General features: G+C 66.4%; 45 protein-coding genes, 1 tRNA gene and 1 pseudogene (2 of these 47 only partly in view). 32 read left to right on the forward strand and 15 right to left on the reverse strand.

Annotation, left to right across the window (positions count from 1 at the left end):
• From SJY41_RS10895 to SJY41_RS10930, 8 genes are all read left to right on the forward strand, one after another.
• Nucleotides 1–8, forward strand: the 3' portion of a protein-coding gene (locus tag SJY41_RS10895; RefSeq protein ID WP_380781616.1) for a substrate-binding domain-containing protein. It extends 1063 nt beyond the left edge of the window; only the last 8 of its 1071 coding nucleotides appear in the window; its start codon lies beyond the left edge, outside the window; the stop codon is at nt 6–8.
• A gap of 310 nt (nt 9–318) precedes the next feature.
• Complete coding sequence (pstC, locus tag SJY41_RS10900; protein ID WP_380781618.1) at nt 319–1695, forward strand: phosphate ABC transporter permease subunit PstC; 1377 nt, start codon at nt 319–321, stop codon at nt 1693–1695.
• Complete coding sequence (pstA, locus tag SJY41_RS10905; RefSeq protein ID WP_380781620.1) at nt 1688–2986, forward strand: phosphate ABC transporter permease PstA; 1299 nt, start codon at nt 1688–1690, stop codon at nt 2984–2986. Before pstC ends, pstA begins: the two co-directional genes overlap by 8 nt.
• A complete protein-coding gene (gene pstB, locus SJY41_RS10910) occupies nt 2986–3765 on the forward strand; it encodes a phosphate ABC transporter ATP-binding protein PstB (RefSeq protein ID WP_380781622.1) in 780 nt (259 codons plus the stop codon). The genes pstA and pstB overlap by 1 nt, the downstream gene beginning before the upstream one ends.
• 14 nt (nt 3766–3779) lie before the next feature.
• Nucleotides 3780–4469 (forward strand): phosphate signaling complex protein PhoU, encoded by a 690-nt coding sequence (phoU, locus tag SJY41_RS10915; protein WP_380781624.1) that lies wholly within the window; start codon nt 3780–3782, stop codon nt 4467–4469.
• Nucleotides 4469–5161, forward strand: a complete 693-nt coding sequence (gene phoB, locus SJY41_RS10920; RefSeq protein ID WP_380781626.1) for a phosphate regulon transcriptional regulator PhoB — start codon at nt 4469–4471, stop codon at nt 5159–5161. Before phoU ends, phoB begins: the two co-directional genes overlap by 1 nt.
• Before the next feature lie 116 nt (nt 5162–5277).
• Nucleotides 5278–5616: a hypothetical protein gene (locus SJY41_RS10925; protein ID WP_380781628.1), complete on the forward strand. Its 339-nt coding sequence runs from the start codon at nt 5278–5280 to the stop codon at nt 5614–5616.
• 107 nt (nt 5617–5723) lie between these two features.
• Complete coding sequence (locus SJY41_RS10930) at nt 5724–6638, forward strand: SDR family NAD(P)-dependent oxidoreductase (protein WP_380781630.1); 915 nt, start codon at nt 5724–5726, stop codon at nt 6636–6638.
• A gap of 148 nt (nt 6639–6786) precedes the next feature.
• Here the strand turns inward: SJY41_RS10930 and SJY41_RS10935 are convergent, their stop codons facing one another.
• Nucleotides 6787–7419, reverse strand: coding sequence for a helix-turn-helix transcriptional regulator (locus tag SJY41_RS10935; protein WP_380781632.1), 633 nt, complete (start codon nt 7417–7419; stop codon nt 6787–6789).
• Nucleotides 7420–7520: 101 nt separating this feature from the next.
• Between SJY41_RS10935 and SJY41_RS10940 the strand changes: the two genes are divergently transcribed.
• The 3 genes from SJY41_RS10940 (at nt 7521) to SJY41_RS10950 (ending at nt 9272) form a co-directional block, all read left to right on the forward strand.
• Complete coding sequence (locus SJY41_RS10940) at nt 7521–7697, forward strand: hypothetical protein (protein ID WP_380781634.1); 177 nt, start codon at nt 7521–7523, stop codon at nt 7695–7697.
• 2 nt (nt 7698–7699) lie between these two features.
• Entirely contained in the window at nt 7700–8020 is a 321-nt protein-coding gene (locus SJY41_RS10945) for a hypothetical protein (protein WP_380781636.1), read from the forward strand.
• A 67-nt stretch (nt 8021–8087) separates the two neighbouring features.
• Nucleotides 8088–9272: an acyl-CoA dehydrogenase gene (locus SJY41_RS10950; RefSeq protein WP_380781638.1), complete on the forward strand. Its 1185-nt coding sequence runs from the start codon at nt 8088–8090 to the stop codon at nt 9270–9272.
• Nucleotides 9273–9541: 269 nt separating this feature from the next.
• Here SJY41_RS10950 and SJY41_RS10955 read toward each other — a convergent pair whose 3' ends face one another.
• Nucleotides 9542–10828, reverse strand: a complete 1287-nt coding sequence (locus SJY41_RS10955) for a sugar MFS transporter (protein WP_380781639.1) — start codon at nt 10826–10828, stop codon at nt 9542–9544.
• 105 nt (nt 10829–10933) lie between these two features.
• Here SJY41_RS10955 and SJY41_RS10960 point away from each other — a divergent pair, with 105 nt between their 5' ends.
• The 5 genes from SJY41_RS10960 (at nt 10934) to SJY41_RS10980 (ending at nt 15726) form a co-directional block, all read left to right on the forward strand.
• Complete coding sequence (locus SJY41_RS10960; RefSeq protein WP_380781641.1) at nt 10934–11479, forward strand: (2Fe-2S)-binding protein; 546 nt, start codon at nt 10934–10936, stop codon at nt 11477–11479.
• A gap of 221 nt (nt 11480–11700) precedes the next feature.
• On the forward strand, nt 11701–12654 hold the full coding sequence (locus SJY41_RS10965) for an RcnB family protein (RefSeq protein ID WP_380781643.1): 954 nt from the start codon (nt 11701–11703) through the stop codon (nt 12652–12654).
• A gap of 110 nt (nt 12655–12764) precedes the next feature.
• Nucleotides 12765–13409, forward strand: coding sequence for a prolyl hydroxylase family protein (locus SJY41_RS10970; protein WP_380781645.1), 645 nt, complete (start codon nt 12765–12767; stop codon nt 13407–13409).
• 431 nt (nt 13410–13840) lie between these two features.
• Nucleotides 13841–15604, forward strand: a complete 1764-nt coding sequence (gene recJ / locus SJY41_RS10975; RefSeq protein WP_380781647.1) for a single-stranded-DNA-specific exonuclease RecJ — start codon at nt 13841–13843, stop codon at nt 15602–15604.
• A gap of 47 nt (nt 15605–15651) precedes the next feature.
• A tRNA-Glu gene (locus SJY41_RS10980) sits at nt 15652–15726 on the forward strand.
• Between the two features lie 267 nt (nt 15727–15993).
• Here SJY41_RS10980 and SJY41_RS10985 read toward each other — a convergent pair.
• The 6 genes and pseudogenes from SJY41_RS10985 to SJY41_RS11010 form a co-directional block, all read right to left on the reverse strand.
• Entirely contained in the window at nt 15994–18468 is a 2475-nt protein-coding gene (locus SJY41_RS10985; protein WP_380781649.1) for a TonB-dependent receptor plug domain-containing protein, read from the reverse strand.
• 169 nt (nt 18469–18637) lie between these two features.
• The gene (gene kduD, locus SJY41_RS10990; protein WP_380781651.1) at nt 18638–19408 is read right to left on the reverse strand and encodes a 2-dehydro-3-deoxy-D-gluconate 5-dehydrogenase KduD; all 771 of its coding nucleotides are present in this window, start codon (nt 19406–19408) and stop codon (nt 18638–18640) included.
• A gap of 116 nt (nt 19409–19524) precedes the next feature.
• Nucleotides 19525–20367, reverse strand: coding sequence for a 5-dehydro-4-deoxy-D-glucuronate isomerase (gene kduI / locus SJY41_RS10995; RefSeq protein WP_380781653.1), 843 nt, complete (start codon nt 20365–20367; stop codon nt 19525–19527).
• Between the two features lie 83 nt (nt 20368–20450).
• Nucleotides 20451–21752, reverse strand: coding sequence for a hypothetical protein (locus tag SJY41_RS11000; protein WP_380784115.1), 1302 nt, complete (start codon nt 21750–21752; stop codon nt 20451–20453).
• Between the two features lie 3 nt (nt 21753–21755).
• A pseudogene (locus tag SJY41_RS11005) lies at nt 21756–23189 on the reverse strand (Tat pathway signal sequence domain protein); the annotation flags it as partial.
• On the reverse strand, nt 23189–23848 hold the full coding sequence (locus SJY41_RS11010) for a DUF6250 domain-containing protein (protein WP_380781655.1): 660 nt from the start codon (nt 23846–23848) through the stop codon (nt 23189–23191). The pseudogene SJY41_RS11005 and the gene SJY41_RS11010, both read right to left, overlap by 1 nt.
• A gap of 251 nt (nt 23849–24099) precedes the next feature.
• On the opposite strand from SJY41_RS11010, the gene SJY41_RS11015 reads away from it, so the two are divergent.
• The 5 genes from SJY41_RS11015 to SJY41_RS11035 are packed head-to-tail and all read left to right on the forward strand — an operon-like array spanning nt 24100 to nt 30706.
• Nucleotides 24100–24822 (forward strand): rhamnogalacturonan acetylesterase, encoded by a 723-nt coding sequence (locus SJY41_RS11015; protein ID WP_380781657.1) that lies wholly within the window; start codon nt 24100–24102, stop codon nt 24820–24822.
• Nucleotides 24813–26045 (forward strand): rhamnogalacturonan acetylesterase, encoded by a 1233-nt coding sequence (locus SJY41_RS11020; RefSeq protein ID WP_380781659.1) that lies wholly within the window; start codon nt 24813–24815, stop codon nt 26043–26045. Before SJY41_RS11015 ends, SJY41_RS11020 begins: the two co-directional genes overlap by 10 nt.
• Before the next feature lies 1 nt (nt 26046).
• Nucleotides 26047–27009 (forward strand): alpha/beta hydrolase, encoded by a 963-nt coding sequence (locus tag SJY41_RS11025; RefSeq protein ID WP_380781661.1) that lies wholly within the window; start codon nt 26047–26049, stop codon nt 27007–27009.
• Nucleotides 27010–27023: 14 nt separating this feature from the next.
• Nucleotides 27024–28343 (forward strand): oligogalacturonate lyase family protein, encoded by a 1320-nt coding sequence (locus tag SJY41_RS11030; protein WP_380781663.1) that lies wholly within the window; start codon nt 27024–27026, stop codon nt 28341–28343.
• Nucleotides 28340–30706, forward strand: coding sequence for a glycoside hydrolase family 2 TIM barrel-domain containing protein (locus SJY41_RS11035; RefSeq protein WP_380781665.1), 2367 nt, complete (start codon nt 28340–28342; stop codon nt 30704–30706). The genes SJY41_RS11030 and SJY41_RS11035 overlap by 4 nt, the downstream gene beginning before the upstream one ends.
• A 120-nt stretch (nt 30707–30826) precedes the next feature.
• Here the strand turns inward: SJY41_RS11035 and SJY41_RS11040 are convergent, their stop codons facing one another.
• On the reverse strand, nt 30827–32752 hold the full coding sequence (locus SJY41_RS11040) for a rhamnogalacturonan lyase (RefSeq protein WP_380781667.1): 1926 nt from the start codon (nt 32750–32752) through the stop codon (nt 30827–30829).
• 142 nt (nt 32753–32894) lie between these two features.
• Here SJY41_RS11040 and SJY41_RS11045 point away from each other — a divergent pair, with 142 nt between their 5' ends.
• From SJY41_RS11045 to SJY41_RS11090, 10 genes are all read left to right on the forward strand, one after another.
• The gene (locus SJY41_RS11045) at nt 32895–36152 is read left to right on the forward strand and encodes a TonB-dependent receptor (RefSeq protein WP_380781669.1); all 3258 of its coding nucleotides are present in this window, start codon (nt 32895–32897) and stop codon (nt 36150–36152) included.
• A gap of 135 nt (nt 36153–36287) precedes the next feature.
• A complete protein-coding gene (locus tag SJY41_RS11050) occupies nt 36288–37091 on the forward strand; it encodes an IclR family transcriptional regulator (protein WP_380781671.1) in 804 nt (267 codons plus the stop codon).
• Between the two features lie 10 nt (nt 37092–37101).
• Complete coding sequence (locus tag SJY41_RS11055; protein WP_380781673.1) at nt 37102–37866, forward strand: SDR family NAD(P)-dependent oxidoreductase; 765 nt, start codon at nt 37102–37104, stop codon at nt 37864–37866.
• Between the two features lie 14 nt (nt 37867–37880).
• Nucleotides 37881–39401, forward strand: coding sequence for a glycoside hydrolase family 28 protein (locus SJY41_RS11060; protein WP_380781675.1), 1521 nt, complete (start codon nt 37881–37883; stop codon nt 39399–39401).
• Between the two features lie 73 nt (nt 39402–39474).
• Nucleotides 39475–39789, forward strand: a complete 315-nt coding sequence (locus SJY41_RS11065) for an L-rhamnose mutarotase (protein WP_380781677.1) — start codon at nt 39475–39477, stop codon at nt 39787–39789.
• Complete coding sequence (locus SJY41_RS11070; RefSeq protein ID WP_380781679.1) at nt 39782–42805, forward strand: beta-galactosidase; 3024 nt, start codon at nt 39782–39784, stop codon at nt 42803–42805. Before SJY41_RS11065 ends, SJY41_RS11070 begins: the two co-directional genes overlap by 8 nt.
• On the forward strand, nt 42802–44034 hold the full coding sequence (locus SJY41_RS11075; RefSeq protein ID WP_380781681.1) for a glycosyl hydrolase 53 family protein: 1233 nt from the start codon (nt 42802–42804) through the stop codon (nt 44032–44034). Before SJY41_RS11070 ends, SJY41_RS11075 begins: the two co-directional genes overlap by 4 nt.
• Nucleotides 44035–45147, forward strand: coding sequence for a glycoside hydrolase family 105 protein (locus tag SJY41_RS11080; protein WP_136190903.1), 1113 nt, complete (start codon nt 44035–44037; stop codon nt 45145–45147).
• A 14-nt stretch (nt 45148–45161) separates the two neighbouring features.
• Nucleotides 45162–47717, forward strand: coding sequence for a glycosyl hydrolase 115 family protein (locus SJY41_RS11085; RefSeq protein ID WP_380781683.1), 2556 nt, complete (start codon nt 45162–45164; stop codon nt 47715–47717).
• Nucleotides 47707–49251, forward strand: a complete 1545-nt coding sequence (locus SJY41_RS11090; protein WP_380781685.1) for an MFS transporter — start codon at nt 47707–47709, stop codon at nt 49249–49251. The genes SJY41_RS11085 and SJY41_RS11090 overlap by 11 nt, the downstream gene beginning before the upstream one ends.
• 79 nt (nt 49252–49330) lie before the next feature.
• On the opposite strand, the gene SJY41_RS11095 is transcribed toward SJY41_RS11090, so the two are convergent.
• The 6 genes from SJY41_RS11095 to rhmD all read right to left on the reverse strand — a co-directional run bounded on the left by SJY41_RS11095 (nt 49331) and on the right by rhmD (nt 55622).
• Nucleotides 49331–50167, reverse strand: a complete 837-nt coding sequence (locus SJY41_RS11095) for an alpha/beta hydrolase (RefSeq protein WP_380781686.1) — start codon at nt 50165–50167, stop codon at nt 49331–49333.
• Nucleotides 50168–50314: 147 nt separating this feature from the next.
• On the reverse strand, nt 50315–51382 hold the full coding sequence (gene rhaT / locus SJY41_RS11100; protein WP_380781688.1) for an L-rhamnose/proton symporter RhaT: 1068 nt from the start codon (nt 51380–51382) through the stop codon (nt 50315–50317).
• Complete coding sequence (locus SJY41_RS11105) at nt 51379–52281, reverse strand: amidohydrolase family protein (protein WP_380781690.1); 903 nt, start codon at nt 52279–52281, stop codon at nt 51379–51381. The genes rhaT and SJY41_RS11105 overlap by 4 nt, the downstream gene beginning before the upstream one ends.
• Before the next feature lie 524 nt (nt 52282–52805).
• Entirely contained in the window at nt 52806–53555 is a 750-nt protein-coding gene (locus SJY41_RS11110) for an SDR family NAD(P)-dependent oxidoreductase (RefSeq protein WP_380781691.1), read from the reverse strand.
• Nucleotides 53552–54409, reverse strand: coding sequence for a fumarylacetoacetate hydrolase family protein (locus SJY41_RS11115; protein WP_380781693.1), 858 nt, complete (start codon nt 54407–54409; stop codon nt 53552–53554). The genes SJY41_RS11110 and SJY41_RS11115 overlap by 4 nt, the downstream gene beginning before the upstream one ends.
• Before the next feature lie 28 nt (nt 54410–54437).
• Entirely contained in the window at nt 54438–55622 is a 1185-nt protein-coding gene (gene rhmD, locus SJY41_RS11120) for an L-rhamnonate dehydratase (protein ID WP_380784116.1), read from the reverse strand.
• A 230-nt stretch (nt 55623–55852) separates the two neighbouring features.
• Between rhmD and SJY41_RS11125 the strand changes: the two genes are divergently transcribed.
• Nucleotides 55853–57671, forward strand: the 5' portion of a protein-coding gene (locus SJY41_RS11125; RefSeq protein ID WP_380781695.1) for a TonB-dependent receptor. Its footprint extends 1151 nt past the window's final position; the window shows 1819 of its 2970 coding nt (coding positions 1–1819); it begins with the start codon at nt 55853–55855; the stop codon falls past the right edge of the window.

Genomic DNA, 57671 nt, shown 5'->3' on the forward strand with positions numbered 1-57671 from the left:
TGAAGTGATGTTTCTCTATTCCAGCCGTGCTCCCCTTCTAGTTCCCCCGCGAACGCGGGGGTCCAGGAGCCAAGCTCGATGTCGGAACTTAGCTGGGCCCCCGCGTCCGCGGGGGAACAAGCATGTTACGATGATCACGTCAGACCAAACCGCAACCACCCCGGCAACCGCAACCACCCCGGCGAAGGCCGGGGCCCAGTTGGGCACCGTTGCATTGGCTAACGCTGCGCGCAGTTACGTTGACCTTTCCAACTGGGCCCCGGCCTCCGCCGGGGTAGCGGTGAGCGGGATGGTGCATCAGAGCGGGCTGGAACTGTAATGTCCCCCATCGCTCTCCTCTTCCTGGTCCTCGGCCTGGGCCTCATCGGCTGGCTCACCGCCCGCGTCCGCGCCACTCGCTTCCGCGCCGGCAGCAGCGTGCGGTTCAGCTCGCTGCCGTCGCATCACGGCTGGTACGTCGCGCTGTGGACCGCGATCCCGCCGCTCGTCTTCCTCGTGATCTGGTCGATGACAGCCCCCGCGCTCGTCACCGATGCCGTGCTCGCCACGCCAGCTGCGATCCAGCTCCCCCCGCCCGGCTTCGATCGCGCATCGATCCTCTCGGAAGCGCGCAGCCTCGCGGAGGGTCGTAGCTTTGGTGCGTTCCACGGGCTCGCTCGCACGCTGGCCCCCTCCTACGCCGCGGCGCAATCGCGCTACGACTGGATCGCCACCGCCGCCGCGCTGCTGCTCGCCTTTGCCGGTGGTGCGTTCGCCTTCACCCGCGTGAAGCCCGGGTTCGGCGCGCGGACGCAGGTCGAGCGGGTCGTGATGCTGATGCTGCTCGGCGCCTCGTTGATCGCGATCCTGACCACGGTCGGCATCGTTGCCTCGCTGCTGTACGAGTCCGCGCGTTTCTTCTCCGTCGTGCCGATCACCGACTTCCTGTTCGGCACGCACTGGAGCCCGCAGGTCATCGACGCACGAGATCCCGGCGCGTCGCTTGGCGCGGTGCCGTTGTTCTGGGGGACGTTCTTCATCGGCGCCGTCATCGCGATGATCGTCGCGATCCCGTTCGGTCTGATGAGCGCGATCTACCTCACGCAATACGCTGCGCCGACGACGCGCAAATGGATGAAGCCGATCCTCGAGATGCTCGCCGGCGTGCCGACCGTCGTCTACGGCTATTTCGCCGCGCTGACGGTCGCGCCTGCGGTGCGCGACTTCGCGGTTTCGATCGGGATCAGCTGGGCGTCGTCCGAAAGCGCGCTCGCCGCCGGCCTCGTGATGGGCATCATGATCATCCCGTTCGTGTCCTCGATGGCGGATGATTCGATCGCGGCGGTCCCTTCGTCGATGCGCGACGGCAGCCTCGCGATGGGCGCGACCTCGTCCGAGACGATCCGTCGCGTGCTGCTCCCCGCCGCCCTCCCCGGTGTCGTCGGCGGCGTGCTGCTGGCTGTTTCGCGCGCGATCGGCGAGACGATGATCGTCGTCATGGCCGCGTCCGGTGTCGCGACGCTGACGCTCAACCCGTTCGCCAGCACCACCACCGTCACCAAGCAGATCGTCGACCTGCTGACCGGCGAGGCCGAGTTCGACAGCCCCAAGACGCTCGCTGCGTTCGCGCTGGGCCTGACGCTGTTCGTGGTCACGCTTCTTCTCAACATCGTCGCGCTGCGCGTCGTCAAACGGTACCGCGAAGCCTATGAGTGACACGCTCGTGCCCCAACTGCCCGTGAGTGCCGCGGAGCCGGTGCGCCGCGTGCCGACTGACTGGACCACGCAGGCGATGCAGTCGCGCATCCGCCGCCGCTATGCGTCCGAGCGCCGCTTCCGCTTCGCCGGGCTCGCCGCGGTATGGCTGTCGGCGGCGTTCCTCGCCTATCTGCTGATCACGATGGTGATGCAGGGCGCGAGCGGGTTCGTCGAGACGCGCGTATCGCTCCCGGTCGATCTCGCCGCCGCCAAGCTGCCGATCGAGCCCGCCCGCCTGGTCGGTCGCGGTGCCGACCTCGCGCTTGCCGGTGCAGGGCTGGAAAACACCGTCGACCTCGCCGCCACCAAGGCGTTCGGCAAGGACGGCACCGACCTTCTCTCCGACGGCGCCTGGGCGGTGGTGCGCGATGCGATCAAGGCCGACCCGTCGCTGCTCCAGCGCAAGACCGTGTTCGAGGTCCCCGTCTCCAGCCCGATCGACGTCGCCGCCAAGGGCGACGGCACGCGCGACGCCGAAGCGGTCGTCGCGCGGCTGAAGGCGAGCGGCGCGCTGACCCGCGGGTTCAACGCCGGCTTCCTCACATCAGCGGATTCCACCGATGCCACCCGCGTCGGGATCTGGGGCGCGTTCAAGGGATCGTTGCTGACGATGGTCGTCACACTGCTGCTAGCGTTCCCGATCGGCGTGCTGTCGGCGCTGTATCTGGAAGAATATGCGCCGAAGAACCGCTGGACCGACCTTATCGAGGTCTCGATCAACAACCTCGCGGCGGTGCCCTCGATCATCTTCGGCCTGCTCGGCTTGGCCGTCTTCCTCGGCACCTTCGGGATGCCGCGCTCGGCACCTATAGTGGGTGGCCTAACCCTCGCGCTGATGACGATGCCCGTCATCGTCATCGCCGGGCGCAACGCGATCAAGGCCGTCCCGCCGTCGATCCGCGATGCCGCGCTCGGCATCGGCGCGTCGCCGGTGCAGGTCGTGTTCCACCACGTCCTGCCGCTCGCTTTGCCCGGCATTCTGACCGGCACGATCATCGGCATGGCGCGTGCGCTGGGCGAGACGGCGCCGCTGCTGATGATCGGCATGCGCGCGTTCATTGCCGCGCCGCCGTCCGGCCTCGCCGATCCCGCGACCGTGCTGCCCGTCCAGATCTTCCTCTGGTCGGATCAGGTCAGCCGCGGTTTCGTCGAGAAGACCTCCGCCGCGATCATCGTCCTGCTCGTGTTCCTGCTCGCGATGAACGGCGTCGCGATCTACCTCCGCAACCGATTCGAGACCCGCTGGTGATGCCAAACATTCCGAAAATCCCGAATCTCAAAATGTCGGCGCGCAACGTCTCCGTCTCGTACGGCAGCAAGCTGGCGATCGACGACGTCTCGATCGACGTCGACCAGGACGAGGTGGTCGCGTTCATCGGCCCGTCGGGCTGCGGCAAGTCGACCTTCCTGCGCACGCTCAACCGCATGAACGACACCGTCGCGAGCGCGCGCGTGACCGGCGAGATCAAGCTCGACGGCCAGGACATCTATTCGCCGGACATGGACGTCGTGCAGCTCCGCGCGCGCGTCGGCATGGTGTTCCAGAAGCCCAATCCGTTTCCGAAATCGATCTACGAGAACGTCGCCTATGGCCCGCGTATCCATGGGCTCGCGGGCGCCAAGGCAGATCTCGACCGGATCGTCGAGAAGTCGCTGCGACGGGCTGGCTTGTGGGACGAGGTCAAGGATCGCCTGAGCGACAGCGGCACGGCGCTATCGGGCGGCCAGCAGCAGCGGCTCTGCATTGCCCGCGCGATCGCGGTCGATCCCGAGGTCATCCTGATGGACGAGCCGTGTTCGGCGCTCGATCCGATCGCGACCGCGAAGATCGAGGAGCTGATCCACGAACTGCGCGGCCGCTACGCGATGGTGATCGTCACGCACAACATGCAGCAGGCGGCGCGCGTCAGCCAGAAGACCGCGTTCTTCCATCTCGGCACGCTGGTCGAATACGGCAACACCTCGGACATCTTCACCAATCCCCGCGAAGAGCGGACCAAGGATTACATCACCGGCCGTTACGGCTGAGTCGGGAAACGACCATGAACACGCATACGGTCAAGGCCTTCGACAACGACATCGGCGAGCTCCGCGGGTTGATCTCGCAGATGGGCGGGCTCGCCGAGGACGCGATCGACAAGGCGATGCAGGCGCTGCAACGCAACGACCTCGCGCTTGCCGAACAGGTCCGCGTCGCCGACAAACAGATCGACGTCATCGAGGCGGAGGTCGAACGGCTCGCGGTTCGGATCATCGCCTTGCGCGCACCGATGGCGGTCGACCTGCGCGAAGTCGTCGCCGCGCTGAAGATCGCGGGCGTCGTCGAGCGGATCGGCGATTATGCCAAGAACATCGCCAAGCGCGTGCCGATGATCGAAAGCGAGCACCGGATCGAGCCGATCTCGATCCTGCCGGCGATGGGCCGGATGGCGAGCGAGATGGTCCACGACGTGCTCGACGCGTTCGCCGCGCGCGACGCGGAAGAGGCCGTTCGCGTCGTCGAGAGCGACAATGCGCTGGACGATTTCTACGACAGCATCTTCCGCACGCTGGTCACCTACATGGTCGAGAACCCGAAGACGATCAGCCAGGTCGCGCATCTGCTGTTCGTTGCGAAAAACCTCGAGCGGATCGGCGATCACGCGACCAACGTCGCCGAAATGGTCTATTTCGCCGCGACCGGCACGCAGATGGTCGATCGCGAACGCGGCATAAAGAAGGAGCCGGCATAATGGCACGCGCGAAGATGCTCCTGGTCGAGGACGACGCCGCCCTCGCCGAATTGCTGGTCTGGCATTTCAAGCGCGAGGATTTCGAGATCGCGCATACCCCTGACGGCGAGGAAGCCTTGCTGCTCGCCAAAGAGAAGGTGCCCGATATCGTCCTGCTCGACTGGATGGTCGAGGGGCTGTCGGGGATCGAGGTGTGCCGTCGCCTGCGCCGCGCACCCGAGACTCAGAACGTGCCGATCATCATGCTGACGGCACGCGGCGAGGAAGAGGATCGCGTCCGTGGGCTTGAAACCGGCGCCGACGATTACGTGACCAAGCCGTTCTCGCCGCGCGAACTCGTCGCCCGCGTCGGGGCGGTACTCCGCCGCGTGCGCCCTGCCCTCGCCGGCGAAGCGCTCAGCTATGCCGACATCGAGATGGACACGGTTGGCCACAAGGTCCGCCGCGCCGGCGAAGTCGTGTCGCTCGGACCGACCGAGTTCCGGCTGCTCAAGCATTTCCTCGAGCATCCGGGCTGGGTGTTCTCGCGCGAACGCCTGCTCGACGCGGTGTGGGGGCATGACTCCGATATCGAGAGCCGCACGGTCGACGTACACATCCGGCGGTTGCGAAAAGCGATCAACGTCGGCGAGCGTCCAGACATCATTCGCACCGTCCGCTCGGCTGGCTATTCGCTCGACACGGGGGGCTGACGAGCCTGTCCCGCGGTGGGGCGAATGGAATCGGTTGCGAAACGAAGGACCCAAGCACGACTTAGTGCGTTCAGACGTCGCGCTACCAAAATGGTGCACCCATTTAGGAGATTCGTATGAAGACCATTCTTTTCGCTGCTGCCGCACTCCTCGCGTCGCCCGTGATCGCCCAGACGACCCCACCGGCCGATCCCGCGATGCAGACCGCGCCCGCAGACCAGACCGCGCCCGCAGACCAGGCTGCTCCCGCCGATCCCGCAGCACCGGCCGATCCCGCGATGGCCGCTCCTGCCGATCAGGCCGCAGCACCTGCCGCACCGATGGCAGCCCCGGCACCTGCTGGTGGCGTCACGTTCGCCCAGCCGACCGTGACCCCGCCAACGCCGGCACCTGCGACGTATCCGGTCTGCTCGAAGACGGTCAAGGACGGCTGCCGCAACCGCGGCGGCAAGTAAGTCGCGTTGCAAGCGGTGGGTGATCCTGCCGCTTGCCGCATCGCTTGCATAGCCAGCTTTACGTTCTAGGAAAGGCGCTCCAACTATAAGAGAGGAGCGCCTTTTCCATGTCTGAGAACTTTGGGTCCATCAGCTTCGAAGGCCGCGTCGCGATCGTCACCGGCGCCGGCGGCGGCCTTGGCCGCGAATACGCGCTCGAACTCGCCCGCCGCGGCGCGAAGGTCGTGGTCAACGATCTCGGTGCGTCGCGCGACGGCACCGGCCATTCCGACGCCACGCTGAAGGTCGTCGAGGAAATCGAAGCAGCCGGCGGCGAAGCGATGTCGAACGGCGGCAGCGTTACCGAGTACGACCAGATGGTCGAGATGGTCGCCCGCGCGTCCGAGAAATGGGGCGGCGTCCATATCCTCATCAACAATGCCGGCGTGCTGCGCGACAAGAGCTTCGCCAAGATGGAGCCCGCCGACTTCAAGTTCGTGGTCGACGTTCACCTGAACGGTTCGGCCAACGCCACCAAGGCGGTGTGGGACACGATGCGCGCGCAGAATTACGGTCGCATCCTGATGACCGCATCCTCGACCGGCCTATACGGCAATTTCGGCCAGGCGAACTACGGCGCGGCGAAACTCGGGCTTGCGGGTCTTACCAAGACGCTGGCCATCGAGGGTGCGAAGAACAACATCAAGGTCAACACGATCGCGCCGACCGCGGGCACCCGCATGACGCAGGACATCTTCCCCGAGGAGGCGTTCAAGGCCTTCTCCCCCGACAAGGTCGCGCCCGCCGCGGTGTTCCTGGTGTCGGAAGACGCTCCCACCAACATGATCGTCGGCGCCGGCGCCGGCGTGTTCCAGGCGGCGTACGTGACGTTGACACAGGGCAAACTGCTGACGGGCGACGATCTGTCGGTCGAAGGTGTTGCCGCGAACTGGGACGCGATCATCGACCGCGTCGGCGAGATCGTTCCGCAGTCAGGCTCGGAACAGTCGATGACTATCCTGAGCAAGCTGCAGGGGCGCTGACTCCTGGGCCTCCCTTGCAAGGGAGGCCCTATCTACCCGTTCCCCCGCGGAAGCGGGGGTCCAGGACCACGAACGTTGTCGGTTGTAATCATGGGCTCCCGCTTTCGCGGGAGAACCGGATGCATTTGGGGTACCTGCGGCTTCATCCTTACCGCGGCTCTCGCATCTGCCAGACTACTCGACCGATGACCGCGATAGCTCCGTCGGGCACCGGCCCTGCATCAGGGTTATCGCTCTTCGCCACCAATGCCCCGCGTACCAGAGCTACGCGCTTCACCATCACGGCGTCCTCGATCCGGATCACGTACACACCGCCCTTTGCGCTCGGGGTACGGTCTGCGGTGTCGACCACGATATGATCGCCGTCGAACAATCCCGGCTCCATCGAGCTGCCCCGGACACGAATGATCGCGGCCTGACCATCCCTGAGGCCCAGTCTGCGGGCGAGGCCCGGATCGAGCGTATCGGTGCCGAGCACGATCTCGCCGTCGACCAGCGCGCCCGGCCCGGCCGACGCCGCGACGTTCAGCTTCGGAAGGCGGAAGCCTGGCGCGCGTTCCGCCGGCGCTCCAAGTGCCGTCTCGCTGACGCCAAGATAGTCCGACAGCAACCGTCGGTCGCGTTCGCTCAGTACGCGCGGCGATCCGCGCCTGACATACTGCTGCAGATACGCGGCGTTGCGCCCCAGCATCACCGATAGGGCCGCCAGACTATCGCCCCTCGTTGCCGCAAGCGTTGCAAGTGCAGATCTTGGATCGGGATCGGATGCGGTTCTGGACACCACCTGACCCTAGCGTAGGAAATTTCCTAGACAAGTAGGATTTACCGGAACAGATCAGGAACGCAGCCCGGGAGTCGGGCTAGGGACTCGGAAGGAGCAACATGTCCGTTCTCATCAAGATCGATCGATATCTGCGGCAGACCGGCATGCCGATGACCAAGTTCGGGCGACTGTCGGTGGGGGATCCGCGGCTGGTCCACGATCTCCGACTCGGCCGGCAGCCGCGTGCGCCGATGGTCGCAAGGATCGAAACCTTCATCGAACGACACGGATCATGAGGATGGATGCGATCCGTGGCCCCGATGCGGGAACGCTGCTGATCCGCGTGCTGCGGGGCCATGCGGCTGCGGCGAGCCTGACGATGCATGTCGAATCGATCGCGTGCACGCCTTGGGCCAGCGCGACGTTCGTGGGCACGCTGCACCGGCTGACGATGGCAGCCGTTCCCGTACCCGGTCTTCGAGACTGGATCGATGGCCTGCCCGAAGCTGTGTTCGCGATGCGCGGGCACATCGTCGCCGATCTGTCGGTGGACCGCATCGAAACGATCGACGGCCGGGAGCATGTGACCGTCGACGTGCTGACGCTGATCGACGCTTAAACCACGCGCAAGGGGTGGACTTTCGCCTGCGGAACCACGAAGTCGGCGGTCAACGAAGGAGATGACGATGGCCGGAATGGGCAAGTTCGACTGGGCGGATCCGTTCCTGCTCGACGATCAGTTGAGCGAGGACGAGCGGATGATCCGCGACAGCGCCAAGGCGTATGCCGACGACAAGCTGGCGCCCAGGATCATCGACGCGTTCCAGCATGAGCATACCGATCCCGCGATTTTCCGCGAGATGGGCGCACTCGGGTTGCTCGGGCCGACGATTCCGGAGGAATATGGCGGCGTCGGCGCGTCCTATGTCGCGTACGGGCTGGTCGCGCGCGAGGTTGAGCGGATCGACTCGGGCTATCGCTCGATGATGTCAGTACAGTCGAGCCTCGTAATGTACCCGATCAACGCGTTCGGCTCGGAGGCGCAGAAGCGGAAATACCTGCCCAAGCTCGCGACCGGTGAATGGATCGGCTGCTTCGGACTGACCGAGCCGGATGCCGGGTCCGATCCCGGCGGCATGACGACGCGCGCGAAGAAGACGGCCAACGGCTATGTGATCTCTGGCGCGAAGACGTGGATCTCGAATTCGCCGATCGCGGACGTGTTCGTGATCTGGGCGAAGTCCGACGAGCATGGCGGCGGTATCCGCGGGTTCATTCTCGAGCGCGGGATGAAGGGGCTGGAGACGCCCAAGATCGAGGGCAAGCTTTCGCTTCGCGCGTCGATCACCGGCATGGTGATGATGGACGAGGTCGAGGTCGGCGAGGACGCCTTGCTGCCGGACGTGCAGGGATTGAAGGGACCGTTCGGCTGTCTCAACCGTGCGCGCTACGGGATTTCATGGGGTGCGCTGGGCGCGGCGGAATTCTGTTTTCACGCGGCGCGGCAGTACGGGCTCGATCGTAACCAGTTCGGGACGCCGCTGGCCGGGCGGCAGCTTTTCCAGAAGAAACTGGCGGATATGGAGACCGAGATCGCACTCGGGCTGCAGGCTTCGCTGCGCGTCGGACGGTTGATGGACGAGGGGCGGTTCGCGCCGGAGATGGTTTCGATCGTGAAGCGCAACAATGTCGGCAAGGCGCTCGATATCGCGCGGATGAGCCGGGACATGCACGGCGGCAACGGCATCTCGGGCGAGTATCAGGTGATGCGCCACCTGATGAACCTGGAAACGGTCAACACTTACGAGGGCGCGCACGACGTGCATGCGCTGATCTTGGGGCGGGCGATCACGGGGATTGCCGCGTTTTAAGTGCGGCTCCCCGGCTTCTGCCAGTCCGTCGCATGTTGCCGATCCCGTCCGTCACTCATCGCCACCCCGTCACCCCAGCGAAAGCTGGGGTCTCCCGCGTCGAGGGCGCGCCCTGTTACGGGGATATCCCAGCTTTCGCTGGGATGACGGGGTGGGTGCTGGAATGACGGCGCGCGCGGTGTCGGGTGACGGGCGTGCTAGCGTAACAACGACGGCAGGGTGACAGCGGTGCCGAGGTACCGGCTCAAGTTATCTAAACCGGGGTTGTTTCAGGCGACCACCGGACGCCGGGCATACAGCCCGTAGCTCAGGATCAGCGCGTAGCAGATCGCGGGCAACAGCAGAGCGAAGTGGAGCGACCCCGAGCTATCCGCCAGCACACCCGTGAAATACGGGATGATCGCGCCGCCGACGATGGCCGTGGCGATCACGCCCGAGCCTTCGGCGGCGCGCTTGCCCAGACCCTCGGATGCCAGCGTGAAGATCGTCGGGAACATCACCGCGTTCATCAACCCGATCGACAGCAGCGCCCAGCCCGAGATCGCGCCCTCGGTGTTCGCCGAGATCAGGATCAGTGCCAGCGTCCCCGTGGCGACGCCCGCGAGGACCTTGCCCGGTGAAACCTTGTTCAGCACGTACGCACCGATGAAGCGGCCGACCAGCGCACCGCCCCAGTAGAACGGCACGTGCTTGCCCGCGGCGACGTCGCTCAGGCCCATCACGCTCGGCTGCATCAGGTAATTCACGATCAGCGAACCGATCGCGACTTCGGCGCCGACGTACAGGAAGATGCACGCCGTCCCCATCGCGAAGCGCGGGCGCTTCAACAGCGTCAGGCCGTGGAAGATGCTGCCCGACTGGTCCTGCTCTTCCTGGAGGCGGTTGCGGCGGGTCCAGACGACTGCGGCGACGATCAGCAGCGCGATCGCGAGGCCGATATAGGTGTGCACAACCGCGCGCGACGATTCGGTCCGGTACGCGTCGAGCGCAGCACCGGTGAGCTTCGAGGAATCGACCGTGGCCAGCCCGCCGAGGATCAGCGCGGAGCCGACATACGGGAAGATGGTGGTGCCGAGCGAGTTGAACGCCTGCGCGAAGGTCAGCCGGCTCGACGCCGACTTTGGCGCACCCAGCGCGGAGATCAGCGGGTTGGCGACGACCTGCACCACGGTGATCCCTGCGCCGAGCACGAACAGCGCGAACAGGAACATGCCGAAGCTCGCCTTGCCCGCCGCCGGGATGAACAACAGGCAGCCGACCGTCATCGTCACGAGGCCGATCGACGCGGTGCGCATATAGCCTGCCTTGCGTACGATCGCCGCGGCGGGGATCGAGAACAGCGCATAGGCGAGGAAGAACGCAGACTGGACCAGCATCGCGGTCGCGTGGTCGAGCGTGAACAGCTCCTTCATCTTCGGGATGATGATGTCGTTCAGCGACGTGATGCCGCCGAAGATGAAGAACAGCGCGAACACGAACACGCGCAGATCGGGCGCGTCGTAGCCGTGGCTGGCATCGCCTCCTGCTGCGGCTGTTGAATGGGTATCGACGTGCATGTGTAGCGCCCTCTCGCGATCTTATGCCGCGGGACATAAGCCGGGGTGGCAGCGCGTGGCAATCCTGCTTGGTACGATCCGCCGCGACCGGCTAGAAAGGCGCGCATGAGCCGCTTCACCGTCAACAACGAGCCGATCGAATACAAGCTCGACGCCGACACGCCTTTGCTTTGGGCGTTGCGCGATGCGTCGAACCTGACGGGCACGAAATATGGCTGCGGTACGGGGCATTGCGGCGCGTGCACGGTCGATGTCGACGGGCGCGCGATGCGCAGTTGCCGCGTGCCGATCGGCTCGATCGAGGGCGCGTACGTCACCACGATCGAGGGACTGTCGCGCGAACGCAACCATCCGGTGCAGCTGGCCTTCATCGCCGAGAATGTCCCGCAATGCGGCTTCTGCATTCCCGGCATGATCATGGCGGCGGCCGCGCTGTTGAAACGCAATGCGGACCCGAGCGAGGATCAGATTAGGGAGCAGATCACGAACCTGTGTCGGTGCGGCGTGTATCCACGGGTGGTGGAGGCGATCCAGCGGGCCGGGCGTGCGACGCGCGGGGAGGAGGTCATTCCCGCCGGCCCACGGCCTGGGATCGACCAGGCGGATTCCGCGCGGCTGGTGCCAGCCTTGGTGCCGCCGCCGGCGCGGTAGCTTGCCCGGATACCCAAGTTTGTTTCCCCGCGAAGGCGGGGATCCAGACTGGGCTCCCGCCTTCGCGGGAGAACAAGGAAGCAGGGGCCGGCGACGTTACGGAGGGCGCTCAAACCTGTCTGATCGCTGACGAACCCATTCAGCGTTGCCACACTCCGACTCGCCTAGACGGGTTGCATCAGAGGAGCCGGCTTGTGCGCCGGCAGTCGAGGACGACGGCGATGACGGGCAAGTTTTTCAAGCTCTTGATGGCAGCGTCGGCATTGGTGCCGGCGACGATGATGGCGAGCGCCGCGAGCGCGCAACAGGTCGAGCAGGATCGCGGCGACCGCGGTGATCGTGGCGATCGCGGTGATCGCGGTGATCGCGGCGGCAATGGTGGGCAGCGCCAGGAGCGTGGCAATCGCGGTGATCGCCAGCAGGCACAGCAGCGTCCGCAGCGCGCCGATATGGCCAACTCGCCGCAGCAGCAGGGCCGTGGCCCGGACCGGATTCAGCCCGGCGGCGATCGCGCACAGGCGGGCAACGGGCAGTTCAACGGCCAAGGCAACGGTCAATTTAACGGTCAACTTAACGGGCAGCGTCCCGGGACCGGCAATGACGGGCGCGGCAATGACCAGGGCCGCCCCGGCTGGCAGCCCGACCGCGGCAACCAGCAGGCGGATCGTGGACAATATGGTCGCAACGATGGCCGTCCCGGCTACGACAACCGACCCGGGTATCGCGACGACAATCGTGGGCGCGACGACGGTGGACGCGACGGCTACCAGAACCGCCAGCCCAACCGGGGCTACGGTAACGCGCAAGGCTATGGCCGGGGCAATGACGGCCGGTATAACCAGGGCGGCTACAACCAGGGCGGGGCGTGGAACCGCGGCTGGCGCAACGACAACCGCTATGCCTGGAGCAACTACCGCGCGTCGAACCGCGGCGCGTACCGCCTCCCGCGCTATTATGCGCCGAGCGGCTGGGGGGCAGGCTATCGTCGCTTTGGGGTCGGCTTCTCGCTGAGCAGCATATTGTACAACCGCAATTACTGGATCCAGGACCCGTACACCTACCGTTTGCCCGAGGCGTACGGTGCGTATCGCTGGGTGCGCTATTACAACGACGCGCTGCTGGTCGATCTCGACAGCGGCCGCGTGGTCGACACGGTGTACGACATCTTCTGGTAATCGAGAGAGCCCCGCGACGAGATTGCCGCGGGGCTCTTGCGTTTCGTCTTCAGTTCGCCAAATCCTGCGGCGTGGGTATCTTTTCAAAAGCCAGGAAGGTCGATCCGGCCATGGCACTCCGCCAAGCCGCCGGATTGCAGGTTTCGGCACGGCTCGACGCCAATCCGGCGGTGCAGCGCATCGCAATGGACACGGTGCAATTCTATTATCAGGCGCCGTTCCTCGATCCCAGGACTTGCAAGCAACTGATCGCGATGATCGACTCGAAGCGACGGCCCTCGACACTGCTCTCCGACCGCCCCAACAGCAGCTTCCGCACGTCGGAAAGCTGCGACATGGATCGCTGGTCTCCCGAGGTGCAGCCGACCGACGAGGCGATCGCGACCTTGCTCGGTATCGACCTGCTCCACGGAGAGACGATGCAGGGCCAGCGCTATGCCCCCGGTCAGCAATTCCGCGCGCACCACGACTATTTCCACGAGTCCGAAAGCTATTGGGCGAAGATGCAGGAGCAGGGCGGCCAGCGCACCTGGACCGCGATGGTGTTCCTCAACGACGTCCCCGAGGGCGGCGCGACGTGGTTCCCGCAGGCCGGCATCAAGATCGCCCCGAAGCGCGGTATGTTGCTCGCGTGGAACAACATGAATCCCGACGGGACTCCCAACGGGCTGACCTTGCACGAGGGCATGCCGGTGATGGAGGGCACGAAATACATCGTGACGAAGTGGTTCCGCGAGCGGCCTTGGATCAAGTGAGGAGGCGAGACGACTGCCAGATGGCTCGGCCCCCTTCCACCGTAGCGAAGTCCCCTTTCCAAATCCCGTCGCCTCCCCCCGTTCGTCCTGAGTAGTCGCCGAGGGCGGCGTATCGAGACGGCGTATCGAAGAACAGGTTGGCGCACGGGACCCATGCTTCGATACGCACCCTCGATACGCTTCTACGAAGCTACTCGGTCGCTACTCAGCACGAACGGGGTTGGGACCGCCGGTAACGCGGGGCGTTCCCCGGCGGAGGCCGGAGCCCAGTCGAGAGACGTTACTGACCGAGTGTAGCGCTCCCTTGGGCCTACCTTTCCAACTGGGCCCCGGCCTCCGCCGGGGAGGTCCCCTTGGAAAGGCATCGGCGCTGACCGACTGAAGCCCCCCTCCCCGCTCGACAATCCCCCCGCAGCCACTACGTCCGAGGCATGACAGTTCTCGGCGTAACTTCTTCCATCCTCGGCCAGCCCTGGCGCTGGCGAGCCCTCGCCGCAGACGGCCGGGACGGCTTCGGCGTCGGCGGTTCGGGCGACGATCTCGTTACCCAGCTCCTCCTCGCGCGGGGCTGCCCTCGCGATGCGCTCGACGCGCACCGCACCCCTTCGATCCGCGCGTTCATGCCCGACCCGTCGATCTTCCGCGACATGGACCGCGCCGCCGAGCGCCTCGCCGACGCGGTGCAGGCGCAGGAACAGGTCGCGATCTTCGGCGATTACGACGTCGACGGCGCCACCTCCGCCGCGTTGATGGTCCTCGTGCTGCGTGACCTCGGCATCGAGGCCCGCCCCTACATCCCCGACCGCCTGCTCGAAGGCTATGGTCCCTCGGGCGAAGCGCTCGTCCGCCTCGCCGGCGAAGGCGCCTCGCTGATCGTCACGGTCGACTGCGGCGCGCAGGCGTTCGACGCGCTCGACGCCGCCCGCGACGCGCAGGTCGACGTGATCGTCATCGACCACCACAAATGCTCGACCGCGCTCCCGCACGCACTCGCGCTGGTAAACCCCAACCGCCTCGACGAGACGGAAGGTGCGGCGCACGGCCACCTCGCCGCCGTCGGGATGTGCTTCCTCGCCGCCGCCGCGCTCGTCCGAAGCCTGCGCACCCGCGGTTTTTTCAAGGACCGCGCCGAGCCGAAACTGATCGACCTGCTCGACATCGTCGCGCTCGGCACGGTCGCCGACGTCGCGCAGCTCCGCGGTCTCAACCGCGCGTTCGTCGCACAGGGCCTGAAGGTCATGGGCGCCCGCAGGAATATCGGCGTCGCCGCGCTGATCGAAGCCTCGCGCCTGACCCGCAACCCGACCTGCACCGATCTCGGCTTCGCGCTCGGCCCCCGGATCAATGCCGGCGGCCGCGTCGGTCGCGCAGACCTCGGCGTCCGCCTGCTGACCACGCAGGACCCGGACGAAGCGCGCGAGATCGCGACCGAACTCGATCGCCTCAACGAGGAACGCCGCGCGATCGAAACCATCGTGCAGGAAGCCGCCGACCTGCTCTCAAGCCGAGACCGCGCGGTCGCGGTCGTCGCCGGCCATGGCTGGCACCCCGGCGTGATCGGCATCGTCGCCGGCCGCCTGAAGGAAAAGCTTGGCCGCCCCGCAATCGTCATCGCGATCGACGAGAACGGCATCGGCAAGGGCTCCGGTCGCTCGATCCCCGGCGTGGACCTCGGCGCGGCGGTCATGGCCGCGCGCGAACACGGCCTGCTGGTCGCTGGCGGAGGCCATGCGATGGCCGCCGGCCTGACGATCAGCGAAGCGGGCATCCCCGCCTTCACCGACTTCCTCGAAGAACGCCTCGCCGCCGCCGTCGAGCGCTCGAACGGAGACCGCGCGCTCCTGCTCGACGCGGTCCTCGCGGCGGGCGGCGTGAACCCCGGCCTCGTCGAATCGATGGAAGCCGGTGGTCCCTACGGCATGGGCTGGCCCGCCCCCCGCGTCGCGATGGGCCCGGTCCGCGTCATCAAGGCGGACGTGGTCGGCAACGGTCACGTCCGCACGATCGTCGCGGGTGACGACGGTCGCAGCATCAAGGCGATGGCTTTCCGCTCGGCCGAGAGCGCACTCGGCCAGGCCCTGCTCGGCGCCCCGCCCCACCGCAAGCTCTGGCTGGCGGGCCGCGCCAAGATCGACGACTGGTCGTCGCGCCCCTCCGCAGAATTACACGTCGAAGATGCCGCCTGGGCTGATTGAGGGGTTGACGCCCAAGCGGCTTCCTTTTAGGCGCCTCCAACCACGCAGGCCCCTTCGTCTAGCGGTTAGGACGCGGCCCTTTCACGGCTGAAGCACGGGTTCGATTCCCGTAGGGGTCACCATTCAGGTGTTTCAAACACTTAGCGGTGCACAGGACGCGAGCGTCCTGCGGTTTATCTCACAGCGCTGGTATCGAATCCTGGCCTGCTTTGACAGCCTGCTCGGCCGCCGCGTCCGAGCGGGCGTCCACCTTCATACCCTATTTGCCATATGGTCGCCCTCGCCGGAGAACCATCGGCAATCGACGGCAACTCCGCTATGAACGATCAAGGGCTCCGCGTGGAACGCGAAGCCCTTGATTGTCGAAGCTTGTCGCTGTCAGGCGGCGCTCACCAGTTGAGGCCGACCCGGGCGTAGAGATAGCGGCCGTTGAACCCGAACGGCGAATAGGACGGGTAGCCCAGCACGCCCGTGCTGTTGTTCGCGGCGATCGTCCGGTCCGGATAGACGTCGAAGACGTTGCTGATGCCCAGGCCGATCTGTGCACCCTTCGCCGCGGTGTAGCGGAGTTCGAGGTCGGTGATCGCGTGCTTGCCGGTATGGACGTCCGCCGCGACGAGCGTGCCCGGCTGGTTGACGTCGCCGTAATAGGTGACCCGCGCGAGCGCACCAAGCCGGTCGAGCGACCAGTCGATCGTCCCCGTCACCTTCGTGCCTGGGGTTCCGTCCTCCAGCGTCAGGATGCGGCTGCGCGCGAACAGCGTCGGCGCCGGGTTGAGCGTCGAGGTCGTCACCGGCACGCGCGTCACGTCAACGTCGTTGATGTTGCCTGCGACGGTAAAGTCGAACGTCCCGGCGCTTTCCGCAGCCAGCCGGTAATGCGCGACCGCGTCGATGCCCTTGGTCGTCGAGGCAAGCCCGTTGAGGAAGAAGCGCGCGGCGGACACGTTGAACGGCGCGAGCAGCGATGCCACGGTCGGGCTGAACGTTGCCGCGATATTCTCCGACAGGCCGATCTGGTCACGGATATGGATGCGATAGGCATCGATCGTGAGGTCGAAGCCGCCCGCGCGGATGACCGTGCCGACCGACAGGTTGGTCGACTTTTCCGGTTCGAGCTGCAGACCGCCGAGTGCGCTCGCGACGGTGCTGACCGAGGGGAAGGTCCCGGTCAGGATCGGTACCCCGTTGGTGACCACCGAAGCGGTCTGCGTGAAATATTGCTGCTGCAGCGACGGCGCGCGGAACCCGGTCGAGGCGGTGGCGCGCAAGGCGAACCAGCGCGTGAAGTCATAGCGCAGCGAGGCCTTGCCGGTCGCGGTGCTGCCGAAATCGGAGTAATCCTCGGCTCGGCCGGCCAGCCCGACGAGCAGCTTGTCGGTCACCTGTGCCTCGATATCGAGGTAGATGCTGCCGTTGCGGCGGCTCTGCTCGGTCGCATTGCCGGGCGAGAAGCCGCCGAATCCCTGCGCGCCCGGTGCGGCTGTGGTGTTGGCGGGAATGCCCGTCACCGTGCCGGCCGCCGGATAGCCGTAGGACGCCAGTTCGCCGGCGACGATCTTGTACCCCTCGCGCCGGCCTTCGATACCGAAGGCGACGTTCAACGACTGGAAGACGTCGAATTTACGCGAGACGTCGAGCCCGGCGACATACTGGTCGTAGATCGTCGAGCCGTCCTCGAAATTGTGCGGCGTTGCCGTGCCGAACGCGTAGTTCGCCGAATTCAGCGTCCGATAATCGATCGTGTTGCGGCCGTAGCTGAGCGAGAGATCGACGTTGAAACCGCCGAGATCGCCGCGCAGGCCGACCGCGGAGTTGATGTCCTTCGACTTGGTGTTGATGATCGGCAGGAAGCCGCCCGCATACCCCGCGCGGGTCAGCAGGGCCAGTGCCGCCGTCGTCGCGGTGGTGGCGGCGACGCGGGGAAACGCCGCGCTCCGGCTGTCGCGATCCTGATAACCACCGAACGCGTAGAGGCTGAGCGTGTCGGTCAGCGAGGTGCCCGCGTTGACGAAGCCGGTATATTGCTCGACCGCCGGGTCGCCATAACGGCCGGTGACGCGATTGGGCGTCACGCGCGTGTCGGTATCGGCGCGGTTGGTCGGCTGGCGCTTGGTATATTCGCCCGAGACGGTGACGAAGCCGTCGCTGCCGAAGCCGATGCCCTGCCATGCCGAGGCGGTGACCGCATGCTCGCCGGTCACGTCGCGACTGTTGTTCGCGGTGTCGACGTCGGTGTTGTACAAGCCATAGGTGACCTGCGCACCGCCACCCGAGCGTGCTTCGCGGAGTCGCAGGTTGACGACGCCGGCGATCGCATCCGAGCCATATTGCGCCGAAGCACCGTCGCGCAGCACTTCGATCCGGTCCAGCGCCACGGTCGGGACCGTGTTGAGATCGACCGCCGCCGACCCCCGGCCGACGCTGCCGTTGGTATTGACCAGCGACGACGTGTGGCCGCGAATGCCGTTGATGAGCACCAGCGTCTGATCGGGCGACAGGCCGCGCAACGTGGCCGGGCGGATCGCGTCGGTCCCGTCGGTCGCCGAGGGACGTGGGAAATCGATCGATGGCGCGATTGCCGACAGCGCGGTCGCGAGCTCGGTGGTGCCTTGGCGCTGCAGGCTGGCGCCGCTCAGCACGTCGACCGGCGACGCGCTGTCGAGCCGGGACCGGCCGGCCGTGCGCGTGCCGGTAACGATGATGTCGCCCTTCTCGTCGTCGAGCGGCGCGGCGGCGGGATCGGCGGCGGGATCGGCGGCGGCAGCCACTGGCGCGGGCGTCTCCTGCGCCGACGCTGCCTGCGCATGGGCGAGCGCAAAGGTCGAAACGGCAAGGGCCAAGGCGGTACGGTAGATGATCATGTCACGAGTCCCTGTAGCAGCATCGCTCTGCGGCGATCATGCTCTCCGGTCGCCTCGAACGGGCGCTCGATCAACGAAAAAAAACTACGGCCGGATGCGTCTTCGGCGACATTCCAACGGGATATGGAACGCTCACGCTCAGCGGTACGCTGTCAGGCGTGCTCGACGACTACCGCGCCAGCCAGCCTCCGTCGACGGCGAGGATATGGCCTTGCACGTAGTTCGCGGCGGCAGAGGACAGGAACACCGCCGCCCCGCCGAGGTCGCTGGCATCGCCCCAGGCGCCTGCCGGGATGCGGTCGAGGATCGAGCGGTTGCGGGTCTCGTCCGCCTGTAGTGCTGCGGTGTTGTTGGTCGCGATGTACCCGGGCGCGATCGCGTTGACGTTGATGCCCTTGGCGGCCCACTCGTTCGCCAGCAGCTTGGTCAGCCCGCCGATCCCGGACTTCGAGGCGGTATAGCTCGGCACGCGGATGCCGCCCTGAAACGTCAGCATCGAGGCGATGTTGACGATCTTGCCTGAGCCGCCCTCCTTTTCGATGCGCGCGATCATGTGGCGCCCGGCCGCCTGGCACAGGAAGAACACCGACTTCAAATTGGTGTCGATCACCGCATCCCAGTCCGCTTCGCTGAAGTCGACCGCGTCGGCTCGGCGGATGATGCCGGCGTTGTTGATCAGGATGTCGAGCCTGCCAAGCCTGGCGACGGTCTCGTCGACGACGCGCTGGACCGGCTCGATCGTCGACAGGTCGGCCGAGACGATCTCCGCTTTTCGCCCCAGCGCACGGATCTGCGCGACGGTGTCTTCGGCGGGCGTACGACCGACGCAGGCGACGTCGGCGCCAGCGGCGGCGAGCGCGACGGCGATCGCCTGGCCGATGCCGGTGTTGGCGCCGGTGACGATCGCGACCTTGCCGGTCAGGTCGAAGGGGTTTGTCATGCTTTCTTTCTCATTCCCCTCCCGCCTGCGGGAGGGGTTAGGGGAGGGGAAATGCGGACCAGCGCTCGTGGACACGCCCTCCCCCGACCCCTCCCGTGAATGGGAGGGGAGAAGACTTACGCCAGCTGGCAGATATCCAGGACGTTCATGTCGGTATAATCCTGGTTCTCGCCGGCCATCGCCCAGATGAACGCGTACGCCTTGGTGCCCGAGCCCATGTGGATCGACCAGGGCGGGCTGATCACCGCTTCCTCGTTTGCCATGACGATGTGCCGGGTCGCCTCGCCTTCGCCCATGTAGTGGAACACGCGGTCCTTCTCGAGATCGTCGAGTTCGAAGTAGAAATAGATCTCGCTGCGACGCTCGTGGATGTGCGGCGGCATCGTGTTCCACACCGAGCCGGGCTTCAGGACGGTGAGCCCCATGACCAGCTGCGCACTGTCGCAGATGCCGGGGATGACCATCTGGTAGATCGTCCGCTCGTTCGAGTCCTTGAGGCTGCCGCGCTCCAGCGTGGTCGCATCGCCGACCGAGATCACGCGCGTGGTGAACGCTTTGTGCGCCGGGCACGACGCCAGATAGAAGCGCGCGCCGTCGCCCGAGAACTGCACGTCCTTGGCGCCCATCGTCACGTACAGGCAGTCCTTGTTGCCGAGCGTGAAGGTCTCGCCGTCGACCGTGACGGTGCCGTTGGTCTTGCCGACGTTGACGACCGCGAGTTCGCGACGTTCGAGGAACGGATGACCCGCCGCCGATGCCGGCTCGGCCTGGTCGGGCAGCTTCACGCTACCGCTGGCGACCGCAACGCCGCCAATCACGAAGCGCTCGGCATGCGTGTAGTTGAGCACGCATTCACCGTCGCGGAACAGGTCCTGGATCAGGTACCGGTCGCGCAGTTCGTCGTTGGATACGCACTCCATCATGTCGGGGTGCGTGGCGTAGTAAATGCGGTCGTACATGCGGGACTCCGATGGCCGGGACATAGAAGACTCGATACCGCTCTGCATATTTTGGCGCAAGTGACCACAATACGGGACTTACCTCAGTCGCGACCGGCGTCGCCAAGACGGCGTTTGCCCACTGCATCCGGCGACCGGATGGTCGTGCGGTCGAGCGCTTCCGGGATCAACGCCATGCACTGGATCGCGGCGAGCCCCCATTGCGCGGACGCATTGGTCGAGACGCCGGGCCATTCGGTGACATGGCCGTCGGTGTGTCGCGGATCGTTCGGCCATGTGCCAAGTCCCGCATCGCCGGACAGGAACTCTCCCGCCGCGCGTGCCGCAAGCGTCGCGTCCTGCGTTTCGTGCGCGACGTACGCGGTGAGCCGCGAATGCGCCTCGCGGAGGTTGCGCGGGCCGAACGGTGCACCGAACTTGGCGAGGTATTCGGTCTGGGGCGCGTTGTACCATCGGCAGTAATCGAGCCAGGCGGTGCGATAGCGGGGTACGTCGAGCAGGCGGATCAATTCCGAACTCACCTCGACCGCGCCGAACACCGCGTTGAGATGCGAGAGCCGGATACCGCGATTCTGGTCGATGAACCGCCCCGAGGCGAGATCGAACGGTGCGCTGCCGGCCATCCAGCCGTGCGGCAGGCGGCCGATGCTGTCGAGCCCGGCGACGATCCGGTCGCGCCAGCGGGTGTCGCCGGTCCGCTCCCATTCGGTCAGCCATGCCGCGGCGAGCGGGCACCAGGTCGTCCCGAACGTCATCTCGATCGTGCCCGTCGGCAGCACCTGCTTCTTAGCGCCCGGCACCTTCCGCCCGATCTCGACCTGCTGAAGAGTTTGGTCCGAGGTGAGCAGGTCGCGCATCAGGTCGCCGACGCGTTCGTCTGCGGTCAGATAATAGAAGATGCGGCGATAGCTCGCGTTGCTGACGCGCGGCTGTTTCGAACTGTCGCTCCAGTGCTGGACGCCGTGGCGCGTGCCCATGCCGGCGAAGCGACCGCCGTGATAGACGTCGACCTCGCCGGTATGGCGGGTCATCGCCTCGGCAAAGCGGAACGCCTGCGCGTTGCCGGTGCGCAGGACCGAATACCAGAGCCACAGGTCGGGCGAGAGTTCGCTGTTGTCCCACGCGAACCCGCCGATATCGTACCGCCAGCGATGCCGGTCGCTGTCGTAAGTGTGCATGATATCGCCGTGGTTCCAGAACCCGTACCAGGACCGGCGATCCACTTCGCCGGCGTAGAAATCGATCAAATTGTCGAGCTGGTTCTCGATCGCGGTGCGGTTCGGTGTCGAGCGATCGGGCAGGCCCCAGTCGCCGAAGACGCGCGCGGCGTGGAGGTGCTCGGGGCTCGTCATCAATTGCGGCGGTGTCGCTTGCGCCTTCGCCATCTGCGCGAGCGTCGCGGTATCGGGCGTCGCGGGGAGCGCCCAGAGCGTCAGTTCGCTGGTCCGCGCGATGCCGGATGCGTCGTCCCAGCCGGGCTCGTAATCTTCATAGGTGACGGACAGCCCCTCGTTCTGCGCGGCGAACGCCTCCATCCCCATCGCGCCGTGATAGGGACGCAGGTCCATCGCCGACGCCTCGGGCGACCACAGCCACGCCGTCAATCGCGCCGCATCGCCGTCCGCACCGTCGATGTGGAGCGCGGTCGGATGACGCTGCCAGAAATAGCGTTGGCCGAGCGCGACGCCGCCGTCCGGACCGCCGACATAGGTAAGCCCAGGCGCCCGCGTGCCTTCGTCGGCGTCGATCCAGCCCTGCCCCGGCGCGGTCCGCTTGGTCAGCTGCCAGCCATTGGCGTTAGGCTGTTCGAGGCGAAAATCGCCCCAGGCGGGAATCCGGTCGAGGGTATCGCGGACCGCGGGCGCCATCGTTGCCAGCGGCGGCGTGGCATGGCCGGCGACCTGCGCCTCGCGGAACGCCCGACCAGGATCGCGGCGCAGGCCGGTAAGTGGTCGGACACCCTCGGCGAACATCTGGCCGTCGGTGGCGATGCGGACATGGCGATCGTGGAGCGCGCCGCGCATCGGCACCGACGCCTGCACGCCCAGGCTCGCGAGAAAGTCGTGTCGCGCATTGCCGTCGAACACGAAGCTGTGGACGATCCGCAACGCCGCCGAGCCGGCATAGGCGTAGAGGCGCACGGTGAACGGGAGCCAGCGGCGATCGCCGACGACGTGCCGCCCCTCGATCTTGACGACCGCGCGGACGGGGCCGCGTTGCTCGATGGTCACCTTTTCAATCTCGCCGGCGAACGACACGGGTTCGCCGTGAAGCGGATCGGACGTCACCGAACCGACCAGGGTGACAGGACCGAGCACGGGCCGCCCGGACTGGCTGGCCGAGCGGACCAATGCGGGGCCGGTGCGACCGATCTCCCAGTGCAGGTCGCCGACGTCGATGAGCACGGCATCGGTCGTCTCGGTGACCTTCACTGCGCGCGCCGGTGTCGTCGCCCGACCGCGCGTGACGATCAGGCCAGCGGGCGCGACATCGGCGGGCACCGCGTGCGCGCTCCACTTGATCGAACCGTCGGGCCAGGTCGCGGTGGTCCAGGTCTGCGCGGGTATGTCGGCGCCATCGACGGTGCGGACCGCGAGCGCGGTATTGCGCTTCAGCACGCCGCGCGGCCAGGCGACGCCGAACGTCTGCCCCAAATGCATCGTCGGCGCAGTCCCGTCGATCCAGCGGATCGGCGCGGGCTGGAACGCGAGCGCGGGCGCGGCATCGAGCCGGACCGGCAGCAGCGCGGTCGCACCGCCGAGCAGCGCGACTTTCAGCGCATCGCGACGCGTAGGGGTCATCGGGGTCATGATCGTCTCCATCAGCGGCGCGTGATCGACAGGCGTCGGATGCGCAGGTGGCTCCACGTGGTCCGCAATCCGAACTGGCCGGATGCGTAGGGTGCGGGGTCGTCGAGCGTGAACACCCGCCGCCCGTCGCGCTCGACCGCGACCGTCCGTCCATCCGCGATCAGCCGGATCGCCGTCCAGCGATTGGGCTGAAGCATGTCGGCGGCGTCGCGCTTATCGTGCTGGGGCAGCAACGGGCGATCGCCGGCGCGGCCGACGTAGCGGCGGAAGCGGGTCGTGGTGTTCCGGTTGCCGCCGATGCCGACATAATAGGTGCGCAGGCTGTCATAGTCCGCGAAGGCGCCGCTGCGACGGTGGGCGAGAACGGAACCGCCGTCGTCGTTGCGGGCCATCCAGAACGCGTTGAGATCGCTGACCTTATCGTTCAAGCCGCGTTCGGACACCGCCATCGCCTCGAAACGGATCACGACCGGCGCCGCGACCGGTTTGCGCCACCAGAGCGTGAGGCCCTTGGCGGTATCGATGTCGATGATCCCGCCGCGTTCGGCGACTCGCGCCGCGGGGTCCTCGGCTTCAACGACCCAATCGGCGAGCGGCGGGTGCGCGAAAGACGTCGACGGCAGGCTGGCGAGGATGCCCGCTACGATCCGAAGCCGTGCCGTTACCCGCATGCCGTGCCCTCCCCCGCGCCGTCGTCGCGCTTTGGCACTGCATAGGCTGCGAAATCGTAGCCGCCAAGTTCGTGCCGAATATTAGTTATGCATTCCACATGATGGTGGAATCGTCGTGTTGCCAGTTGCTCTTTCCGGAACGGCGTCGCATCATGCGGGAAAGAAGACATGGGAGAGCGTGGGTGAGAAACGGCCTGTCGATAGCCATCGCTATGGTTGCGCCCGCGCTCGGAGGAGCCAGCCCCGCTCCTATGCGGATCTTCATCGCCAGCGACTCGACCGCGCAGGATTACAAGCACGACCGCTATCCCCAGTCGGGCTGGGGAACGATGCTGCGCTGCGCCGTGGCGCCAAACGTCAGCGTCGAGAACCGCGCGATCGGCGGGCGCAGCACCAACAGCTTCATCCGCGAGGGCCGGCTCGACACGATCGCCGCGGACCTGCGGAAAGGCGATACATTGCTGATCCAGTTCGGGCACAATGATGCGAGTGTCGACAAGCCCGAGCGCTTCACCAGCATCGCGCAATATCGCGCGAACCTGCACCGCTTTCTCGACGTCGCGCGCCACGCGGGCGCGAAGGCGGTGATCCTGACTCCGGTCGCGCGACGCGACTTCAAGGACGGGGTCGAGCAGCCGAGCTTTCCGACCTATGCCGATGCGGCGCGACAAGTGGCGCGCGAGACGCGGACGCCGCTGATAGATCTCGGCAAGACGTCGCAGGCTTGGGTGCAGGCCGCCGGACCCGAGGCGGCCAAGGGGTATTATCTGCATTATACCGGTACGGCGGGTGCGCCCGGCTATCCCGCAGGCGTGGCCGACGACACGCACTTCAGCGAGGTCGGCGCCCGGCGGGTAGCGGATCTGGTCGCGACCGACCTGCATCGGTTGAAGCTGCCGATCGCGCGGTACGTAACGCCGGCGACACCGGCATTGACGCGGACGACGCCGGCGGGGGGCCCGACATGCGGCTGATCGGCGCGCTGGCGCTCGGGGCGGTGATGATGAGTGTGCCTGCCGACGCCCAATCTCGGCGGTTCGTGTTCGGTGGCGGTGCCGCGCCCGCGGGTACCGTCGCGGTTGCGCCCGGGCGTGCCTATGCGGACGGCTTCGGTTTCGAGGGCGGCAATCCTGCGTTGTTCTCGGTTGCCGTGCCGCCGGGCAATTACCGAGTGACGGTGACGCTCGGCCTTCCCAAAATTCGCACCGACACCAGCATCAAGGCGGAAACGCGCCGGTTGATGCTCGATGCGATCGTCGTGCCGGCAGGACGAACGATCACGCGGAGCTTTGTCGTCAACGTCCGTGACGCCGCACTTACCCCGCCGCCGCTGAATGCGCCGGGCGGTACCGCGGTTCTGCTGAAGCCACACGAGCGCGGATCGTTCAGCTGGGACGACCGGCTGACGCTGGAGATGCTCGGCACGAAGCCCGGCGTCACCGCGATCACGATCGAGCCTGTGAGCGTGCCGACCATATTCCTGCTCGGAGACTCCACGGTCACCGACCAACCTGCCGAGCCTGCTGCGAGTTGGGGGCAGATGCTCCCGGCCTTCTTCGGTCCGGACATCGCCGTCGCCAATCATGCCGAATCCGGCGAGACGATGAAGTCGTTCATGACCGAATTGCGGTTCGCCAAGGTGCTCGAGTCCGCGAAGCCGGGCGACTTCGCACTCGTCCAGTTCGGGCATAACGACCAGAAAACGCAGTGGCCGCAGACCTATGCCGCGGCCGAGACGACCTATCGCGACTATCTGCGCGCCTGGATCGCCGAGTTTCGCCGACGTGGCGTGGTGCCTGTCCTGGTGACCTCGCCCGAACGGCGGATGTGGACGGGCGACAGGATCCGCCCGACGCTGGCGGATTATGCGACGGCCGTGAAGGCGGTGGGCGCGGAATTGCGCGTTCCGGTGATCGACCTGAATGCGGCGAGCATCCGGTTCTACGAGGCGCTCGGCCCGACGCGCGCGCCGCTCGCGTTCAACGATGGCGGCAAGGACGCGACGCACCACGACAATTACGGCGCGTGGGTGCTCGCGCGCGCGGTCGCGGCGGGGATTGCAGCGGCGAGACTGCCGCTCGCCAACCATTTGAAGCCGGATCTGGCGACGTTCGATGCGGACCATCCGCCCGATCCTGCCACGTTTCGGCTTGCACCGAGCGTGGCGCATGATGCCACGCGGCCCGACGGGAGCTGAGATGACGACGCGACGCACGATCCTAGCCGGTGGCCTTGCCGGCCTGTTGCCGCTCCCCTCCTTCGCACAGGATACCAACCTCAAGGTGGACCGGTTTCCGTTATGGCCGGGTGCGGCGCCCGGCGGCCCGACACCGGCGGTTACCGACCAATGGGTCAAGCGCTCGCCGACCGGCGCGGCGGACGACATCGCGTGGCCGCACGTGGCGACGCCGATGCTGACGGTGGTCCGGCCTGCCAGGCCGAACGGCGCGGCCGTGCTGATCTGTCCGGGCGGCGGCTATGCACGCGTTGCGGTCGGTCGGACGGGCGGCAGCATCGCGTTCGATTTCGCGGCACGCGGCATCACCGCGTTCGAACTCCTCTATCGCCTGCCGCACGACAATTGGGCGGCGGGCCCTGACGCGCCCTTGCAGGACGCACAACGGGCAATGCGCGTGATCCGCGCGGGTGCAGGAACCCGCTGGTCGGTCGACCCGGCGCGGGTTGCGGTCACAGGCTTTTCCGCGGGCGGGCATCTCGCGGCAAGGCTCGCCTCGCGGTCCGCATTGTCGACCTACACGCCCGGCGATGCAGTGGATCGCCTGTCGGCGCGGCCGGCGATCGCCGGGCTGTTCTTTCCGGTGATAACGATGCTCGACGACGGCGTGCACGGGCATTCGCGCGACGAACTGCTCGGATCGCATGCCGCGGATCCGGTCTGGCAACGCCGATATGCCGCGCAGCTCGACCTGCCCGCCGACATGCCGCCGAGCTTCGTCGCGTGCAACGGCGACGACCCGGTGGTGCCGATGCGCAACAGCGTGCTGATGTACGAAGCGCTGCACGCGGCCAAGATCCCGGCCGAGCTGATGATCTTCGAAAAAGGCGGCCACGGCCCGCCCGCCGCGCACCGCGACGGTTCGCCAGTGCCGTGGATGGACCTCTTCCTCGCCTGGTCGCGCGATCATGGCTGGCCTGCCTGACAAGGATGGTGCGGATGAAAACATTGTGGATAGGCTTGACGCTAGCGGTGCTGTCGTCAGCCATTGCCCCCTCAGTCGCCGCGTCAGTCGCTGCGACACCGCCTGGCTGGATCGATGCCAAGACCGGTCACCGGATCCTGCGCCTGTCCGACGCACCCGGCAATTACGCGCTGTATTTCAACTACAACGCCTACACGCCGCAGGGCGACCTGATGATCTTCCAGACCGCCGAGGGCATATCGGTGGCGGATACGAAGACGTGGACGGTCAGGTCCTTGCTGCACCGGCCCGGCGCTCACCTGCTGTTCGCCGGCCACAAGACCCGCACCGCGTATTTCTCGGAGCAGATCGGCTCCGATCCCGACGCACCGATCACGATCTATGCGGCCGACATCGACACCGGCAAGGTGCGCAAGGTCGCGGTCGTGCCGCAGGGTAGCCGGATCGACACGCTCAATGCGGACGAAACCCTGCTCGCCGGCCAGGTTGCTTCGCGCGACATGCCGCTGCAGCCCAACGCGCCGGGCGTCGACGTCAAGATCGGGCAAACCGCCTATGCCGCGAACTGGCCCGACGGCAGGCCGATGGCCTATGCCGATGCCAAGGAGTTTCGCCTGAACCAGCGGCTCGACGCGCGCATCCCGATGGAGATCTTCACCGTCGACGTGAGGACCGGGCAACGGCGCAGCGTGGTCAAGGCGACCGACTGGCTCAACCACCTGCAATTCTCGCCGACCGACCCGACGCTGCTGATGTATTGCCACGAGGGGCCGTGGCACAAGGTCGACCGGATCTGGACCATTCGAACCGACGGCAGCCAGATGACCAAGGTCCACACGCGGACGATGAACATGGAGATTGCCGGCCACGAGTTCTGGTCCCCCGACGGCAAGACGATCTGGTACGATCTGCAGACGCCACGCGGAGAGGATTTCTGGCTGGCGGGTTACGACGTCGCGACCGCCAAGCGTCGCTGGTATCACCTCGAGCGCAACGAATGGTCGGTGCATTACAACGTCTCCGCGGACCAGCAGCTGTTCTCGGGCGACGGCGGCGACAGCGAGATGGTCGCACGCGCGCCCGATGCGAAGTGGCTCTATCTGTTCCGTCCGCGCGCGGTGCCCGACGTTGCCGGGATCCATGCCGACAACGCCGACAGCCTGATCGCGGCAGGGACATTCGCGACCGAAAAGCTCGTCGACATGAGCAAACAGGACTATAAGCTGGAACCGAACGCACGGTTCTCCCCCGACGGCAAATGGCTGATCTTTCGGGCGAACATCGAGGGCAAGGCCGCGATCTACGCGGTCGAGACCGGGAAACCCGCGCGATGAGGCGCACCCTGTCGACGCTGGCGTTCGCCGCGATGCTGCTCACGACGACCGCGCAGGCGGCGCCGCGGGAGACGCTGGACTTCGACAGGGGCTGGCTGTTTGCCAAGGACGATCAGGCGGGTGCTGAGACCACGGCGTTCGGCGACGCGCGCTGGGCGACGGTAGACCTGCCGCATGACTGGGCGATCGCGGGGCCGTTCCTGGAAACAGCGCCGGCGACCGGATCGGGCGCGTTCCTGCCGACCGGCGTCGCCTGGTATCGCAAGCACTTCAAGACCCGGCCGGGCTGGAAAGACCGGCGCGTGTTCGTCGAACTCGACGGAGTGATGGAGCGGTCGGGTGTCTGGGTGAACGGCATGCATCTCGGCTACCGCCCGAACGGCTATCTCCCGCTGCGCTACGAGTTGACGCCGTTCCTGCGGGATGGCGACAACGTGATCGCGGTCCGTGCGGACACGGCGAGCCAGCCTGCGTCGCGCTGGTATGCTGGTAGCGGGATCAACCGGCACGTCCGCCTGATCGTCACCGATGACGTGCACCTCGAAGCGGACGCGACCGCGGTGCGGACGTTCGCGATCAGCGACGCCGCGGCAACGGTGACGGTGACCACGTCCGTGCAGAACCAGGCGCAGAGCCAGCGATCGGCCCGGCTGGCCGTCGATCTCGTCGGCCCCGATGGCAAGGTCAGGGCGTCGGCGATCGGCGAACCGCTCGTGTTGGGATCGGGGCGCGCAGCCGCCGCGACGCTGTCGCTCACTCTACCGCGTCCGCAGCGCTGGAACATCGGCGACCCCGCCCTTTACACGGCGCGCGTTGGCGTGATCGGCGACGACGGTCAATCGCTGGACGACGACGATATCCGCTTCGGCGTGCGCGAAGCGTGGTTCGAGGCGGCGACCGGGTTCTGGCTGAACGGCCGCAACGTCAAGCTGAAGGGCGTGGCAATCCATGCGGACGGCGGTGCATTCGGCGCTGCGGTGCCCCTCGCCTTCTACGAACGGCGGTTGCGCGGGTTGATGGCGCTCGGCGTCAACGCGGTACGGACCGTGCATAACCCGTTCCCGCCCGAGTTCCTCGATCTGTGCGACCGGCTCGGGCTACTGGTGATGGGCGAGCCGTTCGACATGTGGACGGTGGCGAAGAACCCGCAGGACTATCACCTGTTCTTCACCGACTGGTCGTCGAGCGACGCGACCGCGTTCGTGCGCCGCGACCGCAACCATCCGTCGATCGTGATCTGGTCGATCGGCAACGAGATCCACGACACCGCCTACCCGATCGTCACGCAATCGATCATCGCGCGGCTGAAGACCGTGTTCCACGCGCAGGATCCCACGCGGCCGGTGACGATGGCATTGTTTCGTCCGAACACGACGCATGATTACGAGAACGGCACGGCCGACATGCTCGACGTGGTCGGCCAGAACTACCGCGAAACCGAACTCGCCAAGGCGCACGCCGACAAGCCGTCGCGCGTGATCATCGGCACCGAGAACAGCAAGAATTGCGAGAGCTGGATCGTCGTCCGCGACAATCCAGCCTATTCGGGCATGTTCCTGTGGACCGGTGCGGATTATCTCGGCGAAGCGGACAGGATCGGCTGGCCCGCGATCAGCAATCCGTCGGGGCTGGTCGACCGCACCGACCACGTGAAGCCGATCGGTTGGGAACGGGCGAGCTGGTGGTCGGCAACCCCGGTGGTGAAGATCGCGCGGCGCGTGACGCCGGTGATCGACACCAGCGAGCTGCCGACGATGGTCGGCGTGGCGATGCCGCAGCCCAAGGGACCCGGCGTGCTTGCCGACTGGTCGCCCATCGACCGCACCCCGCACGACGAGACGGTGGAGGTGTATAGCAACGCGCCGGAGGTCGAGCTGATCGTGGGCGGCCGCTCGTTGGGTCGCCGCCCCCGCAACGCAGACGACAAGCCGCGGCAATGGACGGTACCGTTCGTGCCGGGAACGATCCGCGCCGTCGGCTATGACGGCAAGCGCGTGGTCGCGCGTGACGAGCTGGCGACGTCGGGTGCGCCGGCCGCGATCCGGTTGACCGCGACGTCGCCTACGATCGGTCGCGGGTTCGACGCGGTGGGTTTCGTCGAAGTCGCGGTGGTCGATGCTAGAGGCGTCGTCGTGCCGGATGCTGCGTCGATGCTGACGGCGGGTGTCGAGGGCGGTACGCTGGCCGCGTTCGATAACGCCAGCATCACCGATCACACCGCCTTCGCGAGCGACAGCCGCGCCGCGAACGCCGGACGGGCACTGGTCATGGTGCGTGCTGGCGAAGGGAATGCGCCGGTTGTCGTCAGCGTTGCGTCGCCGGGGCTGAAGACGGGGACGGCTCGAATCGGGGTTGTACGCTAACCCGCCTCGATCGCTACCGAGTTGGCGCGTCAGACCAATACCGCGAGCTGTTTCCCCGCGAAGGCGGGGACCCAGACTGGGCTCCCGCCTTCGCGGGAGAACAAGGCACCGACGGAAGTGTTAGTCGGCTGTGTCGGACGGCGTGCGGCTGCCCGGGAAATAGCCGAGATGCGGGGGCTGGTTGTAGGCGGTATTCTGCCAGGCGACGCCCGCGCGGTAGATCGGGTCCTGCATCAGCGTCACGAGACGGTGCCTGGTCGGGTACGGTGTCACGTAGATCCGTAGTTCGGTGTTGTCGGCCGAGCGCCACACCACCTCCTCGCGCCAGTCGCCGAGAATGTCCGCCTGCAGCGCCGGATTGGACTTGGTGCCGTTGTTCGACGCCACGTCAGTCGGGTGAAGCAATGGCGTGGCAGTGCCCGTCTTCCAGTCCCATTTGCTGATCGTCGTGCCGTCCAGCAGTTCCTGGAGCAGATCACCGTCCCAGTAGAGCGCGAAGTTGGTCTGGCGTGGTGCCGGGCCGATCGCCCGGCCCTTCACGTCGAACAGGTCGCGGCTGTTCGAGCCCCATAGCTCGGCCCCGACGTGACGCGGATCGATGTCGGCGGCGAGACCGCGGCCGGTGTCGGTATCGGCAGGCTTGGTCCACAGGATCGCGCCGGTACGCGCATCGAGCAACGCCGAGCCGATCCCGCCATTGGTCTTCACCTGTTCGTGCACGCCCCATTTCTCGAGACCGGGCCGCAGCGGATCCAGATCCGCGACGTGCATCGCGTCGCCGTGGAACAGCGGCGCGGTCCAGAGCCCTTTGCCGTCGTCGTCGACCGCCATCGATCCGTAGACCACCTCGTCGCGACCATCGCCGTCGACATCGGCGATGCTGAGTTGATGGTTGCCGCGATCGGCATAGGCGGCGTTGCCCGGTGCCGCGCTGTCGAACAGCCAGCGCTTCGTCAGCTTGCCGCCGCGATAATCCCAGGCCGCGATCGCCGTGCGCGCATAATAGCCGCGACCAAAGATCATGCTGGGCAGGCGTCCGTCGAGATAGGCGGTGCCAGCGAGAAACCGGTCGGAGCGGTTGGCATAGCCGTCGCCCCAGGTATCGCGCATCTGCTCGAAGGTCGGATTGCCGCCGGGATACCGCGGAGGATCATAGGCGGCGGTGGCGAGCGCCCTGCCCGAGCGACCGTCGAACACAGTGAGATATTCCGGCCCCTTCAGGATGCGGCCGACCAGCGGGGCGACCTTCGAGCCGTCCGCCAGGACCTTGGCACCGGTCTTGTCGGGTTGCGGGACCTCACCGCCATGACCGCGCCAGTCGGCCTTCGCGTCGCCGAGGACCTCGCCGAGCCCGTCGACGGTACCGTCGGCGGTCTTCATCGCGATTTCAGCGCGACCGTCGCCGTCGTAATCGGCGACCTGGAACTGCGTGTAATGCGCGCCCGCCCGGATGTTGCGACCGAGATCGATCCGCCAGAGCCGCTTGCCGTCGAGCGTGTAGGCATCAACGAAAACGTTGCCGGTATAGCCCGCCTGGCTGTTGTCGTGGCTGTTGGTCGGATCCCATTTCAGAATGAGTTCGTACCGCCCGTCACCATCGAGGTCACCGACGCTGACGTCGTTCGCGGTGTAGGAGAAGGGTGCGCCGTCGGGCGTCGTACCACCGGGCGGGGGAACCAGCGGTATCGACAGATAGCCACGCGGGGCCATCAACGCCGCGCGATCGGCGACTACCGCGCTACCCGATCCGATTGCGCGGACGGTATAGCGTGCCTTGTCGCTACCGTTGCGATCGACGAACGACGTCGCGTCGGCGATCGGCTGGGCGGTGATCTTGCGTCCATCGCGATAGACGTCGAAGCGGGTCGCGGGCGGATCGCCGCGGAGCAGACGCCAGCTGATGAGCCAGCCACCGTCCCTGGACGGCGTTGCGACCAGACCGCGATCGAGCCGCTCCGCACTATGAGGAACTGCGGCCGGGACAGCCAAGACCGACGTCGAGACGCCTATCAGCAGGGCCAGCAGGGCTTGGTTGCGTACCGTCATCATCATCTCCCACCACGCTTCGCACTTGTCGTATTTATCCCAATTATTATGATTGCACTTCAAGAAATGGCAATCTAATAAACGGAACAGAGCTTCACAATGTGGTTTTTGGTCGGCTAGATGCCGACACGGGTGACGGTAAATGCCGCGCCAGCACGAGGGGATGATGATGACCGGGCCAAGCAACTGCAGCCATCGCACGATACTCAGCCTGGCTGCCGGCACGTCTGCACTCGCGCTCATATTCGGCTGCATCGCGCCCGCCACCGCGCAGACTGGCGCGCAGATCGGGGCGCAGGTTGGCGCACAGACCGGCCCGACGACGGCGCCTTCCGCCGCCCCGCAATCGCCACAGGACACCGCCCCCGACGCGACGCTGTCCGATGGCGCAACGCCCGAGGACATCCTCGTCGTCGGTACGCGCGCCTCGCTGCAATCGGCGATCGCGCGCAAGCGCAAGGCCGGCACCGTGGTCGACTCGATCGTCGCGGACGACATCGCCAGCTTCCCCGACAAGAACGTCGGCGACTCCCTGGCGCGCGTGACCGGCGTGCAGCTCGATCGCGACTTCGGCGAGGGCGTCAAGGTTTCGATCCGCGGCGTCGAGCCCGATCTCAACCGCGTCGAGGTCAACGGCGTCACCCAGGCAAGCGCAGACGGCAGTCGCGCAGGCGATTTTCGCGATCTGGCAACCGAGCTCGTGAAGTCTATCGACGTCTACAAGGGCTATAGCGCCGACCTGACCGAGGGCGGTCTAGGTGGCACGGTGAGCATCGAGACCCGCCGCCCGCTCGAGCTGAAGAAGGCGCTCGGCACGCTGGTCGTCTCGGCGCAGCATCTCGAGACGACGCAGAACTGGCGCCCCCGGCTTACCGCCGTGCTGGGCACGCCGCATTTCCTGATCGACGGGCTCGGCGTCCTCGCCAACGTCACCTATGACGACAAGCAGCTGCGCCAGGACTATATCAGCAACACCAACTGGAAGCGCATCGCCGACTTTGACCGGTCGGACGAGAAGACCGTCGCCAACCCCGATTTCGCCAACTTCAACACCTATAGCAGTTGCGCAGGCGTCGGCGGCGCGAACGCGCCGGCAGCGACCGCTCGGCGACTGGCGTGCGAGACGCAGTTCTTCGACTGGGTGCCGACCGTGCCGCGGCTGCGCCAGCGCCGGATCGACGACAAGCGCCTGTCGGGCGATTTCCAGGTCCAGTATGAATTCGCGTCCAATTTCCGTGCGTTCGCCGAAGCGACGATCACCAACCGCAAGCAACAGCTGAACGACGTCAACTACTCGCTCGATCTCGGCCGGTTCGAGCGTTTCAACTACGACCCGGCACTTCCGGCCGGGCTCAACGGCGCAACGTCGCGTCCACAGATCACCGCGGGCACGTCGACCAGTGAGAACCACGTCGTCACCAGCGCGCTGACCGCGCTCAATTCGGTCAACGTCGGCACCGCCGCCGCGCCGGTCTGGAACGGCGCCAGCAACATCCTCGGCGTCCAGCGCCGCGACTTCGAATATGACCAGCGTACCCGTTATTACCTGACCGGGTTCGACTGGACGTTCGACGACCTGAAGATCAAGGCGCTCGCGTCGCATTCGACCGGGCGGACCGTCGGCGAGACCAACCTGCTGGCGTATTCGACCGGGATCAGCGGTGTCACGATCGATCGCCGCAACGACCTCGGCATCCCGGTGTTCGTGTTCCCCGAGAATTTTGATCCGGCGTCACCCAGCGCCTATGTCCGCCCGGGCGGTATCAATGCGCCCGGCCGGCAGGCGGGGCCGACGGTGCAGTATCGGCCGACCGACAACAACAACAAGGAAGATCAACTCAAGCTCGATGCCGATTGGGAGACGCACCTGCCGTTCCTGACGAGCATCGAATATGGCGGCCAGTTCCGCTGGCAGGAATACGAGAATTACGCCGGCGGCGGCACGCGCCTCCTGACCCCTGCGGTTTCGGCGAACCCGTCGACCGGCGCCGCGGCCACGGCGGCCGTGTACCAGACGAGCGCGAACGTGTCGTACACGACCGTCGTCACCGACACGCCGCCGGCGGTGCGCGCGGCGAACACCTATTACATGACGCAGGCGCAATATGCGCAGTTCGTCGCTGCGAACACCGGATCGCTGCCCGGCGCGTCGCTGTTCTCGGGGCTCAAGGGCGCACCGTCGGGGTTGCCGGGCCAGTTGGCGGTACCGGTCGTCGATTATAGCCGGCTGGGCGCGATCTACGACCTGTCGGGCTTCGATCAGGACCTCGTCCGCAACGCCGATGGCCTGTCGCAGATCCCCGCGGTGTTCATCAAGGAACGCGTCGCCGCCGCCTATATCAAGGGCAATTTCGAGCAGGACGTGCTCGGCATGCGGCTGAGCGGCAATGCCGGCGTCCGCTACGTGAAGACGATCGACGAGGGCACAGGCACCAACATCAGCCGTCAGACGCGGGTGCGTCCCGGTACCGGCGTCCCCGGCATACCCGCGGTGGTGGAGACCGTCATCCTGGGCGCGAACTCGCTCTCGCTCAACAACAGCTACACCGACTGGCTGCCGGCGTTCAACGCGGCGCTCGACATCACGCCGAACCTGACCTTCCGTGCCAACTGGGCGCGCAATCTGGCGCGGCCCAAGCCCACTGATCTCGTGCCGAACGTCAACTGCGTCGACGACGTGACCGACATCACCGGGCTCCAGGATGCGTGCGTATCAGGCAATCCCGACCTACTGCCGTACCGTGCCGATCAATGGGAGGTGAACCTCGGCTGGTTCCCGAACAAGGACACAGCGATCAGCATCGGCTATTTCAAGAAGTACGAGAAGAGTTTCGTCATCCAGAACATCACGCGGCCCGACGTCGACCTGTTCCAGGACGGTACGCTGTTCACCGTTCGCCAGCCGGCCAACGGCTTCGGCGCACTGCTGGACGGGATCGAGGCCAGCGTCCAGACCGCCTTCACCTTCCTGCCGGCGCCGTTCGATGGACTCGGCGCAAGCGGCAACGCGACCTTTGCACGCGCCATCCGCACCAACCTGACCAACATCGCCACCGGCCTGCCGCTCGACGACTATCCCGGCCTGTCGAAATGGACCGCCAACGCCAGCATCTTCTACGACAAGGACTGGCTGAACCTGCGGGTCAACTACAACTACCGTTCGAGCTGGCTGGTCACCGTCGCCGATGTCAATTTCGACAACAGCCCGATTTACCGCAAGGCTGAAGGTTTCATCGACGCCAAGGTGACGTTCCGCTTCCCGGAGCAGCACACCAATCTGTTCATGGAAATCCAGAACATCAACAAACAGTCGTCGAAGAGCTACATCGACAAGGCCCGGCCGGTCGAATATTACTATGCCGGCCAGCGCTTCTTTGCCGGTCTCCAGCTCAAATTCTGAAGCTCTCCCCTCCTCGGCCGACCGCCGCATGACGGTCGGCCGCTTTTTCCCGGTTTTCCAGTCATGTAGCGCAACGGGAATCGCAGCAAGATTCGCCGATTGCCAGCATGTAGGAGCGCGTCTTATGGAGTGGGCATGAACACTTCCACGACGAATATCGACAAGATGGAGTCGGCTGGCAACGCCGTCGGCGCCGGCAGCCAGACCCTCATGCGCGGGCTCGACCTGATCGAGGCGGTCAGCCACGAGGTGCTGACTTTGAGCGAACTCGCGGTGAAGCTCGACCTGACCAAGAGCACGACGCACCGGCTGCTGAGCGCGCTGGTCGATCGCGGCTATCTCGCGTTCACGCCGCGCTCCGGATACCGGCTCGGGCCCAAGCTCCTGCTGCTCGGCACGCTCGCGCAGGCGCAGGCCGATCTGGTGCAGGTCGCGCGGCCGTATCTGGAGGAGCTTGCCGCCTCGACCGAGGACACCGTGCATCTCGGCGTGTTCGACGGCGATTTCGCGCTGTATCTCGACAAGGTGCCGGGGCGGCGGCGGATCACGATTTCGAGCCGGGTCGGCGATCGCCAGCCGCTGAGCTCGACCGGGCTCGGCAAGGCGCTGATGATCGATTCCCCGCCCGCGTATTGGCAGGAGCGCTTCGATGCGGACCAGGCGGCGGGTGCGCCGAAGGCCAATGCGAAGGTGTGGCGCGAGCGGATGCAGGGCTATGCGACGTGCGGCCGCGCGTTCGATCTGGAGGAGAACGAGGACCAGATCCGCTGCGTCGCCGCCCCCATCCGCGATGCGGCGGGGAAGATCGTCGGCGCGATCAGCGTGTCGAGCGCCGCGCAGTACATGAGCGACGACCGCATGACGACGCTGACCGACGAGGTGCGCGGTACGGCAGGCGCGATCAGCCGCGAGCTCGGGTTCGAGCCGCCAACCGACTAATGGGGAGACGATGATGTTGCTCGAAGGCAAGACCGTGCTGGTGACCGGCGCATCGGCAGGGATCGGTCGCGCGGTGGCGATCGGCTGCGCACGACACGGCGCCGACGTCGCGCTGAATTTCGCGCGTGACGTGGCCGGTGCCGAGAGTGCGGTCGCGGAGATCGAGGAACTTGGCCGGAAAGCCGTCGCGATCCAGGGCGACGTCGCCGACCCGGATACCGCCCGCGCCTTCATCGACAAGGCGGTGGCGGCGCTCGGGCGGGTCGACGTGTTCGTCAACAATGCCGGGATCTGCCCGTTCCACGCGTTCCTCGACATGCCGGTCGAGACGTTCGAGCGGACCATGCGCGTCAACCTCCACGGTGCGTATTACATGGTGCAGGCGGCGGCGAACCAGATGGTGAAGCAGGGCGATGGCGGGTCGATCATCGCGATGTCGTCGATCTCGGCGCTGGTCGGCGGCGAGTATCAGACGCACTACACCCCGACCAAGGCTGGCCTGCACTCGCTGATGCAGTCGGTCGCGATCGCGCTTGGCAAGCACGGGATTCGTTGCAACTCGTTGTTCCCCGGGACGATCCTGACGGACATCAACAAGGACGATCTCGCCGATGAGGCCAAGCGGTCGTACATGGAAAAGCGCATTCCGCTGGGCCGGCTGGGCAAGCCCGACGATCTGGTCGGGCCGACGGTGTTCCTGGCGTCCGATCTCGCGGAATACGTCACGGGCGCCTCGCTGCTGGTTGACGGCGGCATGTATGTGAACCTGCAATAAGCGGCTCTGGGGCCTTGTCCCTGACGCGCCGCGATGTCGGATTGGGGCTCGGCGCGGTGTTGCTCCCGTTTCCCGCGCATGCCGCGACCATGATCGACGTGCGCGATCATGGCGCGCGCGGCGACGGGCGGACGATCGACAGCACCGCGATCAACGCCGCGATCGCCGCTGCCGCCAAGGCTGGCGGCGGCACCGTGACTGTCCCCGCTGGTCGTTATCTGTGCTTCTCGATCCGGCTGCAGAGCCAAGTGACGATCCAGCTTGCCAGGGGCGCGGTGATCGAGGCGGCGGATCCGGCGCGGCACGCCGGACGCTACGACCTGCCCGAAGAAACTGGCGAGCAACTGTACCAGGATTTCGGCCACAGCCACTGGCGTAACAGCCTGTTCTGGGGCGAGGATGTCGAGAACGTCGCGATTGTCGGCCCCGGCCTGATCCATGGCCTCGGTCTGACTCGCGACGGTCCCGGCGCACGCTGGAAGGCGCAGACCGGCGAGCGGCCGCTGTCGATGCGGCAGATGAGCGCGGCCGAGATCGCCCGGCTCGAGCCCGATGCCGCGCGCATGAACGGGCTCGGCAACAAGGCGATCGCTTTGCGGAACGGGCGCAATATCCGTCTCGCCGGCTTCTCGATGCTCAAATGCGGGCATTTCGCGATCCTCGCGACGGGCACGCGGGACCTGCACATCCACGACCTGACGATCGATACGGACCGCGACGGAATCGACCTCGATTGCGTCCAGCGCACGATCGTCGAGCGGTGCCGCGTCAACACGCCCAACGACGACGCGATCGTCATCAAGAGCAGTTTCGCGCTCGGCCGCGCGGTCGCTTCGGAGGACGTGACGGTGCGGCACTGCGCGGTGTCGGGCTACGACCTCGGGACGATGCTCGATGGCACGCGGCGGACGACGCAATTGCTCGCGCCCGACCGAGACCGCGTGACGGGGCGGATCAAGCTCGGGACCGAGAGCAACGGCGGATACCGGCGCATCCTGATCGAGGATTGCAGCTTCACGCACTGCCGCGGCTTGGCGCTCGAGACCGTCGATGGCGGCGTGATGGAGGACGTCATCGCGCGCCGCATCACGATGCGCGACGTGACGACCGCGCCGCTGTTCCTGCGGATCGGCGACCGACGCCGCGGTCCGGCGGGTACCGGGATCGGCGCAATCCGGCGGGTGACGCTGAGCGACATCGACGCGACCGGGATCGATTACCGTTTCGCCGCAGCGATCGCCGGGCTCCCCGGCCATCCGGTCGAGGACGTCACGCTATCGCGCATCCATCTGACCTATTGCGGCGGCGGCACGGCCCAAGATGCCGCGCGGCTCCCCGAAGAGCATGCGAGCGCCTACCCGGAGCCGAGCATGTTCGGCATCCTTCCCGCATGGGGCCTCTGGGTCCGGCACGCGAGGGGGCTGGCGATCGACCGCCTCGACCTCGCTACGGGCACGCCCGACGCTCGGCCGCCCTTCGCGATCGAGGACGCAAGCGGACTTTCGGTGACGCGGAGCCCACTCTGGCGCGGATAGCGTTTGACCTGCGGGCGGAACAGCTTTACCAAATCGTACAGAACAATACCACATAGTGGATTGGAGGGGTACGATGTCGATCCATGCGTTCAGGATGCAGCTGAAGCCCGGCGTGGTCGACGAATACCGCAAGCGCCACGATGACATCTGGCCCGAGCTCGCCGCGCTGCTGACCGAGAGCGGCATCCACGACTATTCGATCTTCCTCGACGAGACGACGCTGTCTCTGTTCGCCGTCCTGAAGCTCGCCGAACCGAACACCCGCGACGCCCTGCCCGATCATCCGGTGATGAAGCGCTGGTGGGATCACATGGCGCCGCTGATGGAAGTCGAGGCCGACAACCGACCGAAGGAATGGTCGCTCCCGCTGCTCTTCCACCATGACTGATCGTGCGCGCCTGGTCGCGCTCGCACTCGCCACCGCACTGATACCGGTCACGGCGACGGCGCAGGTCGCGCGCCCGACGCAAAACCTCGCCGCGCCCGTCAGGACATTCGGCCGCGTGTCGTACGACGCGCGGTCGCTGATGATCGACGGCAAGCGTCAGGTGATCTGGTCGAGCGAATTCCACCCGTTCCGCCTGCCCAGCCCAGATCTGTGGCGCGACATATTGCAGAAGATGAAGGCGAGCGGGTTCAACACCGTCGCGCTGTATTTCGACTGGGGATATCACAGCCCGAAACAGGGCGTGTACGACTTCACCGGCATCCGCGACGTCGAGCGCGTGCTGGCGATGGCGCAGGAAGAAGGGCTCTACGTCATCACCCGCGCCGGGCCGTATGTGAATGCGGAATTGTCGCGCGGCGGTTTTCCAGGCTGGCTGGTCAACCAGAAGGCGCGGGCAAGGACCGACGACCCGGCGTATCTCGCCGCGGTCGACGAGTGGCTCACCCACGTCAACGCGATCATCGCGCGGCATCAGATCAACGGCGATGGCAAGGGCCATAGCGGCAGCGTCATCCTCCACCAGATCGAGAACGAACTGGCGCTGACCACGCCTGCGCAGCGCCGCTACATGGACCACCTCTACGCCAAGGCCCGCGCCGACGGCATCACCGTGCCGCTGTTCCACAACGACCAGGGCCGCAATGGTTACTGGGTGCCCGAATCCTCGACCGTCGCGAACGTCGTGAAGGGACCGGGCGACCTGTACGCGTTCGACGGCTATCCCGGCGGCACCTGCACCGTCGCGGGCAAGCCGACGCGCGGCGTCGCGGCGCCCGACTGGGGGTTCTATGGTCCCGGCGGTGCAAAGGGCGGCGCGTCCGCCTCGCCCGATACGCCGGCCTTCCTCGCCGAGTTCGGTGGCGGCTGGTTCGATTACTGGGGCTCGAACGGCGGCTACGAATGCAACGCCGTCCAGCGCGGCAAGCGGTTCCAACGCGTGTTCTACGGCACCAACCTCGCCAACGGCATCGACATCCAGAGCTTCTACATGGGCTATGGCGGCACCAGCTGGGGCTGGCTCCCCGCCCCGGTCGTGTTCACGAGCTACGACTACGGCTCCGCGATCTCCGAAGCACGCGAGCTTAGGAGCAAGGCGGAGGAGATGAAACAGCTCGGTGGGCTGATCGCCGCGGTGCCGGACCTCGCGGGCATGGTCCCAGCCACCCCGGTGCAGGTGTCGTCGCCGAACGTGCAGGCGTATCACAACCGCAGCCCGGAGAGCGATGCGCGCTTCCTGATGGTGACGCACAAGCCGTCCAACGGCCAGACCGACGACCGCTTCACGATCACCGCCGACCTGCCCGACGGGCGCTACACCTTCCCGCAGACCGAACCCATGCGGCTGAACGGGTTCGACGCGAAATGGCTGGTCGCGGGCGTGAATGTCGGCGGGCAACGGCTCGTCTATTCGACGTCCGAACTGCAGACCGCGCTGACGATCGATCGCGGCGACGTGATGCTGCTCTATGGTCGCGCGGGCGAGACCGGCGAAACGGTGCTGCGCTATACGTCCGCGCCGACGGTGACACTGCTCGAAGGCACTGCCACCAGCGCGTTCGACGCAGCGAAGGGCGATCTCCGGCTCGATTATACGCACGCCGGGCGCGCTGTTGTACGGATCACGGGCGGCGGGCGCCTTGCGCTCACGCTGATCCTTGCCGACGAGGCGGAGGCGGTGCGCTATTGGCGCGGCAGCGACGCGGTGCTGGTGCGGGGCCCCGCGTTGCTACGAGCGACCAAGGCAACCGGTGGCACGCTCGCGCTGACCGGTGATACCGCCGAGGCGACGCCGCTCGAACTTTGGGCTCCTGCCGCGCTGCGGTCGGTGCGATGGAACGGGGCGGCGGTCGCTACGAAAGCCACGGCGATCAGCAGCCGAACCACGACGACGGCATTGCCCGGTCCGACCCCTATCGTACTCCCTGCACTCACTGGCTGGCGAACGGCACCGGGGTCTCCCGAAGCAGCACCCGGCTTTGACGACACCAGCTGGCAAGCGATCGACGGACGCGGCAGCGGAACCACCACCGCCAAGCCCGATGGCCAACCGAACCTGACGATGGATTCCTACGGCTTCCACGACGGCGACGTCTGGTATCGCGGGCGCTTCACCGGCACGCCCGACGCGAAGCAGATCGCGCTGTTTTACGGCGCGGGCGGCTCCGGCATGGTTCAAGTCTGGGTCGATGGCCAGTTCGTCGGCCAGAATGAGCTGCCGAGTGGATTGCCGCGGCCGATCACGACCGGGCTCGCACGGTTCGATTTGCCCGCCTCCGCACAGTCGGGCGGCGAGCATGTCGTCAGCGTCATGGTGCGCAACAACGGGCATAATTGGGACCTCGATTCCGACGATTATCACAAGGAAGCGCGCGGGCTGGTTTCCGCATCGATCGAGGCGCCGGGCGGGCGCAGCTTCGGCGTACCGATCGCGTGGAAGATCCAGGGCAAGCTCGGCGGCGAGGACCTCCCCGATCCGGCGCGCGGCCCCGCCAACAACGGCGGCCAATATGGCGAACGGGTCGGCTGGCACCTGCCCGGCTTCGACGACAAGGCCTGGGCCGCAGCGACCATCCCCGCTACCACGGCGACGCCCGGCACGACCTGGTACCGCACACGCTTCGATCTCGCCGTGCCGAAGGGCCAGGACACGACGATCGCCCTCGCATTCGGCGACACGACGACGCCGCGTTCGGTCGCCCGCTACCGTGCGCTGCTGTTCGTCAACGGCTGGAACATGGGGCAATTCATCGCGCATGTCGGTCCGCAGCGCGTGTTCCCGATCCCCGAGGGCATCCTCAACCATCACGGCGCGAACACCGTCGCGCTCGCGGTCACGTCCGACGGCGCGCCCGGCGATGCGATCGAGCAGGTCCGCCTGGTGACGATGCGCAACGTCAGGGGCGGCGTGCCGGTGCGGACGGTCGCAGCCCCCGACCGGCTAGGCACCGCCAAATGATCACGCGCAGAACATTTGGCGCCGGCGCTGGGGCGGCCTGTCTCGCCCGCATCGCACCCGCTGCAAAGGTCCCGAACAGTGCGAGGCCGTGGCCGTATCTGATCGGCGCGGACGTCTCGTGGATTCCCGAGGACGAGTTCGCCGGCGCGACGTATTTCGAGAACGGCGTCACGAAGGACCCGCTCGCAATCCTCCGCGATGCCGGGTTCAACGCGATCAAGCTGCGGCTCTTCGTCTATCCTGCGAAGGGGTATTCGAGCGGCAAGCCGGGCGGGCCGTGGTGCGACCTGCCGCGCACGATCGCGTTCGCCAAGCGGATCAAGGCCGCCGGTTTCCACCTCTCGCTGACACTGCATTATTCGGACACCTGGGCGGACCCGCAGCATCAGGACAAGCCCGCCGCCTGGGCTGCGCTCACGTTCCCCCAACTGGTCGAGGCAGTCCACCGCCATACCGTCGACGCGCTGTCGGCGATGAAGCGCGCGGGGGCCGCCCCCGACCTGGTCGTGATCGGTAACGAGACGACCTTCGGCATGCTCTGGCCCGACGGACGCGTGCCGCTGACGATTCCGACCGGCAATCCGCAGACCGATGCGGTGCACATGAACGTGCCCGGCGCCGGCGGGTACGACCGGTTCGCGATGCTGTTGAAAGCCGGGATTGCAGGCGCGCGCGAAGCGACGCCTGAGGCGCGGGTGGCGGTGCACAATCATCTCGGGCGGCATTGGCCGATCGTCCGCTACTGGATGGACAATCTCCTTAAGCGCGGCGTCAAATTCGATGCCACCGGCTTCTCCTGCTACCAGCAACAGGCGCAGGGCGACTGGGCGCGAACCTTTACCGAGTTCGCCAAAGCCTATCCCGATCACGGCTTTCTCGCGCTCGAATATTCGTCGCGCAAACGCTATTTGAACGACCTCGTCCACGCGCAGCCGCACGGCTGGGGCAGCTTCATCTGGGAGCCGACGCGGCACCAGGAAGCCATCTTCACGCACAACGGCACGCCCGCCGGCGAAGGGCCCAAGCCCGACCTCCTCTCGCAGGGGATCAACGCCGCCGAAGCGCCCGGCGCCGTGACGACACCAACCGCACCGGCGCCACCGAACGGCACGACGCCGTCGAACGGTCATGGCGGCCGCTACGACGCGGACCCCGAATTTCTCACCCTCTATCGGACGATGGCGCGCGACTACGGGCTCAGCCCTGCGCGTCCCAACAGGAGACTATAAGTGGCTGCCCTCACCCATAACGTACCGCGCGCGGACGTGACCGCTGCGATCGCCAAGCTGATGGACAACCTCGTCAACATCAAGGACGAGACCGGCGAGTTCCTGCTCCGCCTCGAAGACGGCCGGGTCATCGACACCAAGGGTTGGGCGGGCTGGGAATGGACCCACGGCGTCGGCCTGTTCGGGATGTGGCGCTATTACGAGCAGACCGGCGACGCAGGCGCGCTGGCGATCATCAAGCAGTGGTTCGAGGATCGCTTCGCCGAGGGCACGCCGACCAAGAACATCAACACCGTCGCGCCGTTCATCACGCTCGCCTATCTCTACGAGCGCGAGCCGGATCCGCGCTATATCCCCTATCTCGACACCTGGGCCGAGTGGCTGATGGCGCCCGACGGGCTGCCCAAGACCGAGGAGGGCGGGTTCCAGCACATCGTCTACAATGACGAGAATCCGGGCGAGATGTGGGACGACACGCTGATGATGTCGGTGTTGCCGCTTGCCAAGATCGGCCTGCTGCTCAACCGCCCGCACTATGTCGAGGAGGCCAAGCGGCAGTTCCTCGTCCATATCAAATACCTGTTCGACAAGAAGACGGGGCTCTGGTTCCACGGCTGGGACTTCAACGGCCGGCATAATTTCGCCGAGGCGCTTTGGGCGCGCGGCAATTGCTGGGTGACGATCGCGATTCCCGAGATCATCGAGATCCTCGACCTGCCAGTGGGCGATGCGTTCCGCACCTTCCTGATCGATACGCTGGCGGCACAGGTCAAGACGCTTGCCGAGACGCAGGACGAGAGCGGCCTGTGGCACACGCTGGTGATGGACCCGACCAGCTATCTCGAGGCGTCGGCGACCGCGGGCTTCGCCTATGGCATCCTGAAGGGCGTCCGCAAGGGTTATCTGCCGCGCCACTACGAGGCGGTCGGGATCAAGGCCGTGCAGGGGGTGCTCGCCAATATCGACGAGGCCGGCGAACTGAAACAGGTCAGCTTCGGCACAGCGATGGGCGACACGCAGCAATTCTACAAGGACATCGCGCTCACCTCGATGCCTTACGGCCAGAGCCTCGCGATGGTCGCGCTCGCCGAGTTCCTGCGGACCTATATCTGACCCTGCGGCGTGCCTTGTTCGCGGCCGCGCTATGGCTCGGGGCGCCAGCCTCGGCCGAGCCGGTCGCACGTCTCGTGTCGTTCGAGCCCGGGGCGGGTCTCGCACTGGCGGACGCGCAAGGCATCGCGCGCGTGGTAACGGCGCCGGGTGACCACGAGGTCGTCCAGATCGCCGCCGCCGACCTGACTAGCGACCTCCGGCGCGTGACCGGTGTCACGACTGCCAACGGCACGCAGATCTGGCTGGGCACGCTCGATTGCAACCCCGCGATCGACCGGCTGGTCCGGCGGGGCGCGCTCGACGTCTCGAAACTGCGCGGCGCGCGGGAGAGCTTCGTGATCGCCACCGTCGCCAACCCCGCACCCGGTATCCCCGCAGCGCTGGTGGTCGTCGGCAGCGATCGTCGCGGGACCGCGTTCGGCGCGTACGAGCTGTCGCGTGCGATCGGCGTGTCGCCGTGGCATTGGTGGGCCGACGCCACGCCCGAGCATCACGCCGCGATTTATGCGGCGACCGGTCTCCACCGCTTCGGGCCGCCCTCGGTCCAGTATCGCGGGATATTCCTCAACGACGAGGATTGGGGGCTGCAACCCTGGGCTGCCGGCACGTTCGAGCCAGAGGCCGGCACGATCGGGCCGAAGACCTATGCCAAACTGTTTGAGCTCATGCTGCGGCTGAAGGCGAACATGGTCTGGCCGGCGATGCACAAGGTCACCGCGCCGTTCAACGCGAACCCCGAGAATGCGCGCCTCGCCGACCGCTATGCGATCGTCATGGGATCGAGCCATGCCGAGCCGATGCTGCGCAACAATGTCGGCGAATGGACGGCGCCGGCGACGGACTTCAACTATGTGACCAACCCCGCCGGCGTGGCCGACTATTGGCGCACGCGCGTCCGGGCGAACGGCCAGTACGAGAGCGTCTGGACGCTCGGGATGCGCGGTATCCACGACAGCGGGATCGTCGGCCCGACCACCGACGATGCGCGCCGATCGTTGCTCGAACGCATATTCACCGACCAGCGCGCGATGCTGGCGCGCGGCGTGAACCGGGATCTGACGCGCGTTCCTCAGGTCTTCACGCCGTACAAGGAAGTCCTCGACGTATATCGCGGCGGACTGAAGGTACCCGACGACGTCACGCTGATGTGGCCCGACGATAATTTCGGCTATATCCGTCACGTCCCCGACGCCGCCGAGCGCGCGCGGGCGGGCGGATCGGGCATCTATTATCACTTGTCCTATCTTGGCGCGCCGCTGTCGTATCTCTGGCTGTCGACCACCCCGCCCGCGCTGATCCGCGAGGAGCTTGGCCGCGCGTGGGATGCGGGGGCGCGGCGGATGTGGGTCGCCAATGTCGGCGACCTCAAGCCCGCCGAACTCGCGACCGATTATTTCCTGCAGCTTGCGTGGGACGTACCGAGCACGCGCGGCAAACCGATCGATACCGTCGTCACGGACTGGGCGGCGGGCACGGTCGGCGCGGATGTCGCGCCGGAGATCGCCGCGATTATGGCCGAGCATCACCGGCTGAACTTCCAGCGCCGGCCCGAGCATCTGCAATGGTGGCTGCCCGGCGAACTCTCGAAGCCGAGCCCGCTTGCCCCTGCCGAGATCGCTACCCGCCTCGCCGCCTTCGACACGCTGCGCACGCGCGTCCGGTCGATCGCGCCGCGCATTGCGCCCGACCGCCGCGACGCGTTCTTCGAACTGATCGACTATCCGGTGACCGCTGCGGCGCTTGCCAACACGCGCGTGTTCGAGGCGGAGGCGCATGATCGCCTGCGCGACACCGATCCGGCTGGTGCGGCAGTGGCGGGCGAACGATCGCGTGCAGCGGACGCTGAAATCACCGCGCTGACGAGCCGCTACAATAGCGAGATCGCCGGCGGGAAGTGGCAGGGGATGATGGCGGTCGAACCTGCCGACGGGCAATGGCGCCGCTATCGCTTGTCCGCTCCGATCCTGCCCGCCCCAGCTTCACCTTCCCAGCGAAGGCCGGGGCCCAGGTTGGATGCGCCTGGTGAGATCGCGCCGCCCTCCGTGACCTCAGTCGTTCCAACTGGGCCCCGGCCTTCGCCGGGGAACCGGGAGGTTTTGCCAACGGCAACGATCGTGATCGAGGCGGAAGAGGCAGAAGGTCCACGCACCGGCTGGCGCGTGGTCGACGGCCTCGGCCGCAACGGCGCGGCGGTAGCGACCAGCGTACCAGCGACGCTGTCGTATACTGTCACGCTCCCGCCCGGTCGCTGGCAGCTCTCAGCGGAAATGTTGCCGACCTACCCGACGATCGAAGGCGCCGACCTCGCGGTATCGGTCGCGATCGACGGCGGGCCGCCCGTACACGTCGGTGTTCCGCGCAAGACCGGCGACAAAGCATGGGCGCTCGCGGTGCTCGACAACCGCCTTGACCTTGCGCTGCCGACACCACTCGCGGCCGGACGGCATAGCGTGTCGATCGGCGTCGACGACCCGGCGATCGTGTTCGACGCCCTGCGCTTCGATCTACTTCCCGCCCCCACTTCATCTCCAGCCAACGCCGGTACCCAAGGACTTTCGCATGGCCACTGATCCGATCGCCGCCCGTCCGGCCCTGCCGCTCGCGCCTGCCCGTCCGGTACGCTGGTATAATCTGCTCGCCTACGGATCGAACGACGTGCTCGGCGCGGGGTCGATGGCGGTCATCAGCACGTGGATCCTGATCTTCTATACCAGCTTCTGCGGACTGTCCGCGGCGCAGGCGACGATCATCTTCGGCGTCGCGCGCGTGCTCGATGCGTTCACCAGCCCGACGATCGGCCACCTGTCGGACAATCTCGGGCGGAGCTGGCTGGGGCGCAAGTTCGGACGGCGGCGGTTCTTCATTCTCGCCGCGATCCCGCTGCTGCCGTCGTTCGCGATCATGTGGGTCGCGGGCCAGGGCTTCTGGTACTACCTCGTGACGTACGTGCTGTTCGAGATGGTCTATGCGATGGAGATCATCCCGTATGAGACGCTCGCGTCGGAGATGGCGACCGACTACCGGACCAAGGCTAAGTTCGCCGGCGCACGTATCCTGTGCGGCCAGTGCTCGGCGATCGCGGCGGCGTTCCTGCCGGGCTGGCTGATCGCGTATCTCGGCCCGGATTCGCCCGACACGTATCTGTATATGGGCATGATCTTCTCGGTGCTGTTCATGGGCGCCGCGGGTCTGCTGTACGCGTTCAGCTGGGAGCGGCAGCGGCCGGAAGGGCTCGACGAGGTGCAGGCGGTCGAGAAGGCGTCGCTCGGCGCGGCGTTCAAGGCGCTGTACCGCAATCTGTTCTCGACGCTGCGGATCCGCGCATTCCGCCTGCATCTCGGCATGTATCTGGGCGGCTATATCAGCCAGGATATCTACAACGCCGCATTCACCTATTTCGTGATCTTCGCGCTCGCGGGATCGACCGCGATCGTCGCGAACCTGGTCGGCGTTACGTACATCGTCCAACTTGTCGCAGTGGTGCTGGCGATCAACTTCGCGCTGCGGCTGTCCCCGGCTGCCGCCTACCGGTTCGCGGCGCTGAGCTTCGCAATCGGGGTGGTGATCTTCCTCGCGATGTACGCGGCGGGCTATACCGCGACGTCGGCGCTGTTCTGGCTGCCGGTGGTGTTCGCCGGGCTCGGTCGCGGCGCGCTGAACTACATCCCGTGGGCGACCTACAACTACATGGCCGACGTCGACGAGATCGTCACCGGGCGCCGTCGCGAGGGCGCGTTCGCCGGCGTGATGACGTTCGTGCGGAAGATGAGCCAGGCGCTGGCCGTCATCCTCGTCGGGCAGGTGATGCAGGCTTCCGGCTTTGTGTCGAAGGCGACCGAACAGAGCCCGCAGGCGATCTACGCGATCGTCGCGGTGCTGGGTGCCGGGACGATCGCGATGCTGGTGTTCGGCGTGCTCGTGTCGACGCGGTTCCGCCTGACGCCCGCCACGCATGCGATCCTGCTCGAGGAGATCGAGCATCTGCGGCGCGGCGAGCGGACGCCGTCGACGCCGGAGAATGCGCGCGTGGTCGAGGATCTGTCGGGCTGGTCCTACGACGAGCTCTGGGGCAACAACCCGGTCGCGGCGGCGGGCACGCGGTGATGCTGCGCGTTGCCCGCGGGCTGCTGCAGGGACCGGAGGGTCCTTGCGACGAGTCACGACGCTTAGGGCGTGCGCGCCGCTAGCCGAGAAAGCCGACCTGCCGGAGCCAGGCTGCGCACAGCGTCGGCCAGATCGAGACGGGCAGACCCGGCGTATCGAGCGCGAAACCATGCGGCGCGTCGGCGAAGACGTGCAGTTCCGCCGCGCCCCCGGCGACCTGCCATGCCGCATGGAGACGGCGCGCGTTCTCGACCGGGACGACGGGATCGTTGCCGGCATAGACGATGAACGCGGGTGGCGGCGACGGCAGCACGTGCGCATCGGGTTGCAGCCGGTCGTACATCGCCTGTTTCTCGACCGGCGGCAGCGGCGGCTTGTCGGGGACGACCGTCCGCCCCGCCGCATTGGTGGAGATCGGGGCATACCCCATCACCAGAATATCGGGCCGCGTCGGCACGTCGGGATGACGCGATACCGGCGCCGTCCATTCATCCGGATACGCCGCGGCGAGGCAGGCGGCGAGATGACCGCCCGACGACAGCCCGACCACGCCCAGCCCTGCCGGCGCTAGCTCGCTGGCACGGATCATCCGCATAGCCTCGCGCGCATCATCGAGCGGTGCGGCGATGCCGTTGGCGGCGTTGGGGAAGCGATGGATCAGGACGAACGCGTGATAGCCGAGTCCCGTCAGCCAGGCGGCGACCTGCACCCCTTCCCTGCCCGCCATCAACGCGGTGTACCCGCCGCCACCGAGTACCAGCATCGCGCGGCCGTTGGGTTCATCGGCACGGAACCCAAGCAGGACCGGCGCGTCTACCGCGGTGACGACGGCATTTTCCGGCGCGGCCGACGGATCCTCGAACGTCACCGCCGGCGCACTCGCCCATAGCGGCCAAACGGTATGGGCACCCAGCATCGTCAGCATCCCGGCTTAGTGTTGTCGAATGACGAAGGGCCCGGCGTACAGGGATGCGCCGGGCAGGTCTTGCAATCGATTCCGGTAGCGTCGCGCATCACCACCTGCCGGCCGACGAACGCACGACGATCAGAGGGCCGATCCGGGTCATCCGGCGCTCACTACTGCGATGCTGTTGCCGTAGCCGATCACCACGGTCGCGATCAGCAGCAGTGCGACGCCCGACCATACGACCGCCTTGATCCGTCCGCCGGCCGCCTTCCACTCGCGGAACGCAAAGCCCCACAGCGTGCCGAAGATGATGATGCTCGCCATGTGCAGCGTCCAGCTCGAGAAGCCGAGGCGCCCCATCTGGCTTTCGCCCATCGTGTAGAAGAAGAACTGGAAATACCACGTCACCCCGGCGAGTGCGCTCAGTGCGTAGTTGCGCAGCAGCGGCGGACGGTCATCGGCCCGCCCTCGGCCCAGCCATTGCGCGGCGCTTCGGTTGCGCACGATCAACCATGCGCACCAGGCGCCGTTGGTGACGAGCCCACCGGCCATGATCAGGCACAACACGGGAAGTCCGGTCCACAGTGGCCCAGTCCCCGCGGTCGCCGATAGCGCCTTGATCGGTTCGCCCGCGGCCAGCCCGAACGCGAAGCACGCGGACATGATGCCCGCGCCGATCGCGACGACGATGCCCTTGCGGAAGTCGAACTCGGCGACGACCGCCAGCTTCTGCTCCGGCGTCAGCAGCGCATCCTTCATCGCGCCCGCGATCGCGACGACGACGATCCCGGCCAGCGTCAAGCCGATCCCCGCGAGCACGATGCTGCCGGACGTCGTCGCGAGCAGCTTTTTATGAAAGTTGCCGGCGAAGGCGGGCGGGATCAGCGTGCCGAACACGGTGCACAATCCGAGCACGACCGCCATGCCGAGCGACAGACCGAGATAACGCATGACGAGCCCGTAGCCGAGCCCGCCGAACCCCCAGAGCACACCGAAGACGATCGGCCACCAGAACGCGTCCGACGGCGCTCGACCGAGTACGCCGAGCAGGTCGTGGGTCTGCAGGCTGGCGAAGAACCACGGCGCGAACAGCCACGATACGACGCCACCGGTCAGCCAGTAGATCTCCCACGACCAGCGCTTCACCCCGCGATAGGGGACGTAGAAGCTGGCCGATGCGAGCCCGCCAAGCCAGTGATACAAAACGCCGAGCAGCGGGTTCATAGGTTCAGCCCCAATCGGTAGATCCGGTTTGCGTTGCGCCCGAACAGCGCGCGGCGTTCGTCTTCGGCGAAGTCGGCGACCAGCGCGTGATAGGTCTCGAGATAGCGGTCGATCGGCGCGAACAGCGTGTCGGTCGGGGCATCGCTGGCGAACAGGCAGCGATCGGTGCCGAACAGGTCGATCGCTTCGAGCAGGAACGGGCGTACCATTTCCGGGGTCCAGTCGCGCGCAACGAAGCCGAGCCCCGACAGCTTGATCGCGACATGCGGCAAGGCAGCGAGCGCGCGAAGGCCGTCGCGCCATTCGGCGATGCCGTCGGGATCGCTGAGCACCGGCATGCCGAGATGGTTGATGATGACCGGAACGCCGGGGTGGCGCGCGATCAGCGGCGCAAGGCCGGGCATCTGCGGCGGATAGCATTGCAGGTCGAATGAGAGCGCGTGCGTGCCGAGCGACGCATAGCCCGCCTGCCACCGTGCATCCCGCGTCAGATCATGCGGCGTGTAGCTGCGGCGCGGATCGGCGTGCCAGTTGACGATCTGGCGGATGCCACGAACACGGGGAAACGCAGCCTGCGCGGCGAGTTGCGTCTCGACGTCGGGATCGTCCAGCGACGCGTAGGCGACGATTGCGTTCGGCAGGCCGTGTTCGCCGGCGATCCCCTCCAGCCAGCGCGTCTCGTCGAGCGCCTGCGCAGCGTCGGCGCCGGCATCGACATGCACCGCGCCGACGACATTCCACCGCGCGAGCGCCGCGCGGTACTCGGCGATACCGAAGTCGCGCGCGATCGGCTCGACGCTGCCATTGGGGCCGTCATCGGCGAACGGCGGCGACAGCCACGGATAGCGAATGTGGTTCAGGTCCCACAGATGGACGTGCGCATCGACGAACGGGATCATTGCCCTCTCCTGAGATGGTAGAGCCGTACCACCTCGTATCGGGCGGCTTTGGCGGGTGCGGGGCGGCTGTCGTTGTGGGACTTGGGTGCGTAGTTGTCGAAACACCTCCGTCCAAACCGCCGCCCTCTCAAGCCTTCTTCCCTCGAACCTTCCGCTTCGAACCTTCTCCCTGCGAACCCTCCCCCTCAACCTTCCCCGCTCAAACCGTCATCCCAGCGAAAGCTGGGATCTCCCGGTGTGGCGTCCGACATCTGCCTCGATGGAGACCCCAGCTTTCGCTGGGGTGACGGATTGGGAAGCGGGGCTGGAGGTTTGGAGGCGGGGTTGGAGGATTGGGGGGCGGAGGATCGGAGGGCTGGAAGGTTAAAGGGCTGGAGGGTTCGAGGGTTGGAAGATTAGAGGGTTGGAGGGTTGGAGGGTTGGAGGATCGAAGGTTGGGGTTCGGAGAGCCGAAGGATTGCAGGAATTGTGGAGAATTGGAGGGAGCGACGGCCAACTGCTGAAGTCGATGTCCAGCCGGTCCCCTAGAACGTCGTCCGCCCCCCCGACGTGTCGAATGTCGACGCCGTCGTGAAGCTGCACTCCTCCGATGCCATGAAGCACACCATCGCGGTCGATTCCGGGATCTCGCCCAGTCGCCCCATCGGGATCTTCGAGCGCATATACTCGACCTGGCTCGCCGGAAGCTGTTCGAGGATCGGGCTCTCGAACGTCGCCGGGGTCAACGCATTGGCGATGATGCCCTTGCCCGCGAGTTCCTTGCCGAGACTCTTGGTCAGGCCGATCACGGCCGCCTTGGTCGCCGAATAGGCGGACGCATTGGGGTTGCCCTCCTTGCCCGCCACCGACGAGACGTTGACGATCCGGCCATAGCCGTTGGCCAGCATCAACGGCACGACCGTCCGGCAGCAATAGAACAGCCCGTTCAGATTGATGTCGACGACCCGCTTCCAGCTGTCGAGCGGATATTCGTGGACCGGCGCGGTAGCCCCCGTGATCCCCGCCGAACAGATCAGGATATCGACCTTGCCGAGCACGGCCGCGCTCTCGGCCGCCGCCGCGACGACCGCATCGACGTCGGACACGTCGAGCGCGACGACATGCGCCGCACCGACCTCGTCCTTCGCCACCGCGAGCTTGGCAGCGTCGAGATCCCACAGCACGACGCTGCCGCCCTCCGCGACGATCCGCCTGGCGACATCCTTGCCGAGCCCCGATGCGCCGCCGGTGACGATCGCGCAGCGACCGGCAAACCGCCCCCCATAGATGGTCATGCGATCGACCCTTCACCCAGATGGCGCCATTCGACGACCGACTGGCGCTGCGTGCCGAGCCCGGCAATGCCGAGTTCCATCACGTCGCCGGCCTTCAGATAGATCGATTCCGGCTTCTTGCCCTCGCCGACGCCCGGCGGCGTGCCGGTGATCAGCAGGTCGCCGGGGTACAGCGTGATGTATTCGCTGACGTACGCGATCAGCTGTTTCAGGTTGAAGATCATCGTCTTCGTATTGCCGGTCTGCATCCGCGCGCCGTTGACGTCGAGGTGCATGTCGAGGTCCTGCGCGTCGCCGATCTCGTCGGGCGTGACCAGCCACGGGCCGACCGGACAGAAGGTGTCGTGGCCCTTGCCCTTGCTCCACTGCGACCCGCGCTGCTTCTGGTTGAAACGCTCGGAGACGTCGTTGGCGAGGACATAGCCCGCGACCTTGTCGAGCGCCTCGTCTTCCGAGACGTAGCGGCAGGTCTTGCCGATGATCACGCCGAGCTCGACCTCCCAGTCGCCATGCGTCGATCCGCGCGGCAACACGACGTCGTCATTGGGGCCGCTGAGGCTCGACACCGCCTTCATGAACATCATCGGCTCGGTCGGGATCGGCAGGCCGGACTCGATTGCGTGGTCACGGTAGTTGAGGCCGATCGCGACGATCTTGCCGACGCCCTTGATCGGCACACCGTAGCGCGGCGTACCGTCGACGACCGGCAGCGACGCGGGATCGGCGGCGAGCGCGGCCGCCAGCGTGTCGACCGTGAGGTCGTCGATCAGGCCCGAAAGATCGCGGATCGCACCGTCGGCATCGACGATGCCGGGCTTTTCCTGGCCGGGTTGGCCGTAGCGGCAGAGCTTCATGAGGGGTCTTTCCGAAAGAGAAAATGGATCAATGCGTGTAGGGGCGGTGCATCGCGATCTCGGGGTTGAGCGTGACGCCGAACCCCGGCGCATCGAGCGCACTCGCCTTCAACCGGCCGTTCTGCGGGACGGGCTCGCCGAGCAATTGCGGATGGAACATCGGCACCACCTCGGTCGGTCCCGGATGCATCATCAGGAACTCGGCGAACGGCGAATTGTGGCGCGTGATGACGAAGTGATAGCTGTAGACCGACGACCCGTGGGGCACGACCATCTTGCCGTGCGCATCGGCCAGCGCGCTGATCTTGAGCAGTTCGGTGACGCCGCCGCACCAGCCGACGTCCGGCTGGATGATGTCGCAACAGTCCATCTCGAGCAGCATCCGGAAGCCCCATCGCGTCGCTTCATGCTCCCCGGTGGTGACCAGCATGCCCTTGGGCACGTTGCGCTTGAGCTCGGCATAGCCCCAGTAATCGTCGGGGCTGATCGCCTCCTCGATCCACTTCAGGCCGTGCTCGTGGGCCGCGATCGCGAGACGCGTGGCGTAATCGACGTCGAGCGCCATCCAGCAATCGAGCATCAGCCAGAAATCCGGCCCGCATTTTTCTCGCATGTCCGCGATCATCGCGATGTTCTTCTTCATCCCCTCAGCGCCCTCGGCGGGACCGTGGTGGAGCGGCATCTTGCCACCGATGAAGCCGAGCTCCTTGGCGATGTCGGGCCGCGCGCCGGTCGCGTAGAATTGCAGTTCGTCGCGGACCGCACCGCCGAGCAGGTGATAGACCGGCTCCTGCCGCAGCTTGCCGAGCAGATCCCACAGCGCCAGATCGACGCCGGAGATCGCGTTCACGACCAGCCCCTTGCGACCGTAATATTGCGTCGAGAAATACATCTGGTCCCAGATCTTCTCGTACTCGGTCGGTGAGCGCCCTTCGAGGAAGCGTGCGAGGTGCTTCTCGACGATGAACGCTGCGGGTTCACCACCGGTGGTGACTGCGAAGCCGACCGTGCCGTCCTCCGCCTCGATCTCGACCACCAGCGTGCCGAGCACGTTGATGCCGAAGCTCTGGCGCGACTGGCGGTACTCGGGATAGCGGCTCATCGGCGTGGCGATGTGATCGTCGATCCAGTGACCGGCACCCTGGTCGTGGTAATCCGCCCCGCCGCCGCGGACGACGAACGCCCGAACGTGCTTGATCTTCGGCAAAGTCACAATCGCCACGCTCAATGCTCCTCATCCCTGCCCGACAAGACCGGTGTTTCTCATTTTATGGGATGAACGACTACTTGGTGAGAATGCCCCCGTCAAATGCGAACTTGCCAGCAACAACGATTGGCGCGCAAACTTTCCGGTTCGCTCGCGTAATGTTTAATGCTATATGATCAACCGTCTTACAATGTGGAATGCCTCGGAGAGTGGCGCCGCACAGAGGGAGGATTGGAATGAACGGTCTACGTCGTCTGACTTGCGTCCGGAGCAGCGCATCGACGCTCGCGCTGATACTCGCCGGGTTCGCCAGCCCCGGAATTGCGCAGCAAGCCGCCTCTCCTGCCGCTCCCCCGCAAACGCCACAGACGCCACAGAGCGACGAGGCGCAGGCGCCGGATATCGTCGTCACGGGGTTTCGCGCCGCGCTCAGCACCGCGATCAACCAGAAGCGCAACGAGACCGCGGCGATCGACAGCATCGTTGCGGAAGACATCGGCAAGTTTCCCGATTCGAACCTGGCCGAGTCGATGCAGCGGATTCCCGGCGTCGCGCTCGCACGCGGCGATGGTGGCGAAGGCCGGAACATCTCGGTGCGCGGTCTCGGCGCCGCGTTCACCCGCGTCCGCATCAACGGCATGGAAGGCACGTCGCAGACCGGATCGTCCGACATTTACGGCGGCGGCAACAACGGCCGAAGCTTCGATTTCAACGTCTTCCCGACCGAGATCTTCTCATCGCTCGCCGTCCGCAAGACGCCGTCCGCCGATGTCGAGGAAGGCTCGCTTGGCGCAACGGTCGATCTGAACGCGCCGAAGCCGCTGGCCGGCAAACAGGACTTCACGCTGAGTGCGACGGTCCGCGGCGTCTATTCCGAACTGGCCAAGAAGGTGAATCCGCGCGCGTCGCTGCTGGTCGCGAAGAAGTTCGCCGACGGGCGGTTCGGCATCCTCGGCTCGGTCGCCTACCAGGAACGCGACATCCGCGAGGTCGGCTATTCCGCGGTCGATATCCTGTCCGCCAACACCAACGGGCTGTTCTGCTCGCCGGTCGGGTTCGCGCCCGCGACGCCTGCGATCGGCAGCAAGGGCGCCGATGCCGCGAACTGCTATCCCGGTACGCCGCGCACCAGCACGGCGGCAGCGTTCAACACGGTGCTCGCCGCGCGCCGTGCCGACCTGCCCAACACCGCCGGCAGCGGTGCGTTCTTCCCGCGCATACCGCGCTATCTCAATTCGGAGCAGAAGCAGAAGCGGCTCGGTGGCACGCTGAGTTTCCAGTTCCAGCCCGACGCGGCGACCGACATCTCGCTCGACCTGCTCTATTCCCGCTTCCACGTCGTACGCCGCGACAATTACATCGAGGCGATCTCGTTCGGGCGGTCGGCGGCGAACAACGGTCAGCCGGTGACGTCGATCAAGGACGTCCAGCTGACCCCGCAAGGTGGCCTGGTCTACGGCCTGTTCGACGGCGTGGACGTCCGCTCCGAAGGGCTGGTCGACGATTTCACGTCGACGTTCAAGCAAGCCAATCTCAACATCAAGCACGACTTCAATGACAGCTTCGGGATCACCGCGCTGTTCGGGCTCAACCAGGCCAAGTCGTTCGGCAAACAGCGCTTCCAATATTACATGGATGCGATCGACACGCCCAATTTCTCGATCGATTACCGCGACGGCAAGGATACGCCCAAGCTCGGCTTCGGCTTCGACGTGTCCGACCCGACCCGCTTCAACTATGCGCCGGCGCTGGCCGATGGCACGGTGCGCGGCGGCTACAGCTTCCAGGCCCGCCCCTCGACCAATACCAATACCGGGCTGACCGCGGAAACGAACCTGCAGTGGAAGGTTGCCAACGTGCTGACGCTGAAAGCCGGTGGCCAGTACCGCCGCAGCGACTTCACGCTGCGCAACGTCATCCCGTACACCGCCGATACGGTCACGAAGGCGCTCCCGGCCGGTACCACGCTCGCCGCCATCACCCACCAGATCACCGGCGTCGACGAGCTCTGGGGCAATGGCGCGCCCGCGAGCTGGGCGTCGCTCGATCCCGACA

It is taken from the genome of Sphingomonas sp. R86520, assembly GCF_042466285.1.
Lineage (GTDB): Bacteria > Pseudomonadota > Alphaproteobacteria > Sphingomonadales > Sphingomonadaceae > Sphingomonas.

Excerpts from the sequence above, each read along its gene's own strand:
- pstB (WP_380781622.1), top strand. The coding sequence starts at position 2,986 with ATGCCAAACATTCCGAAAATCCCGAATCTCAAAATGTCGGCGCGCAAC.
- SJY41_RS11090 (WP_380781685.1), top strand. The coding sequence starts at position 47,707 with ATGGCCACTGATCCGATCGCCGCCCGTCCGGCCCTGCCGCTCGCGCCT.
- SJY41_RS10930 (WP_380781630.1), top strand. The coding sequence starts at position 5,724 with ATGTCTGAGAACTTTGGGTCCATCAGCTTCGAAGGCCGCGTCGCGATC.
- SJY41_RS10960 (WP_380781641.1), top strand. The coding sequence starts at position 10,934 with ATGAGCCGCTTCACCGTCAACAACGAGCCGATCGAATACAAGCTCGAC.
- SJY41_RS10945 (WP_380781636.1), top strand. The coding sequence starts at position 7,700 with ATGGATGCGATCCGTGGCCCCGATGCGGGAACGCTGCTGATCCGCGTG.
- SJY41_RS11035 (WP_380781665.1), top strand. The coding sequence starts at position 28,340 with ATGAGGCGCACCCTGTCGACGCTGGCGTTCGCCGCGATGCTGCTCACG.
- SJY41_RS11075 (WP_380781681.1), top strand. The coding sequence starts at position 42,802 with ATGATCACGCGCAGAACATTTGGCGCCGGCGCTGGGGCGGCCTGTCTC.
- SJY41_RS10965 (WP_380781643.1), top strand. The coding sequence starts at position 11,701 with ATGACGGGCAAGTTTTTCAAGCTCTTGATGGCAGCGTCGGCATTGGTG.
- SJY41_RS11115 (WP_380781693.1), bottom strand. The coding sequence starts at position 54,409 with ATGAAGCTCTGCCGCTACGGCCAACCCGGCCAGGAAAAGCCCGGCATC.
- SJY41_RS10940 (WP_380781634.1), top strand. The coding sequence starts at position 7,521 with ATGTCCGTTCTCATCAAGATCGATCGATATCTGCGGCAGACCGGCATG.
- SJY41_RS11065 (WP_380781677.1), top strand. The coding sequence starts at position 39,475 with ATGTCGATCCATGCGTTCAGGATGCAGCTGAAGCCCGGCGTGGTCGAC.
- SJY41_RS11070 (WP_380781679.1), top strand. The coding sequence starts at position 39,782 with ATGACTGATCGTGCGCGCCTGGTCGCGCTCGCACTCGCCACCGCACTG.
- SJY41_RS11010 (WP_380781655.1), bottom strand. The coding sequence starts at position 23,848 with ATGCGGGTAACGGCACGGCTTCGGATCGTAGCGGGCATCCTCGCCAGC.
- SJY41_RS10925 (WP_380781628.1), top strand. The coding sequence starts at position 5,278 with ATGAAGACCATTCTTTTCGCTGCTGCCGCACTCCTCGCGTCGCCCGTG.
- pstC (WP_380781618.1), top strand. The coding sequence starts at position 319 with ATGTCCCCCATCGCTCTCCTCTTCCTGGTCCTCGGCCTGGGCCTCATC.
- SJY41_RS10950 (WP_380781638.1), top strand. The coding sequence starts at position 8,088 with ATGGCCGGAATGGGCAAGTTCGACTGGGCGGATCCGTTCCTGCTCGAC.
- SJY41_RS11030 (WP_380781663.1), top strand. The coding sequence starts at position 27,024 with ATGAAAACATTGTGGATAGGCTTGACGCTAGCGGTGCTGTCGTCAGCC.
- SJY41_RS11110 (WP_380781691.1), bottom strand. The coding sequence starts at position 53,555 with ATGACCATCTATGGGGGGCGGTTTGCCGGTCGCTGCGCGATCGTCACC.
- SJY41_RS11000 (WP_380784115.1), bottom strand. The coding sequence starts at position 21,752 with ATGGCGAAGGCGCAAGCGACACCGCCGCAATTGATGACGAGCCCCGAG.
- phoU (WP_380781624.1), top strand. The coding sequence starts at position 3,780 with ATGAACACGCATACGGTCAAGGCCTTCGACAACGACATCGGCGAGCTC.
- phoB (WP_380781626.1), top strand. The coding sequence starts at position 4,469 with ATGGCACGCGCGAAGATGCTCCTGGTCGAGGACGACGCCGCCCTCGCC.
- recJ (WP_380781647.1), top strand. The coding sequence starts at position 13,841 with ATGACAGTTCTCGGCGTAACTTCTTCCATCCTCGGCCAGCCCTGGCGC.
- SJY41_RS11055 (WP_380781673.1), top strand. The coding sequence starts at position 37,102 with ATGATGTTGCTCGAAGGCAAGACCGTGCTGGTGACCGGCGCATCGGCA.
- SJY41_RS11020 (WP_380781659.1), top strand. The coding sequence starts at position 24,813 with ATGCGGCTGATCGGCGCGCTGGCGCTCGGGGCGGTGATGATGAGTGTG.
- pstA (WP_380781620.1), top strand. The coding sequence starts at position 1,688 with ATGAGTGACACGCTCGTGCCCCAACTGCCCGTGAGTGCCGCGGAGCCG.
- SJY41_RS11045 (WP_380781669.1), top strand. The coding sequence starts at position 32,895 with ATGCCGCGCCAGCACGAGGGGATGATGATGACCGGGCCAAGCAACTGC.
- SJY41_RS11025 (WP_380781661.1), top strand. The coding sequence starts at position 26,047 with ATGACGACGCGACGCACGATCCTAGCCGGTGGCCTTGCCGGCCTGTTG.
- kduD (WP_380781651.1), bottom strand. The coding sequence starts at position 19,408 with ATGACAAACCCCTTCGACCTGACCGGCAAGGTCGCGATCGTCACCGGC.
- SJY41_RS11040 (WP_380781667.1), bottom strand. The coding sequence starts at position 32,752 with ATGACGGTACGCAACCAAGCCCTGCTGGCCCTGCTGATAGGCGTCTCG.
- SJY41_RS10955 (WP_380781639.1), bottom strand. The coding sequence starts at position 10,828 with ATGCACGTCGATACCCATTCAACAGCCGCAGCAGGAGGCGATGCCAGC.
- SJY41_RS11095 (WP_380781686.1), bottom strand. The coding sequence starts at position 50,167 with ATGCTGGGTGCCCATACCGTTTGGCCGCTATGGGCGAGTGCGCCGGCG.
- kduI (WP_380781653.1), bottom strand. The coding sequence starts at position 20,367 with ATGTACGACCGCATTTACTACGCCACGCACCCCGACATGATGGAGTGC.
- rhaT (WP_380781688.1), bottom strand. The coding sequence starts at position 51,382 with ATGAACCCGCTGCTCGGCGTTTTGTATCACTGGCTTGGCGGGCTCGCA.
- SJY41_RS11050 (WP_380781671.1), top strand. The coding sequence starts at position 36,288 with ATGAACACTTCCACGACGAATATCGACAAGATGGAGTCGGCTGGCAAC.
- SJY41_RS10985 (WP_380781649.1), bottom strand. The coding sequence starts at position 18,468 with ATGATCATCTACCGTACCGCCTTGGCCCTTGCCGTTTCGACCTTTGCG.
- SJY41_RS11105 (WP_380781690.1), bottom strand. The coding sequence starts at position 52,281 with ATGATCCCGTTCGTCGATGCGCACGTCCATCTGTGGGACCTGAACCAC.
- SJY41_RS11015 (WP_380781657.1), top strand. The coding sequence starts at position 24,100 with ATGCGGATCTTCATCGCCAGCGACTCGACCGCGCAGGATTACAAGCAC.
- SJY41_RS10970 (WP_380781645.1), top strand. The coding sequence starts at position 12,765 with ATGGCACTCCGCCAAGCCGCCGGATTGCAGGTTTCGGCACGGCTCGAC.